The 56,409-nt window shown below is 74.2% G+C and carries 49 protein-coding genes and 1 pseudogene (1 of these 50 only partly in view); 22 read left to right on the forward strand and 28 right to left on the reverse strand.

Annotated features, from left to right (window positions below; genetic code table 11):
* Positions 1 to 258: 258 nt before the first annotated feature.
* Complete coding sequence (locus LZF96_RS19465) at positions 259 to 2,148, forward strand: hypothetical protein (RefSeq protein WP_233874298.1); 1,890 nt, start codon at positions 259 to 261, stop codon at positions 2,146 to 2,148.
* Between the two features lie 84 nt (positions 2,149 to 2,232).
* Here the strand turns inward: LZF96_RS19465 and LZF96_RS19470 are convergent, their stop codons facing one another.
* Together LZF96_RS19470 and zapE are read right to left on the reverse strand one after the other, a co-directional pair.
* A complete protein-coding gene (locus tag LZF96_RS19470; protein ID WP_233874301.1) occupies positions 2,233 to 3,177 on the reverse strand; it encodes a PPK2 family polyphosphate kinase in 945 nt (314 codons plus the stop codon).
* An 89-nt stretch (positions 3,178 to 3,266) separates the two neighbouring features.
* Positions 3,267 to 4,439 (reverse strand): cell division protein ZapE, encoded by a 1,173-nt coding sequence (gene zapE, locus LZF96_RS19475; RefSeq protein WP_233874451.1) that lies wholly within the window; start codon positions 4,437 to 4,439, stop codon positions 3,267 to 3,269.
* A 195-nt stretch (positions 4,440 to 4,634) separates the two neighbouring features.
* Between zapE and LZF96_RS19480 the strand changes: the two genes are divergently transcribed.
* The 4 genes from LZF96_RS19480 (at position 4,635) to msrB (ending at position 8,361) form a co-directional block, all read left to right on the forward strand.
* On the forward strand, positions 4,635 to 5,441 hold the full coding sequence (locus LZF96_RS19480; protein ID WP_233874304.1) for a pyrimidine reductase family protein: 807 nt from the start codon (positions 4,635 to 4,637) through the stop codon (positions 5,439 to 5,441).
* Positions 5,442 to 5,881: 440 nt separating this feature from the next.
* The gene (locus LZF96_RS19485; RefSeq protein ID WP_233874307.1) at positions 5,882 to 6,349 is read left to right on the forward strand and encodes an indole-3-glycerol phosphate synthase; all 468 of its coding nucleotides are present in this window, start codon (positions 5,882 to 5,884) and stop codon (positions 6,347 to 6,349) included.
* 178 nt (positions 6,350 to 6,527) lie between these two features.
* The gene (gene murC, locus LZF96_RS19490) at positions 6,528 to 7,925 is read left to right on the forward strand and encodes a UDP-N-acetylmuramate--L-alanine ligase (protein ID WP_233874311.1); all 1,398 of its coding nucleotides are present in this window, start codon (positions 6,528 to 6,530) and stop codon (positions 7,923 to 7,925) included.
* A gap of 25 nt (positions 7,926 to 7,950) precedes the next feature.
* Complete coding sequence (gene msrB, locus LZF96_RS19495; RefSeq protein ID WP_233874314.1) at positions 7,951 to 8,361, forward strand: peptide-methionine (R)-S-oxide reductase MsrB; 411 nt, start codon at positions 7,951 to 7,953, stop codon at positions 8,359 to 8,361.
* A gap of 511 nt (positions 8,362 to 8,872) precedes the next feature.
* Here msrB and LZF96_RS19500 read toward each other — a convergent pair.
* From LZF96_RS19500 to LZF96_RS19510, 3 genes are all read right to left on the reverse strand, one after another.
* On the reverse strand, positions 8,873 to 9,880 hold the full coding sequence (locus LZF96_RS19500; protein ID WP_233874454.1) for a bile acid:sodium symporter: 1,008 nt from the start codon (positions 9,878 to 9,880) through the stop codon (positions 8,873 to 8,875).
* Positions 9,881 to 10,096: 216 nt separating this feature from the next.
* On the reverse strand, positions 10,097 to 10,798 hold the full coding sequence (locus LZF96_RS19505; protein ID WP_233874317.1) for an MBL fold metallo-hydrolase: 702 nt from the start codon (positions 10,796 to 10,798) through the stop codon (positions 10,097 to 10,099).
* 201 nt (positions 10,799 to 10,999) lie between these two features.
* Positions 11,000 to 11,596 carry a helix-turn-helix domain-containing protein gene (locus LZF96_RS19510; protein WP_233874320.1) on the reverse strand — a complete coding sequence of 199 codons (597 nt, stop codon included), beginning with the start codon at positions 11,594 to 11,596 and terminating at the stop codon, positions 11,000 to 11,002.
* A gap of 94 nt (positions 11,597 to 11,690) precedes the next feature.
* Between LZF96_RS19510 and LZF96_RS19515 the strand changes: the two genes are divergently transcribed.
* Both LZF96_RS19515 and LZF96_RS19520 read left to right on the forward strand, forming a co-directional pair.
* Positions 11,691 to 12,779 carry an NAD(P)/FAD-dependent oxidoreductase gene (locus tag LZF96_RS19515; RefSeq protein WP_233874323.1) on the forward strand — a complete coding sequence of 363 codons (1,089 nt, stop codon included), beginning with the start codon at positions 11,691 to 11,693 and terminating at the stop codon, positions 12,777 to 12,779.
* A gap of 74 nt (positions 12,780 to 12,853) precedes the next feature.
* Entirely contained in the window at positions 12,854 to 13,588 is a 735-nt protein-coding gene (locus LZF96_RS19520) for a cyclopropane-fatty-acyl-phospholipid synthase family protein (protein ID WP_233874326.1), read from the forward strand.
* A 114-nt stretch (positions 13,589 to 13,702) separates the two neighbouring features.
* Here the strand turns inward: LZF96_RS19520 and LZF96_RS19525 are convergent, their stop codons facing one another.
* The 5 genes and pseudogenes from LZF96_RS19525 to treZ all read right to left on the reverse strand — a co-directional run bounded on the left by LZF96_RS19525 (position 13,703) and on the right by treZ (position 17,096).
* Positions 13,703 to 13,900, reverse strand: a complete 198-nt coding sequence (locus LZF96_RS19525) for a DUF397 domain-containing protein (protein WP_233874329.1) — start codon at positions 13,898 to 13,900, stop codon at positions 13,703 to 13,705.
* Positions 13,901 to 14,012: 112 nt separating this feature from the next.
* Positions 14,013 to 14,129 (reverse strand): annotated as a pseudogene (locus LZF96_RS26665) (DUF397 domain-containing protein); the annotation flags it as partial.
* A 55-nt stretch (positions 14,130 to 14,184) separates the two neighbouring features.
* The gene (locus LZF96_RS27120; RefSeq protein ID WP_233874332.1) at positions 14,185 to 14,733 is read right to left on the reverse strand and encodes a Scr1 family TA system antitoxin-like transcriptional regulator; all 549 of its coding nucleotides are present in this window, start codon (positions 14,731 to 14,733) and stop codon (positions 14,185 to 14,187) included.
* The gene (locus tag LZF96_RS19540; protein ID WP_374203278.1) at positions 14,657 to 15,265 is read right to left on the reverse strand and encodes a sugar O-acetyltransferase; all 609 of its coding nucleotides are present in this window, start codon (positions 15,263 to 15,265) and stop codon (positions 14,657 to 14,659) included. Before LZF96_RS19540 ends, LZF96_RS27120 begins: the two co-directional genes overlap by 77 nt.
* Positions 15,266 to 15,311: 46 nt before the next feature.
* Entirely contained in the window at positions 15,312 to 17,096 is a 1,785-nt protein-coding gene (gene treZ, locus LZF96_RS19545; RefSeq protein WP_233874335.1) for a malto-oligosyltrehalose trehalohydrolase, read from the reverse strand.
* 190 nt (positions 17,097 to 17,286) lie between these two features.
* On the opposite strand from treZ, the gene LZF96_RS19550 reads away from it, so the two are divergent.
* Positions 17,287 to 17,904, forward strand: coding sequence for a DUF1707 and FHA domain-containing protein (locus LZF96_RS19550; RefSeq protein WP_233874338.1), 618 nt, complete (start codon positions 17,287 to 17,289; stop codon positions 17,902 to 17,904).
* Between the two features lie 260 nt (positions 17,905 to 18,164).
* Here LZF96_RS19550 and LZF96_RS19555 read toward each other — a convergent pair whose 3' ends face one another.
* Positions 18,165 to 19,460, reverse strand: a complete 1,296-nt coding sequence (locus LZF96_RS19555) for a lytic polysaccharide monooxygenase (protein ID WP_374203279.1) — start codon at positions 19,458 to 19,460, stop codon at positions 18,165 to 18,167.
* A 212-nt stretch (positions 19,461 to 19,672) separates the two neighbouring features.
* Positions 19,673 to 22,291: a malto-oligosyltrehalose synthase gene (gene treY / locus LZF96_RS19560; RefSeq protein WP_233874342.1), complete on the reverse strand. Its 2,619-nt coding sequence runs from the start codon at positions 22,289 to 22,291 to the stop codon at positions 19,673 to 19,675.
* Between the two features lie 190 nt (positions 22,292 to 22,481).
* Here treY and LZF96_RS19565 point away from each other — a divergent pair, with 190 nt between their 5' ends.
* Positions 22,482 to 23,714 (forward strand): SAV2148 family HEPN domain-containing protein, encoded by a 1,233-nt coding sequence (locus tag LZF96_RS19565; RefSeq protein WP_233874345.1) that lies wholly within the window; start codon positions 22,482 to 22,484, stop codon positions 23,712 to 23,714.
* Between the two features lie 207 nt (positions 23,715 to 23,921).
* Positions 23,922 to 25,274, forward strand: a complete 1,353-nt coding sequence (locus LZF96_RS19570) for a CDP-alcohol phosphatidyltransferase family protein (RefSeq protein WP_308294243.1) — start codon at positions 23,922 to 23,924, stop codon at positions 25,272 to 25,274.
* Between the two features lie 37 nt (positions 25,275 to 25,311).
* Here LZF96_RS19570 and LZF96_RS19575 read toward each other — a convergent pair whose 3' ends face one another.
* On the reverse strand, positions 25,312 to 25,944 hold the full coding sequence (locus LZF96_RS19575) for a GNAT family N-acetyltransferase (protein ID WP_233874348.1): 633 nt from the start codon (positions 25,942 to 25,944) through the stop codon (positions 25,312 to 25,314).
* A 165-nt stretch (positions 25,945 to 26,109) separates the two neighbouring features.
* Here LZF96_RS19575 and LZF96_RS19580 point away from each other — a divergent pair, with 165 nt between their 5' ends.
* Positions 26,110 to 27,132: an NAD-dependent epimerase/dehydratase family protein gene (locus LZF96_RS19580; RefSeq protein WP_233874351.1), complete on the forward strand. Its 1,023-nt coding sequence runs from the start codon at positions 26,110 to 26,112 to the stop codon at positions 27,130 to 27,132.
* A gap of 116 nt (positions 27,133 to 27,248) precedes the next feature.
* Here the strand turns inward: LZF96_RS19580 and LZF96_RS19585 are convergent, their stop codons facing one another.
* The 13 genes from LZF96_RS19585 to LZF96_RS19640 form a co-directional block, all read right to left on the reverse strand.
* Positions 27,249 to 27,749 carry a gamma-glutamylcyclotransferase family protein gene (locus LZF96_RS19585; RefSeq protein WP_233874354.1) on the reverse strand — a complete coding sequence of 167 codons (501 nt, stop codon included), beginning with the start codon at positions 27,747 to 27,749 and terminating at the stop codon, positions 27,249 to 27,251.
* A gap of 26 nt (positions 27,750 to 27,775) precedes the next feature.
* On the reverse strand, positions 27,776 to 28,258 hold the full coding sequence (locus LZF96_RS19590; protein ID WP_233874357.1) for a hypothetical protein: 483 nt from the start codon (positions 28,256 to 28,258) through the stop codon (positions 27,776 to 27,778).
* Between the two features lie 317 nt (positions 28,259 to 28,575).
* Positions 28,576 to 29,448 carry a sirohydrochlorin chelatase gene (locus LZF96_RS19595; RefSeq protein ID WP_233874360.1) on the reverse strand — a complete coding sequence of 291 codons (873 nt, stop codon included), beginning with the start codon at positions 29,446 to 29,448 and terminating at the stop codon, positions 28,576 to 28,578.
* A 63-nt stretch (positions 29,449 to 29,511) separates the two neighbouring features.
* Entirely contained in the window at positions 29,512 to 30,423 is a 912-nt protein-coding gene (locus LZF96_RS19600; protein WP_233874362.1) for an ABC transporter permease, read from the reverse strand.
* The gene (locus LZF96_RS19605; RefSeq protein WP_233874365.1) at positions 30,410 to 31,219 is read right to left on the reverse strand and encodes an ABC transporter ATP-binding protein; all 810 of its coding nucleotides are present in this window, start codon (positions 31,217 to 31,219) and stop codon (positions 30,410 to 30,412) included. The genes LZF96_RS19600 and LZF96_RS19605 overlap by 14 nt, the downstream gene beginning before the upstream one ends.
* Position 31,220: 1 nt before the next feature.
* Positions 31,221 to 32,579: a sulfate adenylyltransferase subunit 1 gene (locus LZF96_RS19610; RefSeq protein ID WP_233874368.1), complete on the reverse strand. Its 1,359-nt coding sequence runs from the start codon at positions 32,577 to 32,579 to the stop codon at positions 31,221 to 31,223.
* A complete protein-coding gene (gene cysD, locus LZF96_RS19615) occupies positions 32,579 to 33,529 on the reverse strand; it encodes a sulfate adenylyltransferase subunit CysD (RefSeq protein WP_233874371.1) in 951 nt (316 codons plus the stop codon). The genes LZF96_RS19610 and cysD overlap by 1 nt, the downstream gene beginning before the upstream one ends.
* Positions 33,526 to 34,077 (reverse strand): adenylyl-sulfate kinase, encoded by a 552-nt coding sequence (gene cysC / locus LZF96_RS19620; RefSeq protein WP_233874374.1) that lies wholly within the window; start codon positions 34,075 to 34,077, stop codon positions 33,526 to 33,528. The genes cysD and cysC overlap by 4 nt, the downstream gene beginning before the upstream one ends.
* 70 nt (positions 34,078 to 34,147) lie before the next feature.
* A complete protein-coding gene (locus LZF96_RS19625; RefSeq protein ID WP_233874379.1) occupies positions 34,148 to 34,846 on the reverse strand; it encodes a phosphoadenylyl-sulfate reductase in 699 nt (232 codons plus the stop codon).
* Positions 34,843 to 35,067, reverse strand: a complete 225-nt coding sequence (locus tag LZF96_RS19630) for a hypothetical protein (RefSeq protein WP_233874382.1) — start codon at positions 35,065 to 35,067, stop codon at positions 34,843 to 34,845. The genes LZF96_RS19625 and LZF96_RS19630 overlap by 4 nt, the downstream gene beginning before the upstream one ends.
* Complete coding sequence (locus LZF96_RS19635; RefSeq protein ID WP_233874385.1) at positions 35,064 to 36,758, reverse strand: nitrite/sulfite reductase; 1,695 nt, start codon at positions 36,756 to 36,758, stop codon at positions 35,064 to 35,066. Before LZF96_RS19635 ends, LZF96_RS19630 begins: the two co-directional genes overlap by 4 nt.
* Before the next feature lie 149 nt (positions 36,759 to 36,907).
* A complete protein-coding gene (locus tag LZF96_RS27395) occupies positions 36,908 to 36,991 on the reverse strand; it encodes a putative leader peptide (RefSeq protein ID WP_368733336.1) in 84 nt (27 codons plus the stop codon).
* 310 nt (positions 36,992 to 37,301) lie between these two features.
* Complete coding sequence (locus LZF96_RS19640) at positions 37,302 to 37,862, reverse strand: GNAT family N-acetyltransferase (RefSeq protein ID WP_233874458.1); 561 nt, start codon at positions 37,860 to 37,862, stop codon at positions 37,302 to 37,304.
* A gap of 308 nt (positions 37,863 to 38,170) precedes the next feature.
* Here LZF96_RS19640 and adhE point away from each other — a divergent pair, with 308 nt between their 5' ends.
* The 3 genes from adhE (at position 38,171) to pflA (ending at position 44,208) form a co-directional block, all read left to right on the forward strand.
* Complete coding sequence (gene adhE, locus LZF96_RS19645) at positions 38,171 to 40,939, forward strand: bifunctional acetaldehyde-CoA/alcohol dehydrogenase (RefSeq protein WP_233874388.1); 2,769 nt, start codon at positions 38,171 to 38,173, stop codon at positions 40,937 to 40,939.
* An 81-nt stretch (positions 40,940 to 41,020) separates the two neighbouring features.
* Complete coding sequence (gene pflB / locus LZF96_RS19650; RefSeq protein WP_233874391.1) at positions 41,021 to 43,357, forward strand: formate C-acetyltransferase; 2,337 nt, start codon at positions 41,021 to 41,023, stop codon at positions 43,355 to 43,357.
* The gene (pflA, locus tag LZF96_RS19655) at positions 43,357 to 44,208 is read left to right on the forward strand and encodes a pyruvate formate-lyase-activating protein (protein WP_267941120.1); all 852 of its coding nucleotides are present in this window, start codon (positions 43,357 to 43,359) and stop codon (positions 44,206 to 44,208) included. The genes pflB and pflA overlap by 1 nt, the downstream gene beginning before the upstream one ends.
* Before the next feature lie 300 nt (positions 44,209 to 44,508).
* Here the strand turns inward: pflA and LZF96_RS19660 are convergent, their stop codons facing one another.
* Complete coding sequence (locus LZF96_RS19660; protein WP_233874394.1) at positions 44,509 to 46,173, reverse strand: acyl-CoA dehydrogenase family protein; 1,665 nt, start codon at positions 46,171 to 46,173, stop codon at positions 44,509 to 44,511.
* A gap of 142 nt (positions 46,174 to 46,315) precedes the next feature.
* Between LZF96_RS19660 and LZF96_RS19665 the strand changes: the two genes are divergently transcribed.
* From LZF96_RS19665 to LZF96_RS19675, 3 genes are all read left to right on the forward strand, one after another.
* Positions 46,316 to 47,548: a YihY/virulence factor BrkB family protein gene (locus LZF96_RS19665; protein ID WP_374203280.1), complete on the forward strand. Its 1,233-nt coding sequence runs from the start codon at positions 46,316 to 46,318 to the stop codon at positions 47,546 to 47,548.
* 344 nt (positions 47,549 to 47,892) lie between these two features.
* Positions 47,893 to 48,705, forward strand: coding sequence for an SAM-dependent methyltransferase (locus LZF96_RS19670; RefSeq protein WP_233874397.1), 813 nt, complete (start codon positions 47,893 to 47,895; stop codon positions 48,703 to 48,705).
* A 211-nt stretch (positions 48,706 to 48,916) separates the two neighbouring features.
* A complete protein-coding gene (locus LZF96_RS19675; RefSeq protein ID WP_233874400.1) occupies positions 48,917 to 49,741 on the forward strand; it encodes a helix-turn-helix transcriptional regulator in 825 nt (274 codons plus the stop codon).
* A gap of 120 nt (positions 49,742 to 49,861) precedes the next feature.
* On the opposite strand, the gene LZF96_RS19680 is transcribed toward LZF96_RS19675, so the two are convergent.
* On the reverse strand, positions 49,862 to 50,167 hold the full coding sequence (locus LZF96_RS19680) for a DUF1876 domain-containing protein (RefSeq protein ID WP_233874403.1): 306 nt from the start codon (positions 50,165 to 50,167) through the stop codon (positions 49,862 to 49,864).
* Positions 50,168 to 50,965: 798 nt separating this feature from the next.
* On the opposite strand from LZF96_RS19680, the gene rsgA reads away from it, so the two are divergent.
* From rsgA to LZF96_RS19705, 5 genes are all read left to right on the forward strand, one after another.
* Positions 50,966 to 52,057 carry a ribosome small subunit-dependent GTPase A gene (gene rsgA, locus LZF96_RS19685; RefSeq protein WP_233874464.1) on the forward strand — a complete coding sequence of 364 codons (1,092 nt, stop codon included), beginning with the start codon at positions 50,966 to 50,968 and terminating at the stop codon, positions 52,055 to 52,057.
* Between the two features lie 378 nt (positions 52,058 to 52,435).
* On the forward strand, positions 52,436 to 52,903 hold the full coding sequence (locus LZF96_RS19690) for a PPOX class F420-dependent oxidoreductase (protein ID WP_233874405.1): 468 nt from the start codon (positions 52,436 to 52,438) through the stop codon (positions 52,901 to 52,903).
* 167 nt (positions 52,904 to 53,070) lie between these two features.
* A complete protein-coding gene (locus tag LZF96_RS19695; protein ID WP_267941121.1) occupies positions 53,071 to 54,786 on the forward strand; it encodes a DNA-3-methyladenine glycosylase 2 family protein in 1,716 nt (571 codons plus the stop codon).
* Positions 54,783 to 55,316: a methylated-DNA--[protein]-cysteine S-methyltransferase gene (locus tag LZF96_RS19700; RefSeq protein ID WP_233874411.1), complete on the forward strand. Its 534-nt coding sequence runs from the start codon at positions 54,783 to 54,785 to the stop codon at positions 55,314 to 55,316. Before LZF96_RS19695 ends, LZF96_RS19700 begins: the two co-directional genes overlap by 4 nt.
* 143 nt (positions 55,317 to 55,459) lie before the next feature.
* On the forward strand, positions 55,460 to 56,409 hold the 5' portion of the coding sequence (locus LZF96_RS19705; RefSeq protein ID WP_233874414.1) for a pirin family protein. Its footprint extends 4 nt past the window's final position; only the first 950 of its 954 coding nucleotides appear in the window; it begins with the start codon at positions 55,460 to 55,462; its stop codon lies off the right edge, out of view.

The following is a 56,409-nucleotide window of genomic DNA, read 5'->3' on the forward strand; positions in this document are numbered from 1 at the left end:
TCCGCGACGGCACCCTCTACGAATCCCGGACACCGAAGAACATCGAACTCGCTGCATAACCCCAACAGCCCCGAACCACCCCAAACCCGACAGCAATGCCTTGACGAAAGACATAGAGGCACCCCCCACCCGGCACAGGCGTTCCTGGATCACGCGATCCATACCCGACTCCCCTCGTCCACGCGGCATTCGGAGCCCCGGGAATGGGCATCCCGTAGGGGCGTGACGGCGGAGGGGACATCGTCGGGGGAGGACGGCATGGGGGACGAGGGCGCCAGGGGCACGAACGGGCCCGCCGAGCGGGGACCGTGGCCCGACCACGCCCCACCGGGGCGCGTGCCACCGACACCGCCCCCGGGGCCGCCGCCGCGAGAGGCCGTCACGGTCCCGCTGCCCACCGCCCCGCCACCGGGCGAGCCCGGCGGGAGCCGCCGGCGCGCCCTGTCCGCCGCCGCCCTCAACCTCTCCGGCCTCGGTGTCGGTTACCTGTACCTGCGGCAGTGGCGCCGCTTCGCCGTGGGCTTGGGCGGCGTCCTGGTGCTGGTCGCCTTCGCCGTCGGCACCGAGGCACCCGGTGGCGCGGTGGTGTGGGCGCCGTTGTTCCTGCTGTGTGCGGCCGTCATGGTGGCGGACGCCTGGCGGCTGGGAGGCACGGGCCCGGACCCCCGCCCCGTCCGGGCGCCCCCGGTGGCCGCCGGAGTGCTCCTGGTCATCGTCGCCCTCGGCTATTTCTGGTACTCCGGGCTGCCCGAGCGGGAGATGGGCCGCGCCGACCGGGCCCACGTGGCGGGGGACTGCGAGAGCGCCGTCCCGCACTACGAGCGTGCCGTCTCACCCCGTCACGCCCTGGCCTTCCACTCCCTGCGTGAGGTCTCGGCTCTGGGGGTGAACTCCTGTGAGGTCATGCTGCGCGCGGAGGCCTCGGCGGCGCGCGGGGCCAACGGGGAGGCCGCCGACGGCTACCGGAGCTATGTGGACCTGCACGACGGCCGTCCACCCTGGGCGGGGGCCGGTGACCGGTTGGTGGAGTTGCGTGCCGCGCACGCCGACGACCTGACCGCCGGGGTGCGGGAGGCGGCCGAGTCGGTGGGCGGTGCCGACGACTTCGACGCCCAATCCGTCGTCGAGGCATTCGACGCCCGGGTCGCCCTGCGCGGTGAGCACCCCGGGACCGCTGAGGCGGTGGCGGTACCCGAGGGCCTGGACGAGCTGTACGACGCGACCACGCCGGCGCTCGGCTCGGAGGACCACTGTGCGGCGGTCGCCCAACTGCGCGCCGTCGTCCTCCTACCGGGCCTCACGGAGCTGCCCGACGAGTGGGTGGAGGGGGACGCCGACCGGCTGGCCGATCGGGCCCGGGAACCGCTCCCCGCCACACTGCGGGACTGCGCGATCGACCGGTACGGGGACGGCGACCTGCCGGACGCGTTGGGCCGGCTCTCCGAGTTGGTCTCCGACTTCCCCGACTCGGGGCCCGCCGGGAACGCCCCGGACACCCTGGAGGGCTTCCGTTCCGACCTGGCCGACTCGCTCGACGGCGAGGCGGCGTGCGGGCTCTTCGACGACCTGGAGGCGCTCGTGGCCCTGCCCCGGGCCCTGAGCGGGGACGGGTTCACCCGGGTCTCCGACCGGGCCACCGGGTCGCTGGGCGAGGCGTGGTTCGAATGCGGTCTGGCCGCCCACGGCTCCGACGACCCCGATACCGCTCGCGAGCACCTGGAACGGCTGTTGGACGAACAACCCGACCACTCCCGGGCCGGGCGTGCCGAGGAGATCCTCATAGCCATCGAGATCGACCGGATCGCCGGGGGCGACACCAACGAGCTGCCGCCCCCGGCGGTCTCCGGGAGCGGCCCGGCCGGTTCGGTGATCGTGACCATCATCAACGACTCCGACGAGCGGTTGGAAGTCCTCTACACCGGGCCGCGGACCGGTAGAACCTCTGTCCCCGCCGCTTCCTCCGGAGGGCAGTGCCTGGCGCAGCAGGGCAAGCCGACGGTGACGCTCACCCTGACGCCGGGGAAGTACCAGGTGGTGGCCCGGACCTCGGGCGACGGTGGATTCGTGAGCCCGTACCACGGCGAATGGGACCTGCGGGCCGGCACCGCCTATGGAGACTGCTACTACATCGGCTTCCTCTCGCCCTGACGGGCGGCGGCGCCGGGGGTGCGTCGGGCCATCTCCCCGACGCACCCCGCGGGCCCGTGCGTCCCGCCGGGCCCGCACCGCCTGTCAGGAGTCCGCACCCAGGCGGCTCCGGGCGTCGTCGAGGTCGAAGTCGGCCGCCGGATACCGGGGGTCGATCTCCCGCAGGTGTTCCAGCAGCAGCCGGCCGACGGCCCAGTTCCGGTACCACTTGCGGTCCGCCGGCACCAGGTACCAGGGCGCGGCCTCCGAGGAGCACCGCTCCATGGCCACCTCGTACGCCTGTCGGTAGTCGGGCCACAGGGCCCGGTCGGCGATGTCGTCGGGCGTGAACTTCCAGTGTTTGTCGGGGCGGTTCAGCCGTTTGAGGAGGCGTTCGCGCTGTTCCTCCCGGCCGATGTGGAGGAACACCTTGACCACGGTGAGTCCGTCGGCGACCAGCGACTCCTCCCACCAGCGGATCTCGGTGTACCGGCGTTCCACCACCTCGGCCGGCACCAGGTTCCGCACCCGGGGCACCAGCACGTCCTCGTAGTGCGAGCGGTCGAAGATGCCGATCTCCCCGGCCATCGGCAGGGCCTGGCCGATCCGCCACAGGTAGTGCCGGCTGCGCTCCTCCTCGGTGGGGGCCTTGAAGCCCCGGATGCGGCAACCGGCGGGGTTGAGGCGGCTGATCACGTGCTTGACGGTGCCACCCTTGCCGGAGGTGTCCATGCCCTGGAGCACCAGCAGCAGTCGCCGCCGATCACCGGCGGTGCTCGCCGCGTGCAGCCGCTCCTGGAGTTCGGCGGCCTCCTCGCCCATCTCCTCGACCTCGTCCGCCGCCCGGGCCTTGTCGCCGGTGAACCCGGGGGTCGCGGAGGTGTCGTGGACGGCGAGGTCCACGGGCTCGCCGGGCGGCAGGCGCAGCAGGTCCCGCAACGCGGGCCCGGTGTCGGCGGGACGGATCGACCGCTCGGGGTCGGCGTCCCCGTCCCCGGGGCGTCCGGGCCCGACGGGGGATCCGTCCCGCCGCACACTCTCCTGCTTCATGGGAACCGGTTCCTTCCGCCGTTCGGGGCCGGCGCGGAATTCCGGGAACCGCGCGGCCCTTCGAGGATGGTGGGGCCGGCGGGGTTTCGCTACGCGACGCGCCCGGTGCCGCTCTCCCCGGGGCCGGCGTCGGTCCCGCTTCGTCCGGCGGTGTCCGATTCGACGGTTTCGCCGGGGCCGGTGGACGCGGCGGTTTCGCCGGCGGGGGCGGACGACGCGGACCCGCCGCCCATCCGGCCGGCGTCCCGCGCCAGCGCGGTGAGTCGGGAGATCGCCCGGAAGTACTTCTTGCGGTAGCCACCGGCCAGCATCTCCGGTGAGAAGAGCCGGTCGAAGGGCACGCCGGAGGCCAGCACCGGTATCTCCCGGTCGTAGAGCCGGTCGGCGAGGACCACCAGGCGCAGCGCCGTGGACTGGTCGGGCACCGCCGCCACCCCGGTCAGGCACACGGCCGCGACGCCGTCGCACAGCGCCCCGTACCGGCTGGGGTGCACCCGGCCGAGGTGCGCGAGCAGGTCGGGGAAGGCGTCCAGGACGGCGCCGGGGGTGTCGGCGGCGGCCCGTCGCACGGTGTCGTCGGTCGCGGGTGCCGGGGCCTCGGGCAGCCCACGGTGCCGGTAGTCCTCGCCGTCGATGCGCAGCGGTCGGAAGTGCGCGGACAGACCCTGGATCTCACGAAGGAAGTCCGCGGCGGCGAACCGGCCCTCGCCCAGCCGGTCGGGCAGCGTGTTGGAGGTGGCGGCCAGCGCCACACCGCGCTCGACGAGACGGGAGAGGAGGCTGGAGACCAGCACGGTGTCGCCGGGGTCGTCGAGTTCGAACTCGTCGATGCACAGCAGTCGGTGCTCCGCGAGGGTGTCCACGGTCCGTTGGAATCCCAGCGCGCCGACCAGGTTGGTCAGCTCCACGAAGGTGCCGAACGCCTTGCGGTCGGCGGGCGCGGGGGTGGCGTGCCACAGGGAGGCCAGCAGGTGGGTCTTGCCCACGCCGTACCCGCCGTCGAGGTAGACGCCGCGCGGGCCGTCGCCGCCGGGCTTCCGGGGGCGACGGCGCAACAGACCGCGCAGGCCGCCCGGTGCCGGGGCGGGGGCCCCGAGGCCCCCGGCGAACTCCTCCAGGACCCGCACGGCCTCCCGCTGGCTCGGCTGCCCGGGGTCGGGGATGTAGGTGGCGAAGCGCACCGAGTCGAAGCGCGGTGGCGGCACCATCTCGGCTACCAGCCGCTCGGCGGGCACGTGCGGGGTGCGGTCGCACAGCGACATCGGGGTGCTCGGGGACACCGGACTCCCCGCGTCGGAGGGGGCCTGCGGGGCGCCGGTGGGCCGGGACGGGGTGGAGGACACGGTTCCCCACCCTATCGCCACGCCCGCTTCGCCCCCGGGGCCGGCCGATCGCCCCCGGGGGAGCCGGCGCGGCGCGGGTTCGGCCGCCGACGGGACCGTGCCAGACTGCGCGCCATGAGACGTCTGCTCCCCCCTCCCACCGGCGACGACGGCCCGAACGGCCCCGACGGGAGGGAGTGGTCACCCGCCGAGCTGGCCGCCGCCTACGCCCATCCCGACCCGCTGCCGGACGGCGGGTGGCTGCGCGCCAACATGGTCACCTCCCTGGACGGCGCCGGGCATCACGGGGGTCGCTCGCAGCCGCTCTCCTGTCCCGCCGACATGCGGATCTTCGGAGTACTGCGGGCGCTGGCGGACGTGATCGTGGTGGGCGCGGGCACCGTCCGCTCCGAGGGGTACCGGCCGGCGCGGCGTCGGGAGGAGTTCGCCGGGGCCAGGGTGGCCGCCGGGCAGGAGCCGGTGGCGGCGATCGCGGTGGTCAGCGCGGGGTTGGACCTGGACTTCTCCTCACCGCTGTTCACCGAGCCGGTGGTGCCGACCCTGCTGGTGACCGGGGAGGCGGCGCCGCCGGAGCGGCTGGCGGCGGCCCGGGCGGCCGGTGCCCGGACCGTGTTCGCGGGGGAGGGGGCGACGGTGGAGCCGGCGCGGGTGCGGACCGAACTGGCCGCCCTGGGGTACCGCCGGCAGCTCACCGAGGGCGGACCGGGGCTGCTGGGGCGGTTCGTCGCCGCCGGGGTGCTGGACGAGCTGTGCCTGACGGTCTCGCCCCGGATGACGGCCGGGGAGGCGGGTCGGATCGCCCGGGACGGCACCCCGGTGGAGGTCCCGCGCGAACTGGAGCCGATCTCGATCCTGGAGGAGGACGGTTTCCTCTTCACCCGGTACGTCACCCGGTCCGCCGGCCGGCCCGTCACCCGGTAGGTCGCCCGGTGGGCCCCTCGTGGGTCCCCCGTTCCGGTCGTCCGAGGGGCCGTCCACCGCCTCACCCCGGGGCCTCCACGGGGGACGCGCCGGGCCCGTCCGCGGAGTGATCGGCGCGCCCGGGCGGATTCTCCGGGCCGCGCCGGCCGATTCCCCCTCCCCCCGACGTGTTCACCGCCTGTCGGCGCCGCGTGGCGGCGACGGATGCCGGAAGCCCGCCCCGGCGGAAGCCCGGCCCCCGTCCGGGGCCGCCCGTTCGCCGCGCCCGGGACGCCGTCCGCACGGAATACCCGATTCCCGGCCCCCCGGCGGGGAACACTGTTCCCGTGAGTCACCCGGGCCACCGGACCGCGCCCAGCGGCGCCGGTCGGTGCCCGGGTTCGAATTCCGGTGCCCGGGGCGAGGCGACCCCGGGCCCGCCTGCGGAAGGGTGTCGAGCCGTGATCACGACCGTCCTCATGATCGAGAAGCCGCTGGCGACCGCGGACGTGGACCTCGTCACCACCCTGCACGGCGAGGAACCGCAGTCGGTGGTGGTCCTCATGCGTCCGCGGGGGGACCGCGACCTGCTGCTGCGCGCCGTGGACGATGTCGCGCTCGGAGAGTTCGGCGAGGCGGCCCGTGAGGGCGACGAGCCCGAGGGGGAGGACGCCCGACCACCGGCCGAGCGCGGCCTGTTGCGCTCGCTGGACGCGCTGCGGGCGGCCGGGGCGCAGGCGGTCGGTCGGGTCGTCGAGGATCATCCCCTCGACGCGCTGACCGCCGTGGTGACCGAGACCGGGGCCGACGAGGTCGTGGTGCTCACCGAACCGCACTACGTCGAGGAGTTCTTCCGCCGGGACTGGGCCTCACGGGCCCGCCGCCGGGTCGGCGTGCCGGTCCTCAAGCTCTTCGCGCACGGGGACTGACCGGCGGGACCGGCGGGGTGGCGGCCCGGGGTCCCCGTCGGCCCCGCCCACCGCCCGTCCCCGCGTCCACCCACCGTGTCCGCGCACGTCCGTGCGAGTTCCCGCCGGCCCCGTTGCCGTTCCGCGCCCCCGCGCGGTGCGACAATCGAGGGGCACGCACGACGAGGGAGACGCACGCATGACAGCAGGTCCGGCCGGGATGGCACGTCCGCACTTCATCGGCATCGGCGGCGCGGGCATGTCGGGGATCGCGAGGATCCTGGCCCAGCGCGGGGTGCGCGTCGCCGGCAGCGACGCCCGCGAGTCCGGCACGGCCGAGGCCCTGCGCGAACTGGGCGCGACCGTGCACATCGGTCACGCGGCCGGGCACCTGGCCCCCGACGCCGACTGCGTCGTGGTCTCCAGCGCCATCCGGGAGGAGAACCCCGAGTTGGCCGCCGCCAGGGAGCGCGGCGTGCCGGTGCTGCACCGGGCCGAGGCGCTGGCCCGGGTGATGGAGGGCCGCCGGGCGCTGGCCGTCGCCGGCACCCACGGCAAGACCACCACCACCTCCATGCTGGCCGTCGCCCTGCGCACCATGGGCCTGGAGCCCGGCTACGCGATCGGTGGCGACCTCGCCGGCCCCGGCACCAACGCCGAGAGCGGCGGCGGGGAGTGGTTCGTCGCCGAGGCCGACGAGAGCGACCGCAGCTTCCTGCACTACGCGCCCGACGTCGCGATCATCCTCAACGCGGAGCTGGACCACCACGCCAACTACGCCTCCATCGAGGAGATCTACGAGTCCTTCCTCGCCTTCGCCGACCGGATCCGCCCCGGCGGCACCCTGGTGGTCGACGCCGACGAGCCCGGTGCCCGCGAGTTGACCGCCCGGCTGCGCGCCCGTGGCACCGGCCCCCGGTTGGTGACCTGCGGCGAGGCGCCGGACGCCGACGTGCGGGTGCTCCGGGTGCTGCCCAAGGGTCTGGCGAGCGAGGTCACCGTCCTGCTGGACGGCACGGAACTGTCCTTCGCGGTGAACGTGCCCGGCCGGCACTACGCCCACAACGCCGTCGCGGCCCTCGCCGCCGGTGTCGCCGCCGGCCTGCCGGCCGCCGACCTGGCCGGGGCCCTGGGCTCCTACACCGGGGTGGCCCGCCGGTTGCAGGTCCGGGGCGAGGAGGCGGGGGTGCGGGTCATCGACTCCTATGCCCACCACCCCACCGAGATGACCGCCGACCTGCGGGCGCTGCGCGACGCCGCCGAGGGCGGCCGGGTCCTGGTGGTCTACCAGCCGCACCTGTTCAGCCGCACCCGCGAGCTGGGGACGGAGATGGGCGAGGCCCTGGCCCTGGCCGACCGCTCGCTGGTGCTGGACATCTACCCCGCGCGGGAGGATCCGCTGCCGGGTATCACCTCAGAACTGGTCGTCGCGTCCGCCGCGTCGGCCGGCGCCGACGTCCGTCACGCCGACGCCGCCGACATCCCGGCTACCGTCGCCGACCTGGCCCGCCCCGGTGACCTGGTGGTCACCATGGGCGCGGGTGACGTCACCGACCTCGGGCCGGAGATCCTGGCCCGACTGTCGCGCACGCGCTGAAACGAGACCGAGGAGCACCGCCACCATGGGATACAAGGTCGAGAAGTCCGACGACGAATGGCGCTCGGAACTCACCCCGGAGGAGTACCACATCCTCCGGGAGTCGGGCACCGAGCGGCCGTTCACCGGCGAGTACAACGAGACGAAGTCCGTCGGCGTCTACACCTGTCGGGGCTGTGGCACCGAACTCTTCCGGTCCGGGACCAAGTTCGAGAGCCACTGCGGCTGGCCGTCCTTCTACGACCCGGCCGACTCCGACGCCGTCGAGCTGCTGCCCGACACCTCGATCCCGGGTCGCCCCCGCACCGAGGTCCGCTGCGCGACCTGCGGCGGCCACCTCGGGCACGTCTTCGAGGGCGAGGGGTACGACACCCCGACCGACCAGCGGTACTGCATCAACTCCATCGCCATCCGGTTGGAGCCCACCGAGGGCTGAGCGCGCCGGCCCGGCGGGGCGCCGTCCGTGACCCCACACCTCGTGGGGGCGCGGACGGCGCCCCGCGTCGTGTCGCGCCTTCCGCGCGGAGCGCGGTTCCCACGGGAAGGCGCCCGGCCCCATCCCGTGGGAACCGCGCGCCCCGGCCCGGGCCGGGGCGGTGTGATCCGGGGGATCGCGCCGGTCGGGACGGCGACCGGCGCCCGGGGCGCACCCCGGTGGTTCGGACCCCGCGCCCGGGGCGGGCGCGTGGGGTCGTGACCGGGCCACCACCGGGCGGGGACGCGACGGGCGGATCGGAGACGGTTTCGGTGCCGGACCCCGCTTCCGGGGCGGTGGTGTCGGATCCTCCGGTGCGTGGTGCGTGGTGCGTGGTGCGTGGTGCGTGGTGCGTGGTGCGTGGTGCGTGGTGCGTGGTGCGTGGTGCGTGGTGCGTGGTGCGTGGTGCGTGGTGCGTGGTGCGTGGTGCGTGGTGCGTGGTGCGCGGAGTCGGGAGGAGGCGGGCGCGCGGCTACCGTCCGGTGTCCGCCGGCCCCTCCCGCCCTCCCGCCCCGGTCGGCGGGCCCGGCAGCTTCCGCCCGGCGGGCAGCAGCCGGGGCACCAGGCGCACGAACACCACCATGCCCACCACCTCCACCAGGGTCTGCGTCACCATGACCACCGGCGCGAGCGCCCCCCGCTCGTCGGGCAGGGCCAGTGCCAGGGGCAGCAGCACCAGCCCGTTGCGGGTGGCGCCGGTGAACACCACCGCCCGGCCCTCCGCCGTCGGCAACCGGAAACCCCGGGCCACCGCGCGACCCGCCGGCGCCATGACGGCGAGGAAGACGACGAAGAACGGCACGGCCGGCACCACCTCCCCGAGTCGCCCGTCGAGCTTCGGCACCTGGGAGGCGACCACCGTCAGCAGGGTGGCCGCCATCAGCGGCACCATCGCCGCCCCCGTGCCGTCGGCGACCAGCCGTCCGGCCCGGAACCGCCGAGCCGCCGCCTGCGTGAGCCACGCCAGCAGCAGCGGCAGCAGGATCAGCCCGAGGAAGGCGCGGACGAGGGGTTCGGGCTCGATCACCTCGGCCAGTTCCGGGCCGAGGAAGAGGGCCAGGAGCGGTGGCAGCAGCGCCATCTGCGCGAGCAACAGCAGCGGGGTCGCGGCGAGCAGACGATCCGCGCTCCCACCGGCCAGCCGGCTGAAGACGATCACGTAGTCCACACAGGGCGCCAGCAGCACCAGCAGGATGCCCAGCCGCAGCGCGGGGTTCCCCGGCATCAGCGGGAACATCGCCGCCACCACCAACGGGACCACGACGAAGTTCACGACCAGCACCGCGAGCAGGAACCGCCCCGCCCGCAACGAGCGTCCCAGCTCCGCGATCGGCACCTGGAGGAAGGTGGCGTACAGCAGGGCCCCGAGCACCGGCGCCACCAGCACCTCCAGCGCCCCGCCGACCCCCGGCGCGGCCAGGCCGCACAGGGCGCCGGCGACGATCGCCCCGACGTAGCAGGGGACCTGCCGACGCTCCATCCACTCCACGGGGGACTGCGGCACGGCGGGACTCTCTTTCACGGGGCGGACCGGGGGCCGGGGTCTGGGCGGGACTGTCGGGGCGCCGCGCGGGCGTGGCCGGGTTCCGACGGTAACCGGTGGTGTCCGCGCACCCGGGCCCCGGCCCCCGGTCCGCTCCGTGTCCCGCCGCTCGTCCGAGGCCCCGGCCCCCGTCCGGTCCCGCGCCGTCCCCCGTCAGTCGAGGGCGTCCGCCGCCCGCCGCAGGGCGACACCGGCCCCGCCGAGCAGCGGGTCGCCGTGACCGAAGCAGAGCGTCTCCACCTCCAGGGTGGCCAGCCGCCGGAAGGACCCCAGGGCCCGTTCCCGATCGGAGTGGAACACGCCGAACATCACCCCGCCGTTCGCGCCGGCCGCGATGTCACCGGTGAAGAGCACGCCGGGGTCCGGCAGGTGGAGGGCGACGCTGCCGTCGGTGTGGCCGGGGGTTCCCACCACCAGGGCGCCGCCCGCGATGTCCAGCTCGTCACCGTCCTCCACCTCCCGGTGCACGGGCGCGGGCGGCGCCGGGGGCAGGTGGGGCACCTCGGCGTACAGGTCCCGCTCCCACTGCGGGGCCCCGGCCATGTCAGGCTCCGGTCCGCTCGCCTCCCCTCGGATGACGGGGGCGTCCAACCGGTGGGCCACCACGGTCACGCCCTTCCGGGTGGCGAGTTCGGCGGCACCGCCCGCGTGGTCGGGGTGGAAGTGGGTCAGGAACACGGTGCGCAGTTCGTCGGGGTCCCAGCCGAGGCGTTCGATCGCCTCGACGATCCGCTCCCCGGAGCCGGGAATCCCGGTGTCGATCAGCGTCAGCGAACCCGGGTCCCGCCACAGATAGGCGTGCCCGACCCCCATCCGCAACTGGTAGAGGTTCGGCGCGAGCACGACGGTCTCCATGGGGGCGACGCTACGCCCGCCCGCACCCGCTGTCCCCGGTTTTCGCCCCCTGCGCACGAGCGGGGGACCGGCGTGCGGTCGCCCTTCCCGGCGCGGGGGCGTCTTCCGGCCGCGCACGGCGGGCCGGGACCGCCCGTGCGGGCCCGCCGGGTGGGCGGGAGCCGGCCGGCGGGGGAGTGACCCGGCCGGGGGCGGCGCGGGTCAGGAACGCTTCGGGCGGGCGCGGACGTGCATCCGCTCGCCCTGTGAACCGAACAGGCTCAGCACCTCGACCGGGACCTTCCCGGCGTTGCACCAGGAGTGCGGGGTGCGGGTGTCGAACTCCACCACCTCGCCGCGCCCGAGGGTCAGGTCGTGCTCGCCGAGCAGCAGCCGCAACCGGCCGGAGAGGATGTACATCCATTCGTAGCCCTCGTGCACCCGTTGCTCGGGGGGCATGGCGGTCTCCGGGTCGTCGGCCGGCGGCATGATCATCTTGTATGCCTGCACTCCGCCCGGTTCCCGGCTCAACGGCACGAAGGTGATGCCGTGTCGGACGAAGGGACGGGTCCGCACCCGGGGGTCGTCCGGCGGGGTGGCCCCCACCAGTTCGTCCAACCGCACCCCGTGGGCCCGGGCCAGCGGCAACAACAGTTCGAGGGTCGGTTTGCGCTGCCCGGACTCCAGCCGGGACAGCGTGCTGAGGGAGATGCCGGTGGTCTCCGCGAGGTCGGCCAGGGTGGTGCCCCGCTCCCGGCGCAGCGCCCGCAGCCGGGGGCCCACGGCGGTCAGCATCGGGTCGAGGTCGTCGGTCGCCATGCTCCGATCCTCCTGCGGATTTGCCGAAACAGCAAGAAAACTTGTCGATCGTTCTCCCGGGTAGCAGTCTCGAAACCGAACGGAGGTAACGCCCATGACCGTCCCACCCGCCTCTACAGGCACCCCCGCCCCCACCGGTTCCCCGGCCGCGACCCACCACGAGGTGGTGGTGATCGGCGGCGGCCCCGCCGGTCTGGCGGGCGCCACCGCCCTCGCCCGGGCCCGTCGCTCGGTCCTCCTCGTCGACGCCGGCGCCCCGCGCAACGCCCCCGCCGGCGGCGTGCACAACTACCTCGGCCACGAGGGCACCCCCCCGGGGCAGCTCCTCGCCATCGGTCGGAAGGAGGTCACCGGCTACGGTGGCCGGATCGTCGAGGGCACCGTCACCCGACTGGAACGCCTCACCGGGGGGGCCGTCGAGGGCACGACCACCGACGGGGAGGCCGCCGACGCCGAACCGGTCGGACCCCGGTTCCGGGTCGGCCTCGGGGACGGCACCACCGTGACCGCCGACCGCCTGCTGATCACCACCGGCCTGATCGACGAGCTGCCCGATGTCCCCGGGGTCGCCGAAGGCTGGGGCCACGACGTTCTGCACTGTCCCTACTGCCACGGCTGGGAGGTGCGCGACCGTGCCATCGGCATCCTGTCCACCGGCCCGATGGGCGTCCACCAGGCCCTGATGTGGCGGCAGTGGAGCGAGGACGTCACCCTTTTCGTGCACACCGGGCCCGAGCCCGACGAGGAGGAGTACGAGCAGTTGGCCGCCCGGGGAGTCGCGGTGGTCGACGGCCGGGTGACCGAATTGCGGATCGAGCGAGGCCGCCTGCGCGGCGTCGTCCTGGAGGACGGTCACGTCATCGGCCGGGAGGCCGTGATCGTCGCGCCCCGTTTCACCGCCCGCGGCGGCCTGCTCGCCGACCTCGGCATCACCCCTGTGGACCAGGAGGTGGAAGGCCACGTCATCGGCAGTCACATCACCGCCGACCCCACCGGCGCCACCGAGGTGCCGGGCGTGTGGGTGGCGGGCAACGTCGGAGTCCTCACCGAACAGGTCATCGGATCGGCGGCGGCCGGTATGCGGGCCGGCTCGATGATCAACGCCGACCTCATCAAGGAGGAGACCCGCCGGGCCGTGGCCGCCCGCCGTCGATCCGCTCGGGAGACCGCGCCCGTCTCCTGAGAGCCGGCCGTTTCCCCTCCCCCCTCTCCGTGCCCCGGACGCACCGGGTTCCGGACCCCCGAAGGAGTCATCCCTTGTCCGACACCGCCCGCGCCGATCATGACCACCACGCCGAGACCGACCACCACGCCGACACCGACACCGCCGCATCCCGCACCGCCGCCGAGGAATGGGACGACCTCTACCGCGAGAACGAGCGCAAGTGGAGCGGGAAGCCCAACGCCGCCCTGGTACGGGAGTTCCCCGAGCCCGGCCCGGGCACCGCCCTGGACCTCGGCTGCGGCGAGGGCGCCGACGCCATCTGGCTGGCGCGCGGCGGACGCCGCGTCACCGCCGTGGACGTCTCCCGCGTCGCCCTCGAACGCGGCGCGGCGCACGCCGAGGAGGAAGGAGTCGCGGACCGGATCGAGTGGCGGTGGCACGACCTCGCGGAAACCTTCCCGGAGGGCACCTGGGACCTGGTCAGCTCGCACTTCCTGCACTCGTGGACCGAACTGCCCCGGGAGCGGATCCTGCGCAGGGCCGTGGACGCCGTGGCGCCGGGCGGGACCCTGCTGATCGTCGGCCACGCCGAGGTGCCGGACGGTGCGAAGCGCCGGAGCCACGGCGACGGTGCGGCACACGGCGACTCCGAGGTCCCCGAGGTCGACCTGCCGACCTCCCGGAAGGTGCTGGAATCCCTCGATCTGCCGGAGGGGGAGTGGGAGGTGCAGCGCTGCGAGGAGGAGAAGCGCACCCGCACCATGCCCGACGGAAAGGTCGTGGACCACACCGACACCACCCTGCGGCTGCGCCGCCTCCCGGTCTGACCGGCTCCCGGCCGGCCGGGAGGAGAGCCGGGGAGGGGATGACGACCACGGCGGTCGTCATCCCCTCCCCGGCTGTTCCGAGTCGCCCCGCCCCCACGTGGCGCGGGGCGCCGGTTACCCGGCGGGGCGGCGGTGAACGCCGGGGGAGCGAAGGAAGGCCGTCCACGCCGCGCGGCTGTGGCGGGTGGGGCGGAGCCCGGCGTGATTGGAGTCGCGCACCGACACGGCGGCGGAGCCGGCGAGGGGCGCCACTTCGACACACTGACCGTTGCCGCTGCTGTAACTGCTGCGACGCCAACCGGTCCCGATCACGGGTCACCTCCGGAGCATCCGTTCCGAGTCCCATGAAGGGATGCCCGGTCTCCGGTGAGGTGGAACGAGGCGGGAGCCGTCGGCTCCGGTCATCCTCCCCGAGCCCGCGCAGAAAGGCGGTCCAACTGTCGGAGGGGAACAGGAGCGGGGCACGCCTCCGGTCCTTGGTCTCACGCACCGCTCGCACTTCGGGAGCCGGTGTCCCGCACTCGACACAGTTGTTGTTGGTGCCGCTGTAGCTGCCGGTGGGCCGCGGTGCCGGTGGGCCGCGGTGGTCTCGGTACTCATGCGATCCCCTCCATCACTTCGCCCAACAGTCGGAGTGATGTCCCCGGTGACAGTGCGGCGGCGGTCAGATCGTTCCAGGTGTCGATGTATCGATCGATGTCGTCGCGCCGTTCCAAGAGGGAAGCTCCCGTCATGTGCTCCAACCAGACGACGTCCACGGGTGGTTCGTCCGTCGAAGTGAGCACGGTGAACGGAGGGAGCTGCTCGAAGGGAAGCGACGCGTCAAGTGGGAGGATCTGTAGCCCGACGCCGGGGTGCCGGGCCACCTGCGTCAGGTGAGCGACGGAGTCCCGCTCCGCACCGGTGTCCTCCCGGCCACGGCGGAGGACGAACCCGGAGGGGGTCCTCTGATCATCGACACCTTGGTCGATGCCTCGGGCTGTATCCCCACACCTCGGGGGAGGACGATGTGGTTCCGCTGTGACCTGCGATCCGTCCCGGAACGGGGCGGGGTGAGGTCGGAGCGGCTCACAGCTCCCGGATGACGCGGGCGGGGTTGCCGACGGCCAGGACGTTCGCCGGGAGATCGCGGGTGACCACCGCACCGGCGCCGACCACCGTGTTCTCCCCGATGGTGACGCCGGGGCAGACGATGACCCCACCGCCCAGCCATACGTTGTCCCCGATGGTGATCGGCCGCGCGGCCTCCCACTTCGCCCGCCGGCGTTCGGCGTCCAACGGGTGGGTCGACGTCAGCAGTTGCACGTTGGGACCGATCTGCGCGTCCTCGCCGATGGTGATCGGCGCGACGTCCGGGAAGACGGCGCCGAAATTCACGAAGGTGCCCCGGCCGACGGTGACGTACCGGCCGTGGTCCACCCGCAGCGGCGGCCGGATTTCCGCTCCCTCGCCCAGCCCACCGAGCAGTTCGGTCAGCAGGGCCCGCCGCCCCGCGGGGTCGTCGGCGGGGGAGGAGTTGAACCGGTCGCTCAGCTCGACGGCGCGCGGCAGGTCGGCGGCGATCTCCGGATCGTCGGCGAGGTACCGGTCCCCGGCGAGCATCCGCTGCTTCTGCGTCCGCTGGTCCGCCGTTCCCGACGCGTCCGGGGCACTCGATCCGTCTGCCGGGTCCGTCATGGTGATCCCTCCGTGGTCCCGGCGTTCGGGATGTCGAGGTGGGTGGTCAGTCGGTGCCCAGGACGACGGCGGAGTGCGGCGGGAGGGCGAGCCGCCCATCCGGCTCCGGGATCCCGAGGTCCCCGAAGGTCGCGGCGAGTACGCGCGGTGTCCCGGCTTCCTCACCGACCCCCGGCAGCGGCACCTCCACGGCGGAGTCGGAGAGGTTGACCGCCACCGTCAGCGGCGGGTTGCGCAGCACCAGCCACCGCGCCGCCTCGTCGTACTCCACCGAGACCGCCGCCAACGGCCGGTCCACCGGCAGGTGTTCGTGGCGCAGTGCCAGCAGCCGCCGGTACCAGCCGAGCAGCCGGTTCTCCTCCGGCCGTTCGGGTCGGCGCAGGCACGAGCGGTCCCGGGTGGCCGGGTCCTGCGGGTCGGGGATCTCGGACTCGGTCCAGCCGTGCGAGGCGAACTCCCGCCGCCGGCCGGTGCGCACCGCCTCCGCCAGGTCCGGGTCCGGGTGGTCGGTGAAGTACTGCCAGGGGGTACGGGCGCCCCACTCCTCGCCCATGAACAGCATCGGCGTCATCGGGCCGCACAGCACCAGGGCGGCGCCGCAGGCCAGTTGGGCGTCGGTGAGGGAGGCCGCCAGGCGGTCGCCCCGCGCGCGGTTCCCGATCTGGTCGTGGGTCTGGGAGTATCCCACCAGCCGGTACCCCGGTACCGCGTCGCGGTCCAGCGGGGCGCCGTGCCGGCGTCCCCGGAAGGAGGACCAGCCGCCGGCGTGCAGGAAGCCGTCGGTCAGGGTGGTGGCCAGCGCGGCGATCGGGGCGTGGGCGAAGTCGGCGTAGTAGCCCTGCTCCTCGCCGGTCAGCGCGGTGTGCAGGGCGTGGTGGAAGTCGTCGTTCCACTGTCCGTCCAGTCCCAGCCCGCCGGCCGCGCGGGGGGTGACGGTCCCCGGGTCGTTGCGGTCGGACTCGGCGATCAGGAACAGTGGCCGGCCCAGCTCGGCGGACAACCCGTCGACGCGGCGCGAGAGTTCGGCGAGAAAGTGCTCGGCCCGGTTGTCCGCCAGGGCGTGCACGGCGTCCAGCCGCAGGCCGTCCAACCGGTAATCGCGCAGGAACGCCAGCGCGCTGCCGATGAAGTAATCGCGGACCTCGTCGGAGCCGGGTCCGTCCAGGTTGACCGCCCAGCCCCACGGGGTGTGGTACCGGTCGGTGAAGTACGGGCCGAACCCGGCGAGGAAGTTGCCCCACGGGCCGAGGTGGTTGTGCACCACGTCCAGCACCACGCCCAGCCCGTGACCGTGTGCCGCGTCCACCAGCCGGCGCAGACCGTCGGGGCCGCCGTAGGGCTCGTGCACCGCCCACGGCGCCACCCCGTCGTACCCCCAGCCGTGTCGGCCGGGGAAGGAGCACACCGGCATCAACTGCACGTGTGTGATCCCCAGTTCGGCGAGTTCCGGCAGGTGCTCGATCGCCGCGTCGAAGGTGCCGGAGTCGGTGAAGGTCCCGACGTGCAGTTCGTACAGCACCGCGCCGGGCAGGTCCCGGCCCTCCCACGGACGGTGCCAGGTCCAGGCGGCCGGGTCGTCGATCACGGCCCCCGGCCTCCCCGGTCCCTCCGGCAGCCGACGGGCGCGCGGATCGGGGCGCACCGGGCCCTCGTCCACCGAGAACCCGTAGCGGTCACCGGGCGCGGCCGGGGCCTCGACCCGCCACCACCCGCCGCCCGGGCCGTCGGCCGGTTCGGGATCCTTCCGGGTCATCGGTACCCGCCGGTCGCGCAGGTGGAGATCGACCCGCTTCGCCTCCGGCGCCCACACCTCGAACCACTCGCTCCGCATGGTCACCCATGGTCGCGGCGCGGGGGCCCGCGCGCCATACCGCCGCGCCGGACCGGGCCGGAAACGGGGTCACGGCCGGCGGGAAACGCCGGATCGGTCGAATCCGCGGGAACCGTTCGTCGATCACCCGCATCGCGCTGACCGGCGACGATCTGGACACCGGGAGGGGGCGCCGGGACAATGACGGACCATGAACTCCCTCGAAGCCGGCCCGCCGCCGCCCCGGGTCTCCGACGCGGAACGGGAGCACGCGCTGGCGCTGTTGCGGGAGAGCGCGGCGCAGGGCCGGGTTTCGCACGACACCTTCCTGCGCCGCATGGAGGTGGTGTTGGTCGCCCGGCGTCCCGATGAGCTGCGGGCGGTCCTGGAGGACCTGCCGCGCCGTGCGGCGGCGGCCGGCGCGGCGCCGGTGCCGTACGCCCCCGGCGGGGCGTTCCCGGTCCTCGTGGACGGGGGCGGGGACCCGGGCCGGCTGGTGCGGGTGGTGGGCCGGTTGTCGGCGTATCGCGAGCGGTTGCGGCACGCCTGGCGGCAGGAGCGGCTGCCGGAACTGTTGCTGCCGGTGCCGGGGCCGCACCCGATGTCGATCGGGCGGGCGCCGGGGTCGGTGCTGCGGCTCAACGACGCGAGCGTCTCGCGGTTCCACGCGCAGCTGCACGCCGTGCCCGGGGGAGGGTGGTCGCTCCGTGACCTGGGGTCGGCCAACGGCACGTGGGTCAACGGCCGTCGGGTCACCGGAGCGGTGCCGGTGGCCCCGGGCGATCGGGTGCGGTTCGGCGGGACGGCGTTCCGGCTCGCCGCCCGCTGAGGGCCGTTCCGACCGCCCGGGGCCGTCCGTGGACGGGCGACGGGGCGACCCCGTGGGGGTCGCCCCGCTCCCGCCGGTGTGATCCGACCCGCCGCCGAGCGGGGGCAGGGAAGGGCGGCGGCGGGCCGGAGGTCAGGATCCGGGTCGGGGGGGGGGGGGGGGGGGGGGGCGGGGCGGGCCGCCGCGCCCCGACCGGGTGGTGCGGTGGTGGTGCGGTGTCCCCGGGACGCCCTTGGCACGTCGGCGTCCCGGGTCCGGGGTCAGGCCGAGATCAGACTCCGGACGCCGGCGAACATCCGGTCCAGCAGGGTCTCCCCGGCCGGTCCGGCGTCGGTGGTGTGCCCGGCGTGCGTCGCGTGGGCGGCGTGCTGCTCACCGGCCTGTGTGCCGGCCCGGAAGCCGCCGCACTCCACTGTCGAGTCGGATGGCGGGCTGCCGGACGCGATGTAGCCGAAGCTGGTGGAGGCGCCCGGCGCGAGTGAGCCGTTCCAACTCGCGTTCTGCACCATCACATGGTCGCCGTGGACCATCGAGGTGCCGCTCCAGACCTGGTTCACGCTGCTGCCCGCCGGCTGGTTCCAGGAGGCGGTCCAGCCGGTCAGCGCGACGTTCAGGGCGTTGGTGACGGTCACCTCGGCCTGGTAGCCGCCGGACCAGCTGCTGACGATGGTGCGCTGGGCGGTGCACTCCGCGCCGATGGGGCCCGGGCCGCCGTTGTCACCGCCGTTGTCGCCGGAGCCGCCGTTGTCACCGCCGCCGACACCGCCGACGCTGGCGCCGCCGTCGTCACCGCCGGTCCCGCCGTTGTCACCGCCGTCGTTGCCGCCGGAACCGCCGCCCACGGTGTTGCCACCGGGACCGCCGCTGCCGACACCGGGAATGGTGACCTCACCGCTGCCGCCGTCGAAGACGACGTCGGAGCAGCTGTAGAAGTTCTCCGGGCTGTCGGAGCGGACCCAGATCATGTAGATGATGTGCTTGCCGGTCTTGTTCCTCGGCAGGTTGGCGGTCCAGAAGTACTCGGCCTCCACGGTGCCGACGCTGCCGGTCCACGGCGGGTTGGTCACCGAGTGGAAGGGCTGGTCCTCCAGGTCATTCCAGGCCAGTGGCTTCGTGGGGTCGTAGCCGTCCTTGGTGACGTACAGGTGGAAGGTGCCCGGGTGGTGGGCCCACACGTTGTAGGTGAAGCGGAACGGCGCGCCCGCGGTCACGTGGGTGTAGGGCCAGTCGTTGCGGGCCAGGTCGAAGCCCGAGAAGTCGTAGGCGCCGGAGTTGCCGCTGCACAGTCGACCGTCCGGGATGAAGCCCCGGGTGCGGCCCTGACCGTTGGACTGCAACACCGCGAACCAGTTGTAGTAGGCGGTCGCGCCGCCCTGCTGGAGTGCCGCGCGACATGCGGGGTTGGTCGGGTCGATCTGCCCGCTCTGGGTGACCGCGTGTTCCCAACACAGGAAGGTTCGGCTGCCGGGGCCCATCGGTGCGCCGTGGGCGGAGGCCGAGGGGCCGGTGAAGACGATCAGACCGACGGCCGGCAGGAAGGAGAGCAGCGTCAGCAACGCGGCCCTCCTACGTCCTCCGGGAGTTGCTCGGAATCTCATCGCGTGACGTCCCTTCGCGTGATGAGGTGGGGGGGATGGTCCATGATTCGCTCATGGGAGCGCTCCCATACAGGGGAACGTAGCGTTCTTCGTTGAACCTGTAAAGACATCGCGTCACAGCAACCTTTCGGCCGCCGGCGCCCATTGGGGTCGAAGGAGGTCGGCGGGGATCAGGGGCGACGGACCATCAGCACCACCGGTGACCCGCCGAACACCTCCGTGCGCGCGACCCGCCCCTCACCGGGAGGCACCCCCGGCACACCGCCACCGACACCCCCACCCGCCCCTTCGTCGGCATCCCCCTCCGGGGCCGCGACCACCGTCAGCCGGCGCCCCGTCAACAGGTCCTCCCACTCACCCGCCGGCAGTCCGAGCACCGTCTCCGGGGACCCGTCGGCCGGCAACGACCCGCTCAGCCGGGTCACGGCGATGACCGCGCGCGGCGCCTCCCCGGCCGGGCCCCGGCCGAAGGCCAGCACGTGCGCCGCCGCCGGCCCCTCCGCCCGCAACGGCGTGTACGCGGACCCCGCCCCGAACCACTCCGGATGCCGACGCCGCAACCGCAGCGCCCGCCGGGTCACCCGCAGCTTCTCCGCCCCGACGCTCCCCTCCGGCGGGTCGACCGGCGGCCGGTACGGGTCCCGGTTGTCCGGATCCACCAGCGCCCGGTACTCCACCTCGGTGCCCTGGTAGAGGTCCGGAACCCCCGGCATCGTCAGGTGCAGCAGCGTCGCGGAGAGCGCGTTCACCCGGGCCCGCTCGGCCACCTGCCGCTCCAGCGCCGCGCCCGCCGCGTCCGGCTCCCCGCACAGGACCCGGGCCGTGAACTCCTCCAACGCCGCCTCGTACACCGGATCGCCGTCCGTCCAGTCGGTGCGCAGTTTCGCCTCCCGCGCGCCCTTCATCAGCGCGGCCGTCAACCGCTCCCGATGCCGGTCCGCTCCCTCCCCGCCGGCGGCCGGGTCCGGAGCGCCCAACCCCAGCGCGGTCTGCCGCCCGATCCACTCGGTGTGCGGGTCCAACTCCGCACCACCGGGCCGCCCCGCCTCCCGTGCCCGCTCCTCCAGCAGCGCCACCCACTCCTCGGCGACCTCGGTCAGCGCCCCCAGCCGCGCCCGCACGTCCGCGCTGCGCTTGGCGTCGTGGGTGGAGAGCACCGTCCCGGTCAGCGGCCAATCGCGGGCGATCCGCCCACAGAAGGCGTGGAACTCCTCCGGGTCCACCGTCGGTCGCCCGGGGTCCCCGCCCACCTCGCAGGCGGCGAGCACCGGCGTGTACCGGTAGAACGCGGTGTCCTCGGCCGCCTTCGCCCGCAGCGCGGAGGACAGCTGCGCGAACCGGATCCGCGCCTCGTCCCCGTCCGCCCCCCCACCGAGACGGCCCAGCGCCAGGTCCCGCACCACCGGCACCGCCGCCCGCTCCCGCGCGTCGGTCAGCGTCTCCTCCGCCCGGCGCGCGGCCTCGGTCAGCAGGGCCTCGTCGGTCGCCGACGGCGGGCCGTCCGCCGGTACGTACGGCCGGTACACCGGCAGTCCGGCCACGATCTCCACCAGCGCCGCCCGCAGCGCGTCCGCCGAGTGGTCCCGCAGCGCCAGCTTCGGGGCGGCCCGGCACACCCGTTCCGCCGCCCGGCACCAGCGCGCCACCTCGGCGGCCAGGTCCCGGCTCACCATCCGTCGGGCGGCGTGCCGTTCGGTCGCCGCCCACTCGCCCCCGGCCTCCGCCGGGACGCCGGTGAAGACCCGGTGGGCCTCGGTGAGCGCCGCCGCGCCCTCCGGATCGCGCAGCACCCCGTCCACGTGCCGCAGTGCGTCGTAACCGGTGGTGCCGGCCACCGGCCAGTCGCCGGGCAGCTCCTCGCCGGCACCCAGGATCTTCTCCACCACCGTCCAGGCCCCGCCGGTGTGCCGGGCCAGCCGGCGCAGGTAGCCGGGCGGGTCGGCCAGCCCGTCCGGGTGGTCGATCCGCAGTCCCGAGACCACGCCCTCCGCCAGCAGCCGCAGCACGGTGCCGTGGGTGACGGCGAACACCTCCGGGTCCTCCACCCGCACCGCGATCAGCTCGTTCACGGTGAAGAAGCGACGGTAGTTCAGCTCCCCGGCGGCCAGCCGCCACCAGGCGAGCCGGTAGTGCTGGGCCTCCAGCAGCTCCGCCATCGGCAGGTCCTCGGTGCCGGGCCGCAGCGGGAAGCACAGCGGGCCGTGCCGCAGCACCGCCTCCCCGTCACCCCTCCCCTCGCCGTCACCCTCGCCCTCATCGGGGCGCTCGACGGTGAAGGAGGCCAGCTCTCCGCCGATCGGACCGGGCAGCACCGGCAGCAGCATCCGCCCGTCGCCCGCCTCCCAGTCGATGTCGAAACAGCGGGCGGCGGGGGAGTCGGGGCCGTGCCGCAGGGTCTCCCACAGCGGGCGGTTCAGCCGAGCCGGTACCGGTACCGCCATGTGGTTGGGCACGATGTCCAGCACCAGGCCCAGGCCGTGTTCCGCCGCCGTCGAGGCCAGCTCCCGCAGCCCCTCCTCGCCGCCGAGTTCGGCCCGCACCCGGGTGGGGTCCACCACGTCGTAGCCGTGACCGGACCCGGGCACCGCCTCCAGCACGGGGGACAGGTGCAGGTGGGACACTCCCAGGTCGGCGAGGTGCGGCACCACCCGGGCCGCCGCGGAGAAGGGGAAGTCGGGCTGCAACTGCAGCCGGTAGGTCGCGGTGGGCGCGTCCACCGGCACGCGACCGGGCGGGCCGGGGCGGGAGGAGTCGGGACCGACGGGGGCATCGGGGGCATCGGGGCTCATGTCCAGTGCTGTGCCCGGACCCGCGCCCCCTCACGCCCCGGTGTGCTCCGGTCGGGTACCCGACCGGTCGGCGTTTCGGCCGGCCGAAACCACCGACGGAACCCCGTCGGGTTCCGTTCCGGGCTGCGGGGGCGGGTCCCACCGCAGTAGGCTTCCTTGATCCATCGGTCGGGGAAGGCGGTGCGCTCGGGTGAGCTCTTCGGGTCGTGAGCTTCCCCCGGGGAACGGGGGGGATCGCGAGGGGGCGGTGACGGAGACGGTGGCCCTGCCGCGTCCCGTGGAGATCGGCACGGACCTCGCCTGGGACGCGGAGGACTGGGCCGAGGTACGGGTGCGCGTGGAGCGGGCCGGCCGGGCCTACGTCTGGCTCAATCTGGTGGAACAGCGGCTGCGCGCCGTGGTCGCGGCGGTCCTGCGCCCGGTCTACGAGCCGGTGCACGGCCCGGAGTGGGAGGTCGCCGCCGCCGGTCCGACGGGGCAGGAATGGGTGCAACGGGCGGCGGCCCTGCGGGAGGTGAGCCGCCGCAAGGGGCACGTCCTGGATCCGGCCGACGACACGGTGCTGTCCTTCCTGACCATCCCGCAGCTGCGGGAGTTGATGACCCAGCACTGGCCCTGTTTCTCGCCCTACTTCGACAACCGGCGCGAACTCGAGCTGACCCTGGACGAGTTGGAGGTGGCCCGCAGCGCGGTGGCACGCAACCGGGGGTTGAACCGGGCGGTGCTGGACCAGGCCGAGCGCGGCTGCGCGCGTCTGCTGCGGATCCTCGACGGTCACGACCCGGAACGGGACGCCGGCCGATTGCCCACCGACGTGCTCGAGCGGCTGGTCGGCGAGCGCTTCACCGATGTCGCCGGGGTGCACCCCGACCGCATCCGGTTGCAACGCCAGCTGCCGACCGAGGAGTTGTTCGGCGGTGCCCGGCGCCTGGACGCGGTGGGCACGGCTCTGGGGCTGCTGGTGCAGAACTATCCCGGCCGCCGCCTGATCCACCTCGCCGACGCCGGGGCCCGGGTTCGGCTGCTCTTCCTCAACCCCGCCGCCGGCGCCATGCGCCGCCGGGAGCGCGAACTCGGGCTCAAGCGCGGGGAACTGAGTCGTTCGGTGGAGACCGCCATCCTGCACACCCGGCGGGTCCGCGGTCGGGTGCGGGACCCCGAGGCCTTCGAGATCCACGTCTCGGACGAGGTGCCCCGCTTCGGCGGGTACTTCGTGGACGCCGACGAACCCGACGGCCTGGCCGTGGTCCAGCCCTACCTGCGGCGTGCCCGGGGGGTCGAGAGCCCCGCGCTGGTGCTGCGCCGGCCGGCCCGCGCGGTGGTGCGCCCCGAGCGGCGCCGCGAGGGCGGGGAGCTGAGCATCTTCGAGACCTATCGCGAGGAGTTCGAATCCCTCTGGGAGACCTCCCGACCGGTGTCCTGAACCGGGCGTCCGCCCGGTTCGGGCCGGTGGCGGGGTGCCGGCGGGGCGCCGGTCCGGGAGGAGCCGGTGCCGGGGTTGTCCCGGATCGGCGGAGAGATGCGGTGCGATGATGTGAGCTGCGTCAATTCGATGCACCGGGCGGGTTGCGCACCCGACGCCTCCCCTCATAGCGTCGGCCGATCCACACCGCCCGCCTGGAAGCAGACAATGCGCCGAGACATCCCCCCGCTGCCCCACGTCCGCGAGATCACCCAGAAGAAACGGGACGCGTGGTGGACCGTTCTGCTCGTCGACCCGGTCGCCACACCTCTGGTCCGCTGGACCGCGATCCACACCCGCCTGACACCCGACGCGATCACCTGGCTGGCTCTGCTCCTGGGGCTCGGCGCCGCCGCCTGCTTCGCCCTCGCCGACTGGCGGTGGTTGCTGCTGGGCGCACTCCTGTACCACCTGAGCTTCGTCCTGGACTGCATGGACGGCAAGCTCGCCCGGCTCACCGGCACCGGATCGATCTTCGGGGCGTGGCTGGACTACGTCTTCGACCGCGTCCGGGTCCTGGCGTGCGCCATCGCGCTGATGGGCGGCCAGTACGCCGCCACCGGTGAGGTCGTGTACCTCTGGCTCGCGCTGGCCGTCGTCTTCCTCGACATGCTGCGCTACCTCGACGCGCTCCAGATCTTCAAGGTGCGCCACGAGATGCGCAAGCAGCTCAAGGCCCGCGCACAGCGCGCCCGGGAGGCGGAGAACGCCATAGAGCTGGCGTTCATGGAGGACCTGCTGCGGGAGAACCCCGCCGCCGACGCCGAGAGCGACCGGGACGCCCGGGAGATCGAGGAGGCGCGCGAGCGGGCCCTGCGGGAGATGAGGGACGGCTCCGCGCCGGCCGTGGTGTCGGCCACCGGGGTCGAGTCGGGCGGGATCCCCGCGCAGTCGCGGGGCGTTCCCCCGGTCCCGACCACGACGGTCCCGAACGCCCCGGCGCCCCCGGCCGCCGGGGCACCCCGCCCCACCGTGACCGTGGTCGATCTGCACCGCGAGTTCCGCAGTCGCTTCCCCTGGTACCTGCGCTGCCGCTCCTTCCTGCTGCGGCACCGCATCCGCACCCACCTGGTCAGCGGCATCGAGTTCCAGATGGCGGTGTTCATCGTCGCCCCCGCGCTGAACGCGGTGGTGCCGGTGACGATCGCCGCCGGGGTGTTGCTGTTGGTCTTCGAGCTGGCCATCATCTACAAGCTCCAGCTCTCCACCCGCGACTTCGGCCGCACCCTCGCCGACTTCGATCTGCGCGAGGAGCGGCGACGGGAGCGCGAACAGGAGCTGAGGGCGGCGGGTACCCCCGCCCTGATCCCCGGGCAAGCCCTCCCGGAGACCGGGACGGGCGAGAAGTCCGTCACCCCCGTTCCCGTCGTCCCCGCTCCGGTCGCCCCGGCCCCGGTCGCGACCGGTCCGGTGGTCCCCGCCCCGGTGGTCACCGCGGCCTCGGCCCCGGGAGTCACCCCTCCCGCTCCGGCCGCCCCCGCCGCCGGCACGGCCGCGACGCCCGCCGGGGAAATCGTCTGAGGCCGCCCGCCCACCGGCGTTCCCGCACCGGGGTCGGTCACCCGATGGGGTGACCGACCCCGATCGTGTCATCGCCCTCCGTGCCCGGAGACGGGTCGTCGGCCAACCGGGCGTGCAACTCCACGTCGTACCGTCGCCCACCCCACAGCAGCTTGCCGCGTTCCACCCCCTCCACGGCGAAGCCCGCGCCGCGCGCCACCCCGCAGGAGGCCGGGTTGTCGGTGCGGTGACCCAGCTCGAGGCGGTACAACCCCAGCGGCCCGAAGGCCGCTCCGCAGACCGCCCGCAGGGCGGCCGTGGTGATCCCGCGCCCCCGCGCCGCCGGGACCGCCCAGTAGGACACCCATGCCGTGCCGTGCCGGCGTTCCACCGCGCCCAGCCGCACACACCCCACCGGGGGGTCCGTCGGTGATCCGGTGGGCAGTACCGCCCACGAGAAGGCCCGGCCGGCGGCCCACTCCTCCTCGCGTTCCCCCAGCCACCGGTGCGCGGCCGACAGATCCTCCACGGGTTCGGGTGCCTGCCGTTCCATCAGCGGGGCCCGGAAGGCGTCCCGCACGGCCCCCGCGTCGGTCGCCCGCCACCGGCGCAGTCGGGGTCCGGCGGGCAGGGTGGTCAACTCGTCGGGCGCGCCGGGGAAGCCGGGCGCCGGGAAATCGGTAGTACGCACCCGGTGGACGGTAGCGCGCGCCCGGGAGCCGCCGGCGCGTTCCCCGGAAGGGGCCCACGGGAGCCCCGGGACCGGGGGAGTTCCCGGAGCCGTTACGCCAGGGGCGATTCCGCGACGGGCGTGAACCACGGGCGGAGGGCCCCGTTCCGGGAGAGGGTCGGGGACATGAGACTACTGGTGCTGGGCGGGACGGAATTCGTGGGACGGGCACTCGCCGAGGACGGGGTGGCCCGCGGCTGGGACGTGACGGTGTTCAACCGGGGGACCCGGCCCGCCCCCGAGGGGGCGGAGGTGGCGCTGGGCGACCGACTCGCCCCGGAGGGCGGGTTGGCGGCCCTGGCCGAGGGGGAGTGGGACATCGTCGCGGACACCTGGATCGGCGCGCCCCGGGCGGTGCGCGACACCGCGCGACTGCTGGAGCCGCGCGTCGGACGGTACGTGTACGTCTCCTCCCGCTCGGTCTACGCCCCGCCGCCGGTCGCCGGGATGAACGAGGACTCCCCGACGGTGGATGCCTCCCCGGACGCCGACTCCGTCGACTACCCCGCCGACAAACGCGGAGGTGAACTGGCGGCCCTGCGGGAGTTCGGCGACCGTGCCCTGTTCGCCCGCGCCGGCATCATCCTCGGCCCGCACGAGAACATCGGTCGGCTGCCCTGGTGGTTGCGGCGGATGGAGCGCGGCGGGCCGGTCCTCGCGCCGGGGCCGCGGGACCTGCCGATGCAGTGGATCGACGCCCGGGACCTCGCCGCCTGGTGCCTGGACGCGGCCGAACACGGGCTGGGCGGGGCCCACGACACGGTGAGCGTGTCGGGGCACACCACGATGGAGGGGTTTCTGGAGGCCTGCCGGGCGGCCGTCGACTCCGACGCCGAGTTGGTCTGGGCCGACCCGCGGACGGTGCTCGCCGCCGGCGTCGACCCCTTCACCGAGCTGCCGATGTGGTTCCCGCCGGGTGAGGTGCACGACATGCTGTACCGCTCGGACACCGGTCGCGCCCGGGCGGCGGGGCTGCGCTGCCGCCCGGTGACGGAGACCGTCGCGGACACCCTCGCCTGGCTGCGCGGCCTGCCGGCGGAGGCCGATCCGCTGGGCATCCCCCACCCGGCGGGCTCGGGAGTCCGGCGGCCGGGGGTGCCGGCGGAGAAGGAGGAGGCGGTGCTGCGGGTCGTGCGCGGCGGGGAGTGACCGGTTCGGGAGCGGTGGATCCCACTCGAACCGTGTCGTGCCGGTGCCCGGGTCCGACCGGCGGCACGAACGGTGGCATGACGAGCGGCACGACGGCGGCATGACGAACGCCCGGATCAGCCCGCCGGCCCGTCGGAGGCGTCGGCCGGCCCGATCCGGGCGACCCCGTCCGCCATCCAGTCCCCGCCCGGTATCCGTTCCCCCTCGACCCGCAGCCGCCGGGCGAGGGCCGGCGCCGCGACGTACAGCCGTGCCCGCACGGCCGTGCCGTCGGGACGCAGCACCCGGGCCACCACCGGTTCGTAGAGGTTGTCCGGGGCGCCGGGCCGGTACCCCTCCAGGCGGTCGAGGACCTCCCGCACCTCCGCGTCCCGGCCGGGCAGCGGGCGGAACAGTTCCCCGCGCACGAAGGCGTCGGGGCGGTCGGGTTCGGGCACCGCGTACGGGTAGCCGGGGCCCCGGAACAGGGACGCGCCGGGCAGGATCGCCGGCTCGGGCCCGGAGCCGGTGACAACGCGCCCGCCGAGACACGCCTCGTGGTACCGGCCGCCGCGCCGCAGGGTGCCGTAGACGAAGAACGGCGGGTGTTCCCCGGCGACGGTCGCCTTCCCGCCCACGGCTTCCCGATCCGCGTCCGGCCCCATCAGCGTCCGGTCGGGCCGGGGGAGTCGCCGGAACCGACCACGCAGGCGGTTCGGCCGCCGTACCGCCAGGTGGCGGGGGCGCTCTGGAGGAATTCGGCGATCTCCTCCGCGTCCATGCCCTCCTGCGGGGCGCCGGGCAGGGGCTCACCGGCGAGGGCCCGCAGCCACTCGGCGGCCTCCCAGCCGTTCTCGAACTCCCAGCGATCGCCCGGCTGCACGGCGAGGTCCTCACCGACCCGGTCGGGTTCGGCACCCTGGTACCGGAGGATCGCCCAGGTGCCGTCCCAGCCGCACCGCGAGCCCTCCGAACGATCGGCCGGCAGCACGACCCACCCGCCCGCGGACTCCTCGAGGGGCCCGCCGCGGTTCCCACCCATGGGGGAACCGAAGAACAGCCACGCGCCCATGCTGATGAGGAGCGACAGCGCGACACCGCGCGGTGGCCTCGCTCCGTTCCGTGGTTCCGAGGGATCATCCGGCACTCTGGAAGGCTAACGCGCCGAACCCCCCGCGCGGACCCCCGGGGTGTCGGGCGGAATCACGAAACGGCCCCGGCACGCGGGACGCGGAACGGGACGTGAGCCGGGGTGCGGAAGGTGACGGGGAGGTGGGGGAGGGGGCCCCGGGACACCCGTGGTCGTCGGGGCGCGGCGCCTCCACCGGAGTTTCGGGCCACGCTCCCGGATGGGACGCCAAGACGACCGCGCGGGCTCCGGTTCCCCGTGCCCGCCGCCGGAATGTCACCCGCCCGGAACGGGGCCGCCCCGTGCCTCCCGACCCGCCCCGCCGGCTCAGGCCCTCAGCGCCGCCGGGAGCCGACCGCGAGCCGGCCGGGGAGCCGGCCGCGTCCCGGCGGAACGCCCATCCGACGAGCCCGCGGGACGCGGCCGGTCCCGGCCGCGTCGTAGCGGCGCAGCATCAGGCGTGCCAGCTCGGGCGCGTCGCCCAGAACCTGCGCCACCACGTCCGCGCCGGCCTCCTCGGCACCGCGCAGGATGCGGTCCGGCAGTCGGCCCGGCGCGATCACGTAGGGGGCCACCGCCACCCGGCGGACGCCCTCGGCGCGCAGCGCGCGCACGGCGTCCGCCGTGGTGGGCGGGGAGGCGGAGGCGAACGCGGGTCGCACGGCGTGCCATCCCTCGGCACGCCGCCACTCCCGCGCGGTTTCCGCGATCACCGCGATCGCCTCCGGGTCGGAGGATCCCGCCGCGGCCAGGACCACGCCGGTCTCGGCGTGGTGGGCGGGGGAGATGCCGGCATCGTGCAGCCGCCGGGTCATGGCGGCCCGCAGCAGCAGGTCCGGGCCGAGCACGTCGGCCTGCTCCACGCGCATCCCCGGCAGCCCGCGGACCTCCCGGGACAGCACGCCGGGGATGTCGGTCTTGGCGTGGAAGGCCCGGGTCAGCAGCAGCGGCACCGCGATCACCCGCCGCTCGCCGGCGGCGTACAGGCCGGCCAGCGCCTGTGCCGGGTTGGGCAGGTTGAACTCCAGGTGGCAGACCCGCACCGGCAGGTCGGGGCGCATGGCCCGGACCCGCTCGGCGAGCAGCGCCACGGTCGCCGGGTGACGCGGATCACGACTGCCGTGGGCCACGATCAGCAGCGGTGGGCCGGTCGTCCGTGAGGGCCCTCCCACCACCGTTGCGGTGTCGTTGTCCGTGATCCCGTGCATAGTGGTCGACTTTCGTTCGCGGCGTGCCGTGTTCCGGCACGGGTCCCCGGGTCCGGTGCGGCGTCAGCCGGTGGCCAGGCCGCGCCCGGTGAGCACCCGGCGCTCCAGGGGGCGGAAGATCGCGGACTCCACGACCACTCCCACCACCAGGATCAGGGAGACCGAGGCGAGCACCAGACTCATCGAGCCCTCCCGGTTCCCATTCGCCAGCATCTCACCCAAACCGGGCAAAGGGGTCGCCGTAATCAATTCCGCCGTCATCAGGGCCCGCCAACCGAAGGTCCATCCCTGTCGGAGAGCCGCGATGAAGCCCGGCATCGCGGCGGGGACGGTGATCAGGGCGGCGCCCCGCACACCCGTGGCGCCCATCGAACGACCGGCCCGCAGCAGCAGCGGTGGCAGCTGATCCACGGCGGAGGCGACGGTCACCGCGATCGACGGTACCGCGCCGAGCAGGACCACGGCGTAGACCGCGCCCTCGGAGTTGCCCAGTGCCAGCACCGCCACCGGCACCAGGGCCGCCGCCGGCAGGGACTGCACCGCGGTCAGGATGGGCCGCAGGACCGTCCGCATCACCGTCACCCGGGTCAGCAGCAGGCCCAGCGGGAGCCCGATGGCCGCCGCCGCGCCGAATCCGATCACGCAGCGCAGCAGGCTGTGACCGATCGCCGGCAGCAGGTCCCCCTGCCGGTTGGCCTCCACCAACTCGCCCCACACCGCGCCGGGGGCCGGCAGCGTCGCCGGACGGCCGAGCGTGGCGAGGATCTGCCAGACCACCAGGACCAGCGCGATGGCCAGCAGCGGCGGTCCGGCGCGGTGCAGGAGACGACGGTGGAGCGGACGGGGGGCGTCGACACCGGACTCCAGGGCGTCGAGCCCGGAGGCCATCTCCCGGGAGTCGTCGCCCGGCCCGGACCCGCCGTCGTGCGGGGAGGTCCCCGGGCGGGTTCCGGTGTCGGTCTCAGGCCCGGGCATGGCGAACGATCTCCTCGTGCAGGTGCCCGGTGATCTCGGTGGCCAGCGCGGACACACCGCTGTCCTCGATGCGGCGCGGGAAGGGCAGGTCCACGTTCCATTCCCGGGCGACGCGTCCGGGGCGGGAGGAGAGCAGGACGACGCGCTGTCCCAGCCGTACGGCCTCGCGGACGTTGTGCGTGACGAACAGGACCGTGAGGCGGCGTTCGCGCCACACCCGGCTCAGTTCCTCGTGGAGCAGGTCGCGGGTGATGGCGTCCAGGGCGGCGAAGGGTTCGTCCATCAGCAGGATGCCGCTGCCCTGGGCCAGGGAGCGGGCCAGGGCGACGCGCTGCCGCATGCCGCCGGAGAGCTGGTGGACGCGCTTGCGGTGGGCGCCGGGCAGTCGGACCAGCTCGAGGAGTTCCTCGGCGCGGTCCCGGCGTTCCTCGCGGGGGACGCCGGCCAGGCGCAGGGCCAGTTCGATGTTGCGGCCGGCGCTGAGCCAGGGGAACAGGGCGTGGTCCTGGAACATCAGGGCCGGTCGGCCGCCGGCCACGGTGACGTCGCCGGCGCTGGGCCGGTCCAGCCCCGCCACCAGGTTGAGCAGAGTGGACTTGCCACAGCCCGAGGCCCCCAGCAGGCACACGAATTCGCCGGGGGCGACGCGCATGTCGATCGAGTCCAGGACGAGCTGGGCCCGGTCCCCGGTGCCGTACACCTTGGAGACGCCCTCCAGGCGCACGGCACGGTCGGGGGTGGTGCCCCGCGCGGCGGCGGGGGCGGAAACGGTGGGTGCGACCAGTCCGGTGCTCATGTCAGAAGTCCCAGCCTTCCTCGTCGGGGGCGGTGGGGGAGGTCTCACCGGCGCCACGGGCGTCGGCGAAGGCGTCCCCGGCCATGGCGGCGGTGAGGGTGGAGCCGTCGGCGGGGTCGATCAGCAGGAAGGAGCCGGTGCGGCGGGAGTCGGCGTAGGCGTCCACGGCCAGCGGTTCGGCGGTGCGCACGACGATCCGGCCGATGTCGTTGGCGGCCAGCTGCCCGGGATTCGGCTCCCGGGTCAGGTCGGCCAACGAGAGCCGGGAGGGAATCTCGGTGACGATGGCCTTGACGGTGCGGGTGGTGTGCTTGAGCAGCACCCGCGCGCCGGGCGTCAGGGGCCGGTCGTGCAGGTGGCAGGCGGTGGCGGTGATCTCCCGGACCGGCTCGGCCAGGGGGCCGGCGGCGATCAGGTCGCCGCGCGAGATGTCCAGGTCGTCGGCCAGGCGCACGGTCACCGACTGCGGGGACCATGCCACGTCCACCGGCTCGCCGAGCAGGTCGATGGCGTTGACGGTGGTGGTGCGACCGGAGGGCAGTACGGTGACCGGCTGCCCGACGCGCAGCACGCCGGCGGCGATCTGCCCGGCGTAGCCGCGGTAGTCCGGCAGCTCGGCGCTCTGTGGGCGGATGACGTACTGCACGGGGAAGCGGGCCGGCTCGGCGCCCGGGTCGTGGCCCACCTCCACGCCCTCCAGGTGTTCCAGCACGGTGGGGCCGGTGTACCAGTCCATGGCGGCCGAGCGGACCACGACGTTGTCGCCGTTCAGGGCGGAGATCGGGATGGCGGTGACCTCCGGCACCCCCAGCGAGGCGGCGTAGGCGGTGAACTCCTCGGCGATGGCGCCGAAGGCGGCCTCGTCGTGGTCGATGAGGTCCATCTTGTTGACCGCCAGCACCACGTGCGGGACCCGCAGCAGGGCGGCGACCGCGGCGTGCCGGCGGGTCTGCTCGACCACCCCGTGCCGGGCGTCGATCAGGATCACGGTCAGGTGCGCGGTGGAGGCGCCGGTGACCATGTTGCGGGTGTACTGCACGTGCCCGGGGGTGTCGGCCAGGATGAAGCGGCGCGCGGGGGTGGCGAAGTAGCGGTAGGCCACGTCGATGGTGATGCCCTGCTCGCGCTCGGCGCGCAGACCGTCGGTGAGCAACGCCAGATCCGGGGCCGCGTGGCCGCGGCTGCGGGAGGCGTGCTCGACGGCCTCGAGCTGGTCGGTGAGCACCGACTTGGAGTCGTGCAGCAGCCGGCCGACCAGGGTGGATTTGCCGTCGTCCACCGATCCGGCGGTCGCGAAGCGCAACAATGTCGTTGACGCGGCCGAGGCGGTCGAGGCGGTGGGTGCGGGTGTGGTCGTCATCAGAAGTACCCCTCGCGCTTGCGGTCCTCCATGGCGGCCTCCGAGAGCTTGTCGTCGGCCCGGGTGGCGCCGCGTTCGGTCAGTCGGGAGGCGGCGATCTCGACGATCACCTTCTCGATGGTGTCGGCGTCGGAGTCCACCGCGCCGGTGCAGGACATGTCGCCCACGGTGCGGTAGCGCACCAGGCGCTCCTGCACCCTCTCGCCCTCGCGGGGCCCGCCCCACTCACCGGGGGCCAGCCACATGCCGTCGCGGGCGAAGACCTCGCGGCGGTGGGCGTAGTAGATCGCCGGCAGCTCGATGACCTCGCGCTCGATGTACTGCCACACGTCCAGCTCGGTCCAGTTCGACAGCGGGAAGACCCGCACGTGCTCGCCCGGCGCGTGCCGGCCGTTGTACAGCTGCCACAGTTCGGGGCGCTGGCGGCGCGGGTCCCAGCCGCCGAACTCGTCGCGCAGGGAGAACACCCGCTCCTTGGCGCGGGCCTTCTCCTCGTCGCGCCGTCCACCGCCGAAGACCGCGTCGAAACGGTTACTCGTGATGGCGTCCAGCAGCGGCACCGTCTGCAGCGGGTTGCGGGTGCCGTCGGGGCGCTCGCGCAGCTCGCCGCGGTCGATGAACTCCTGCACCGAGGCCACGTGCAGCCGCAGCCCGTGCCGGGCCACCGTGCTATCCCGGTAGTCGATGACCTCGGGGAAGTTGTGGCCGGTGTCCACGTGCAGCAGCGCGAACGGCACCGGCGCCGGCGCGAACGCCTTCAACGCCAGGTGCAGCATCACGATGGAGTCCTTGCCGCCGGAGAACAGGATCACCGGCCGCTCGAACTCACCCGCCACCTCCCGGAAGACGTGCACCGCCTCCGACTCCAACGCGTCCAGGTGGGAGAGCGCGAACGGGTTGTCGGCGGTGTCGATGGCGGTGTCGGCCGCCGGGGTCACCGTGGTGGTCATGCCAGTCCCCTCTCGGTCAGCAGCGCGTGCACGGCGTCGGCGGACTCGGCGACGCTCCGCCCGTCGGTCTCGATCCGCAGGTCCGGGGCGGTCGGTGCCTCGTACGGGTCGTCCACCCCGGTCAGGCCGGACAGCTCGCCGGCCGCCTGCCGGGCGTACAGGCCCTTGACGTCCCGCTCGGAGCAGACATCCACCGGCGTCGCGACGTGCACCTCCAGGTAGGCGGTGCCCTCGGCGTCGTGTCGGGCGCGCACGGCCTTGCGGCTGTCGGCGTAGGGCGCGATGACCGGCACCAGCGCGATCACGCCGTTGGAGGCCAGCAGTTCGGCGACGAAGCCGATCCGCCGCACGTTGGTGTCCCGGTCCTCGCGGGAGAAGCCCAGGCCGGCGGAGAGGAACTCGCGGATCTCGTCGCCGTCCAGCACCTCCGCGCGGTGTCCGGCGGCGGTCAGTCGGTCGGCGACGGCGCGGGCGATGGTGGTCTTGCCCGCGCTCGGCAGCCCGGTGAGCCAGACGGTGGCGCCCGGCAGATCGGTGCCGCTGCTCATCTCGCGTTCCCTTCGAGGTGCGTCGTGGGTTCCCGGTGGGCCGGGGCGGTCCGCGGTGCGGGAGCGGCCATCAGCCGTGCAGTCCGCACTCGGTCTTGCCCCGGCCGGCCCAGCGGCCCGCCCGGGCGTCCTCGCCGGCGGCGACCCGCCGGGTGCAGGGGGCGCAGCCGACGGAGGCGTAACCGTCCTGGAGGAGGGGGTTGGTCAGCACGCCGTGCTCGGCGACGTAGGCGTCCACGTCATCCTGTGTCCAGCGGGCGATGGGGGAGACCTTCACCTTGCGGCGGCGCTCGTCCCACCCCACGACCGGGGTGTTCGCCCGGGTGGGGGACTCGTCGCGGCGCAGACCGGTGGCCCACGCGTCGTAGCCGGTCAGGCCGCGCTCCAGCGGCTCGACCTTGCGCAGCGCGCAGCACAGGTCGGGGTCGCGGTCGTGCAGGCGCGGGCCGTGCTCGGCGTCCTGCTCGGCCACCGTCCGCCGGGGGGTGAGGGTGATGACGTTGACGTCCATGACGGCGGCCACCGCGTCCCGGGTACCGATGGTCTCGGGGAAGTGGTAGCCGGTGTCCAGGAAGACCACGTCCACGCCCGGCGCCACCCGGGAGGCCAGGTGGGCCACGACCGCGTCCTCCATCGAGGAGGTGACGCAGAAGCGGGGGCCGAAGGTCCGCACGGCCCAGCGCAGGATGTCGGACGCGGAGGCGTCCTCCAGGTCGCGGCCCGCCCGCTCGGCGAGTTCGCGCGGGTCCTCCGTGGTGATGGTGCTCATGCGGCGCTCCCCTCGGGGTCGTCGGGGCGGTCGGTGCCCCCGGCTGCGTCGGCGCGGACGCCGCCGGTGCGGCGCAGCCCGGAGGCCAGCAGGCCGAGGAACTTCAGACGGAAGGCGCGGTTGCAGGCCGAGCACTCCCAGGCGCCGTGGCCCTCCTCGTTGGGCCGCAGGTCCTCGTCACCGCAGTACGGGCAGTGGTACGGGGCGGCGCGCTCGCTCACGACAGCGCCTTCTCGTCGGCCCGGGCGGCCCACTGGGCGAACCGCTCGCCCTCCTCGCGCTGTTCGGAGAAGGTCCGCAGCACCCGCTCGACGTAGTCGGGCAGTTCCTCGGCGGTGACCTTCAACCCGCGCACCTTGCGGCCGAAGCCGGGGTCCAGTCCCAGCGAGCCGCCGAGGTGGACCTGGTAGCCCTCGACCTGGCGGCCCTCGGAGTCGGTGACCAGCTGCCCCTTGAGACCGATGTCCGCGGTCTGGATGCGCGCGCAGGAGTTGGGGCAGCCGTTGAGGTTGATGGTGACGGGCTCCTCGAAGTCCGGCATCCGCTTCTCCAACTCGTCGATGAGGGAGGAGGCCCGCCCCTTGGTCTCGACGATGGCGAGCTTGCAGAACTCGATGCCGGTGCAGGCCATGGTGCCGCGCCGGAACGGGGTGGGGGTGACCCGCAGGTCCAGCGCCTCCAGCCCGGTGACCAGCGACTCCACGCGCTCCTCGGGAACGTCGAGGATGATCATCTTCTGTTCGACGGTGGTGCGCACCCGCTGCGACCCGTGCTCCTCGGCCAGGTCGGCGATCCGGCCCAGGGTGGTGCCGTCGACCCGGCCCACCCGGGGGGCGAAGCCGATGTAGAAGCGGCCGTCGCGCTGGCGGTGCACGCCCACGTGGTCGCGCCACCGCTCCACGGGCACCTCGGGGGCGGGGCCGTCGAGCAGCTCGCGGTTCAGGTAGTCGTTCTCCAGCACCTGCCGGAACTTCTCCGGGCCCCAGTCGGCGACCAGGAACTTCAACCGGGCGCGGGTGCGCAGTCGGCGGTAGCCGTGGTCGCGGAAGATGGCCACGACGCCCTCGTAGACCTCCGGCACCTCCTCCAGCGGCACCCAGGCGCCCAGCCGCACGCCGATCTTCGGGTTGGTGGACAGGCCGCCGCCGACCCAGACGTCGAAGCCCGGTCCGTGCTCGGGGTGGCGCACACCGACGAAGGAGACGTCGTTGATCTCGTGGGCCACGTCCAGCAGAGGGGAACCGGAGACCGCGGACTTGAACTTGCGCGGCAGGTTGGAGAAGGCCTTGTTGCCCACCACCCGGCGCTGGATCTCCTCGATGGCGGGGGTGCCGTCGATGATCTCGTCGGCGGCGATGCCGGCGACCGGCGAACCGAGGACGACGCGGGGGGTGTCACCGCAGGCCTCGGTGGTGGACAGTCCCACCGCTTCCAGCCGACGCCAGATCTCGGGCACGTCCTCGACCCGGATCCAGTGGTACTGGAGGTTCTGCCGGTCGGTGATGTCGGCGGTACCCCGGGCGAACTCCTCGGAGATCCCCGCCAGCACCCGCAGCTGCTCGGTGCTCAGTCGGCCGCCGTCGATGCGGACCCGGAGCATGAAGTACTCGTCGTCCAGCTCCTCCGGCTCCAGGATCGCGGTCCGGCCGCCGTCGATGCCGGGGCGGCGCTGGGTGTACAGACCCCACCAGCGCATCCGGCCGCGCAGGTCCGCGCCGTCGATGGAGTCGAAACCGCGATGGGCGTAGATCGTCTCAATGCGCGTCCGCACATTGAGACCGTCGTCGTCCTTCTTGGTCTGCTCGTTGGCGTTGAGCGGGGTGAAGTGCCCGGCGGCCCACTGGCCCTCGCCGCGGTGGCGGCCGGCCTTGCGACGGGTCGGGGCGACGGGCTTGCGCGGCGTGTCGGCCATGGCGGTGTCTGGTCCTTCGGCAGGCAGCTGGGCGGCCCCCACCTGCGGGAACGCGTGCGGGCGCGCTCGGCCGCGGTGGGACCGGATGGTGCGGGAGGGGTGCGCCCGGAAAGAGGGGGCGGCGGGGGGAAACGGCGGTGCTGGGACTCTCAGCGCGCCGAACACATGGCGCTGGACATTCGGCCGAGATCGACGTGGCGCCGACTCACCAGGGCAATTCCAGCTCGAGACATGACGGAAGCGTGGCACGGAGGACCGGGGGCAGTCCACCGTTATCCACTATGCGGGCATAGTCGTCCCGTCATTCGGGACGAGTGATCCCGGTCACCCCCCCGGTGGGGTGAGCGGACGGGACGCCCGTTCGGATGTCGCGGGGGAGGGGGCATCGGTCGAAACCGTTCTCCACCGACCCGTCCGGGTGTTCCGTCCGGAACCTCCCCATCCCCGTCCGCACCATGGCCCGGGCCGCACCCGGGCCTGCGCGGCCGCTCGCCACGGCTCCCGCGCCGGGCACCGCCGACACCCCGGCGGAACGACCCCGCCTCACGCGCCCGGCCACGGACCGGGCGCCGACCGTACCGTCTCCACCTCCCGGTGGACGTCGTACACCCGGAAACCGCGCCGCTCGTAGTTGGCCAGCGCGTGCGGCCCGTCCAGGCTGCAGGTGTGCACCCACACCCGACGGGTCTCCTCCCGTCCGGGCCACCGCTCCGCCAGGTCCCAGGCCCGTGCCACTCCCTCCGACAGCAGGTGGCCGCCGATGCGGCGTCCCCGGAAATCCGGCAGCAGGCCGAAGTAGGAGATCTCCACCACGCCGTCCGACTGCCCCTCCAGTTCGATGAAGCCCGCCGGGGTGTCCCGCGCATACGCCACCCGGGTCTCCACGCCCGGCCGCTCCAGGAAGGCCCGCCACCGCTCGCGGTCCCAGGACAGGCGGTCGGTCCAGCTCACGTCCCCGCCCACCGCGGTATAGAGGAAGCGACTGAACTCGGGACACGGGACCCGCGCCCATGCGACGCGCACCCCCTGCGCGGGATCGGGGGCATCCGCCGGGCGCGGGTCCGTCGGCGAGGTCTGTTCGAGATACCAGGTGACCACCTCCACCCCGTCCGTTCCGTTCCGCCCACCGGGCTCCCCGGCCCCGCCGGGTTCCCGCCGTCCACCGTGTGGAGTGATCGAACCGTTCACACGGTCATCCCAGCACACTCCCGTCACGGCGATCCCCGCCGGCTGCCGAACAGCCCCGCCGGCCCGCCGTCCGGCCCTTCCGGACCGGTACCACCCGGCCCACCCATGGGGCCGTTCGCGGGCGGCGCGAACCGGTGCCGCCGGGATCCAATGAGTACGGGCGCCACCACACGACCCCGCCCGGACACCGGCCCGGACACGCCGGCACACACGAGGTGATCCAGATGGCACGCACCGCCCCCACCCGCCCCGCCGGCGGGGCCGCCCCCCGCCCCACCGCCGGGACCGACGGCGCCACCGCGCCCCGACCGGCCGAGGCCGCCGTGCGGGCCGGCGACCGGGTCGCCGCCCTCGTCGGCCGCGCCGAGCGGGCCCTGCGCGAGTGGGAGAGCCGCGACCAGGAGACCGTGGACCACATCGTGCGCCGCGCCTCCCTCGCGGGGCTCGCCCGCCACGACGACCTCGCCGCCATCGCCGTCGAGGAGACCGGCCGCGGCGTCATGGAGGACAAGGCGGTCAAGAACGTCTTCGCCTGCGAGCACGTCACCCACTCGATGCGCGACATGCGCACCGTCGGTGTCATCTCCCGCGACGAGCTGAGCGGCGTGACCGAGATCGCCGAGCCGATCGGCGTCGTCGCCGCGCTCACCCCGGTCACCAACCCCACCTCCACCACCCTCTTCAAGGCCCTCATCGCCCTGAAGACCCGCAACCCCATCGTCTTCGCCTTCCACCCCTCCGCCCAGCGGTGCAGCGCCGAGGCCGCCCGCACCATCCGCGACGCGGCGGTCGCCGCCGGCGCCCCCGCCGACTGCGTGCAGTGGATCGAGGAGCCCTCCCGCGAGGCCACCGACGCCCTGATGCGTCACCCGGCCGTCGCCACCATCCTGGCCACCGGTGGCAACGAGATGGTCCGCGCCGCCTACTCCTGCGGCAAGCCCGCCCTGGGGGTGGGCGCCGGCAACGTCCCCGCCTGGATCCACCGCACCGCCCGGGTGCCGCGCGCCGTGCACGACATCGTGCTCTCCAAGACCTTCGACAACGGCATGATCTGCGCCGCCGAACAGGCCGTCGTCCTGGACCGGGAGATCCGCGACCAGGCGCTGGAGGAGTTCCGCCGGCTGCGCGCCCACCTGGTCGGTGCCGAGGAGAAGCGCCTCCTGGAGCGCCTGATGTTCGGCGCGGACGCCGACGGGAAGGGTCGCGCCGGCGGGCGCCTCAACTCCGAGGTCGTGGGCCGCGACGCCCGGTGGATCGCCGAGCGCGCCGGCTTCACCGTCCCCGAGGGCACCTCGGTGCTGCTCGCCGAGTGCGAGGACGTCGGCCCCGGCGAGCCGCTCACCCGCGAGAAGCTCTCCCCGGTCCTGGCGGTCCTCACCGCCGACGACACCGCCACCGGCATCCGCCTGGCGGAGCGCATGGTCGACTTCGACGGCGCCGGCCACAGCGCCGTGGTGCACGCCGAGGACCCGGAGGTCGCCGAGGAGTTCGGCCGCCGGATGCGCGCGGTGCGGATCATCGTCAACGCCCCCGCGGCCCTGGGCGGCGTCGGTGACATCTACAACTCCTTCCGCCCCTCGCTCACCCTGGGCTGCGGCTCCTGGGGCCGCACCTCGGTCTCCGACAACGTCGGCGCCGAGCACCTGCTCAACATCAAGCGGATCGGCAACCGCACCACCAACATGCAGTGGTTCCGCGTGCCGCCGGAGATCTACTTCGAGCGCAACTCGCTGCGGTTCCTCGCGGAGATGCCCGGCCTGGCCCGGGTCACCGTCGTCACCGACCGCACCATGGACCGCATCGGCCTGCTGGACCGTCTCAAGAGGGTCCTGCGCTCGCGCACCGAGCCGGTCCACCTGCAGATCATCGACGACATCGAGCCCAACCCCGAACTGGCCACCGTGGAGCGCGGCGCCGCCCGCATCCGCGAGTTCGACCCGGACACCATCATCGCCTTCGGCGGCGGCTCCCCGATCGACGCGGCGAAGGTCATGTGGCTGCTCCACGAGCACCCCGAGGTCTCCTTCGCCGACGCGCGCGAGAAGTTCTTCGACATCCGCAAGCGGGCCTTCCCCTTCCCCACCCCCGGCGCCCGCACCCGCCTGGTGGCCGTGCCCACCACCTCCGGCACCGGCGCCGAGGTCACCCCCTTCGCGGTGATCTCCGACCCGGCCGCCGCCCGCAAGTACCCGCTCGCCGACTACGCGCTGACCCCGAACGTGGCGATCGTCGACCCCGAGCTGACCACGACCCTCCCCCCGGAGGTCACCGCCGACTCCGGCTTCGACGCCCTGACCCACTCCATCGAGGCGTACGTGTCGGTCTACGCCAACGACTACACCGACGGGCTGTGCCTGCAGGCCATCCGGTTGATCTTCGGCAACCTGGAGACCTGCGTGCGCGACGGGGCCCGGCAGCCGGTCGCCCGCGAGCGGATGCACAACGCCGCCACCGTCGCCGGCATGGCCTTCGGCAGCGCCTTCCTCGGCATGGTGCACGCCATGGCGCACACCCTGGGCCACACCTTCCGCATCGCCCACGGTCGCACCAACGCGATCCTGCTGCCGCACGTCATCCGGCACAACGGCGGCGTCCCCACCAAGCTCTCCGCCTGGCCCAAGTACGAGACCTACCGGGCCCCGGAGCGCTACCGGGAGATCGCCCTGGCCCTGGGCCTGCCCGCCGCCACACCGGAGGAGGGCGTGGAGTCCCTCGCCCGCGCGGTGGAGGACCTGCGGGACCGCTGCGGCATCCCCGACTCCTTCCGCGCCGCGGGCGTCCCGGAGGAGGAGTACCTGGCCTCCCTGCCGCAGCAGGCCCGCAACGCCTACGCCGACCAGTGCGCCCCCGCCAACCCGCGGATGCCGATGCTCGGCGAGATGCGGGAACTCATGCGCCTGGCCTACGAGCCGCCGGTCCGCGCCGACGGCACCCCCGAAGCGGCTCCCTCGGACCGCACCGGGTCGGCCCCCACCGGAACCACCGCCGCCTGACCGGGCGAGGAGCCCGGACCACCCCCGGCGGGGCGTCCCACCGGCCGCCCCGCCGGCATCACCACCACAGAGGTGACCGTCATGAGCGCACGACCCGGAGCCACCACCCCCCGTCCCGCCGGTCCCGGCCCCGACCGACCCGCCGCACCCCTCGGGACCGGCACCGCGCCGGCCCCGCCCACCGTCCCCGGCGCGGCCCCCGAGGGCTTCCGGGGCGGCCTGTGGCGGGACGCGATCGACGTCGCCGACTTCGTCCGTCACAACCACACCCCCTACGAGGGCGACGCCGACTTCCTCGCCGAACCCACCGGGCGGACCACCGCCCTGCTGGGGCGGGTGCGGGAACTGCTGCGCGAGGAGCGCGCCCGTGGCGGCGTCCTGGACGTGGACACCGCCACCCCCGCCTCCCTCACCGCCTTCGCCCCCGGCTGGATCGACCGCGACCTGGAGATCATCGTCGGCCTGCAGACCGACGCCCCCCTCAAGCGCGCCATCATGCCCGCCGGCGGCTGGCGGGTCGTGGAGAACGCGCTGCGCGCGCACGGCTACGAGCCCGACGAGCGGGTCAAGGAGATCTTCACCCGCTACCGCACCACCCACAACGACGCGGTCTTCGACGCCTACACCCCAGAGATCCGCGCCTGCCGTTCCGCCGGCTTGATCACCGGCCTGCCCGACTCCTACGGTCGGGGCCGGATCATCGGCGACTACCGCCGGGTCGCGCTCTACGGCACCGACCGGCTGATCGCCGACAAGCGCGCCGACCAGCACCTGCTGCACGGCCGCCGGCCCACCGAGGAGGTCATCCGCGACCGCGCCGAGATCGCCGAGCAGATCCGCGCGCTGGAGGACCTGCGGACGATGGCCGCCACCTACGGCCACGACGTCTCCCGCCCGGCCCGGAACGCCCGCGAGGCCGTCCAGTGGCTGTACTTCGGCTACCTGGGCGCCATCAAGGAGCAGGACGGCGCCGCCATGTCGATCGGCCGCCTCGACGCCTTCCTCGACATCTGGATCCGGCGCGACATCGACCGGGGCCTGCTCACCGAGGCCGGCGCCCAGGAACTCGTCGACGACCTGGTCATCAAGCTGCGGCTGGTCCGCTTCCTGCGCACCCCCGAGTACGACCAGCTCTTCTCCGGCGACCCCACCTGGGTCACCTGGACCATGGGCGGCCTGGGCACCGACGGCCGGCCGCTGGTCTCGCGGACCACCTTCCGGGTCCTGCACACCCTGCACAACCTCGGCCCGGCCCCCGAGCCCAACCTCACCGTGCTGTGGACACCGGAACTGCCCCTCGGCTTCCGCGAATACGCCGCCCGGGTCGCGGCGGAGAGCAGCGCCCTGCAGTTCATCTCCGACGAGTGGCTGCGCCCCCGCTTCGGCGACGACACCGCCATCGCCTGCTGCGTCTCGCCGATGGTGACCGGCCGCCAGATGCAGTTCTTCGGCGCCCGGGTCAACCTCGCCAAGGCCATGCTGTACGCGATCAACGGCGGCCGGGACGAGATCACCGGCGAGACCGTGCTCGACGGGTTCGAGCCCATCACCGGCGACGTGTTGGACGCCGAGGAGCTCACCGAACGCTACGACGCGGTGCTCGACCGCCTGGCCCGCACCTACATGCACGCCCTCAACGTCATCCACGCCATGCACGACCGGTACAACTACGAGCGGCTGGAGATGGCGCTCCACGACCGCGACGTGCAACGCGCCATGGCCTGCGGCATCGCGGGCCTCGCCGTCGCCGCGGACTCCCTCTCCGCTGTCCGGCACGCCCGGGTGGAGGTGATCCGCGACGAACGCGGCCTGGCCGTGGACTACCGCGTGCACGGCGAGTACCCGGCCTACGGGAACCTCGACGAGCGCGCCGACGCCATCGCCCGCGACCTGGTCTCCGGGTTCATGCGCCGGCTGCGCCGCCTGCCCGCGTACCGCCGGGCCCGGCCCACCCAGTCGGTGCTGACCATCACCTCCAACGTGGTCTACGGCCGGATGACCGGCGCCACCCCCGACGGTCGTCCGGCCGGGGTGCCCTTCTCACCCGGCGCCAACCCGATGAACGGCCGGGACACCCGCGGCGCGCTGGCCTCCGCCCTGTCGGTGGCGGGCCTGCCCTTCCCCGACGCGGAGGACGGCATCTCGTTGACCACGACCTTCGCCCCGATCTCCCTGGGCCGGGTCCCGGAGGAGCGGGCGACCCACCTGATGGGTGTCCTCGACGGACACGTGGCGGCCGGCGGCTACCACATGAACGTCAACGTCCTGGAGGAGGCGACCCTGCGGGACGCCATGGAGCACCCCGAGGAGTACCCCGACCTCACCATCCGGGTCAGCGGCTACGCCGTGCACTTCACCCGCCTCACCCGCGAGCAGCAACTCGACGTGTTGGCCCGTACCTTCCACGGGAGCGTGTGATGACCCCCCGTCCGCCGGTCCCCGCCCTCTCCCCGGCGGCGGCGGGGGCCGGCCCGGCCGGCACCGTCACCGAGCTGCCGTGCCCCGTCGCCGTCACCCCCGCGGCGGCGGCCCGGCGTCCGGTCACCGGCTCCGTGCACTCCACCGACATGTCGATCGGCGTCGACGGTCCCGGCTCGCGCTTCGTCGCCTTCCTCGCGGGCTGCCCGCTGGCCTGCCTGTACTGCCACAACCCCGACACCCGGTACCCGCGCAACGGCACCCGGATGACCGCCGACGACCTGGTGGCCGACATCGCCCGCTGCGCGACCTTCCTGCGGGCGGCCGGTGGCGGCGTCACCCTCAGCGGCGGCGAACCGCTGCTGCAGCCGGTCTTCACCGGCGAGGTGCTGCACCGCTGCCGGCGCGAACTCGACCTGCACACCGCCCTGGACACCTCCGGCTTCCTCGGCTCGCGGGCCTCCGACGCGCTGCTGGCCGACACCGACCTGGTGCTCCTCGACATCAAGTCCCGGGATCCGGCGACGTACACCCGGGTCACCGGCCGGGACCTGCGGCCCACTCTGGAGTTCGCCCGGCGCCTGGACCGGCTGGGCCGGGAGGCGTGGGTGCGGTTCGTGCTGGTGCCCGGGCTCACCGACGATCCGGCCAACGTGGAGGGCGTCGCCCGCTTCACCGCCTCCCTGGGCAACGTCACCCGGGTGGACGTGCTGCCCTTCCACCGACTGGGCGCCGCCAAGTGGGAGGCGATGGGGATCCCCTTCCCGCTGGAGGACACCCCGCCGCCGACCGTCGAACAGGTAGAGGCGGCGCGGGAGATCTTCGTCGCGCACGGGTTGAACACCGTGTGAGTCCCGGTCCGGCCCCGTGACCGGCCGCCTCCTGCCGCCGGCCCCGTGACCCCCCGTCCCGGGACCGGGCGCCCGGGGGAGGGACACCGAGCAGCCCCGTGCCGGCCGACTGACCCGGCGGGGGGCGTTCCGCCCGGGCGCGGACCGGGTACGCGCCCGGCCGGCCGGTCCGGTGTCGCCGCACCGGACCGGTCCCGGCACCGGTACCACCGGTACCACCGGTACCACCGGTACCACCGGTACCACCGGTACCACCGGTACCACCGGTACCACCGGGGTGCCGAACCCGCCGCCCGGCCGTCAGCCCGGGTCGGGCAGGGCCCGCTCCACGATCGACCGGGTATCCGCCCCGCCCGGCAGCGTCCCGAACGCCCAGCCGCCCTCCCCGCCCAGCCGGGAGGCGCAGAACGCGTCGGCCACCGCCGGCGGCGCGTACCGCACCAACAGCGACGCCTGCGTCAGCAGCGCGATCCGCTCCGCCAACCGCCGGGCCCGACCCTCGATCCCCTCCGGGTCCGACAGCTCCGTCAACAGCTCCTTGAGCGCGGCGTCGAAGCGGTGGTCGGCGCCCGCGGCCCGGCCCAGCTCCGAGAGCAGCGCGTTCAGCGCCCCCGGTTCCCGCTGCAGCGCGCGCAGCACGTCCAGCGCCTGCACGTTCCCCGAGCCCTCCCAGATGGAGTTCACCGGCGCCTCGCGCAGCAACCGGGGCATCCCCGACTCCTCGACGTAACCGTTGCCGCCCAGACACTCCAGCGCCTCGGCCACCACCGGCGTGCACACCTTGGTCACCCGGTACTTCGCCGCCGGCAGCGCGATCCGCAGCAGGTGCCGCTCCGCCGCGTCGCCGTCCTCCGCCCGGTCGTACGCCGCCGCCAGCCGCATCGCCAGCACCGTCGCGGCCTCCGACTCCAGCGCCAGGTCCGCCAGCACGTTCCGCATCAGCGGCTTGTCCACCAGTCGCCCGCCGAACGCCTCCCGGTGCGCGGTGTGGTGCACCGCCCGGGTCAGCGCCTCGCGCATCAGGGACGCCGAACCGGTCACGCAGTCCAGGCGGGTCGCGGCGACCATTCCGAGGATGGTCGCCACCCCGCGCCCCTCCTCGCCCACCAACCGGGCCACCGTCGTGCCGTCGAACTCCACCTCCGAGGAGGCGTTGGCGCGGTTGCCGAGCTTGTTCTTCAGCCGCTGGATCCGGAAGGAGTTGCGGGTCCCGTCCGGCAGCACCCTGGGCAGCAGGAAGCAGCTCAACCCGCCCGGGGCGTGTGCCAGTACCAGGAATACGTCCGACATCGGCGCCGAGCAGAACCACTTGTGCCCGGTCAGCGCGTACAGCCCCTCCCCGCCGGGGATCGGCTCGGCCCGGGTGGTGCCCGAGCGCACGTCCGAGCCGCCCTGCTTCTCCGTCATCCCCATTCCGGCGAGCACACCCGCCTTCTCCCCGGCCGGCCGCAACCCCGGCTCGTACCGGTGGGAGGTGAGCAGCGGTTCCCAGAACGCGGCGAGCTCCCGGTCCGCGCGCAGCGCCGGCACCGCCGCGTGCGTCATCGACAGCGGACAGCCGTGTCCGGCCTCCACCCGGGTCCACACGTGGAAGCCGGCCGCCCGCCGCAGGTGCCCGTCGGGGCGGCCCCAGGCGTCGGTCAGCCCGCCCTCCACGGCCCGCCCCAGCAGCCGGTGCCAGTCCGGGTGGAACTCCACCTCGTCGATCCGGTGTCCGAACCGGTCATGGGTGCGCAGCTCCGGCGGGTGGGCGTCGGCCCGTTCCCCCGCACGGCGGTGGTCCGCCGAGCCGGCGTCCCACCCCAGGGCGGAGAGTTCCGCCGCGATCTCCTCCCGCAGCTCCGGTCGGGCGTGTCGGGTGACGGCCTCGCGCAGCGGCAGGTCATCGGCGAAGGCGTCCCGCCCGGTGGTCTCCGGCGGCTGATTGGTCACGGTGTGGGTGGCGACGGTGGCACGGCTCTCCATGCCGGCTACGTTAGGTGTCGTGGCCACCGAGAAACCATCCCCGGGACCCGACGAGCGGGACGGCGACGACCGTCCCCCCACCGGCGGTGCCGGCCCCGACGACCCGTCCGGCGTCGGAGCGCCGGAGAACGCGGCCGGGGCGATCTCCGGCGCCTCAGCCGGCTCCGGGGAGGAGGGCCTCCGGCGGGCCCGCTACCGCGACATCCCCAAGACGAAGGTGCTGTGGCTGCTGCTGAAGGACACCGCCACCTCCTGCTCCCAACACCGGGTGATCGGCCTGGCCGCCGAGTCCGCCTTCTTCACCCTGCTGTCGCTGCCCCCGCTGCTGCTGGGACTGGTCGGCCTGCTCAGCAGCCTCGACGCCGTCGCCGGCACCGACACCCTCCAGTGGGTGCGGCTGCAGATCCTGGACACCTCGAGCCTGCTGCTCTCCGAGCGCGGCGTGGAGGATGTCGTCCGACCGCTCATCGACGATCTGGTGCAGGGTGCCCGTCCCGACATCATGTCGATCGGCTTCATCGTCGCCCTGTGGTCCGGTTCCCGGGCGGTGAACGTCTTCGTCGGCACGATCACCGTGATGTACGGGCTGGACGGCCATCGCAACCCGGCCGCCACGCGTCTGCTCGCCTTCACCCTGTACGTGATCAGCCTGGTCGTCGGCGCGATCGTGGTCCCGGCCATGGCCATCGGGCCGGACCTGATGTTCACCTGGGTGCCGCAGCTGGAGTCGGTGATGCGCCCGCTGTACTGGCCGGTGGTGGTGACCCTGTGCGTCGGCTTCCTGACCACGCTGTACCACGTGGCCGTCCCCGTGCGCTCGCCCTGGCGCGAGGACCTGCCGGGCGCCCTGGTGGCACTGGGGATCTGGGCGGCCTGCGCCTGGGGCATGCGGGTCTACCTGCGCACCACCGTGGAGGGGCAGAGCATCTACGGCTCCCTGGCGGTGCCCGTCGCCATTCTGCTGTGGCTGGGGTTCTCCGCCTTCGCCGTGCTGGTCGGGGCGGCCCTGAACGCCGCGCTGGACCGGGTGTGGCCGGCCGCGACCACCGCGGCCGGCCGGGCGGAGACCGACCGCGCCCGCGAGGCGGCGCTGCTGGCCGTGCGGGAGGCGATCCGGACGCGTCGCACCCGCGCGGACAAGGAGGGTGTCGAGGAGTCGGACAGTAACCGTTTCGCCCGCCTGCTGGCGGAGTCGCTCAACCCGGCGGAGCTGCGCCGGCAGCTGAAGCGGCTGCGCTCGGGCGGGAGCGGGACGGGCCGGTCGGGGAAGCGGCGCGGGAGCGCGGGGGACCGGGAGGCCGAGGACCCGGACGGCGCGGACCCGGACGGCGCGGGCCCGGACGGGGAGGATCCGGGACGCCCCGCTTCCCGGTGAGCGCCGACCCACCCGTCCGCCCCGTCCGCTGTTCGCCTCCGGACGGCCCGGCGTTCCCCGGCCGGGGAACGCCGGGCCGGGTCGCGTGTGACCGCCGGAAAACGGCCGGAAGGCGACCGGAGAAGATGCGGGAAAAATTCGGGAGGAACTCGGGAAGGACGGGACCCGGGGGACCTGGCTGGTCGGGACGGGGACGGGTAGGCTGGCGGTTCGCCAACCGTGCCGGTGTCAACTGCCATGTGCATTTCGGAAGTTGCCGCGCGCGGGCGGCTCCCCGGGCGCTCGACGCGGGGGACCGGTGTTCGAAGCGCCCTGTTACCGACGGATACCCGGGAGACCCCTCCGTGACAGACGACGCACCCTCCACCCGGCAGCGGCCGACCTCCGGCATCGACACCTCGGTGCCGCACTCCGCCCGGATGTGGAACCACTGGCTCGGCGGCAAGGACAACTACGAGGTGGACCGGGCCGCCGCCGACCAGTTCGCCGCCGCGTTCCCGGCCATCGCCGACAACGCCCGGGCCTTCCGCCACTTCCTGAGCCGTGGTATCCGGTACCTCGCCGAGGACGCCGGCATCCGGCAGTTCCTCGACGTCGGCACCGGTCTGCCCACCGTGGACAACACCCACGAGGTCGCCCAGCGGGTGGCTCCCGACAGCCGCGTCGTCTACGTGGACAACGACCCGCTGGTGCTCGCCCACGCCCGGGCGCTGCTGACCAGCACCCCCGAGGGCGCGACCGCCTACCTCGACGCCGACCTGCGGGACGCCGACACCATCCTGCGCACCGCCGCCGACACCCTCGACTTCGACCGGCCGATCGCCCTGGTCCTCAGCGGCATCCTCGGTCACTACGACGACGAGGTGGCCGACGCCGCGGTCTCCCGCCTGGTCGCCGCCCTGCCTTCCGGCAGCCACCTGCTGATCTGCGACGGCACCGACACCAGCCCCGAGCTGAACGAGGCGCAGCGGATGCACAACGAGCGCGGCGCCGTCGTGTACCACCTGCGCGGCCACGAGCGGATCGGACGGTTCTTCACCGGCCTGGAACTCGTCGAGCCCGGCGTGGTCCCCTGCTACGAGTGGCGGCCCGAGCCCAGCCCGTTCGAGCCGCCGGCGGATGTCCACGCGGCCGGCGGGGTGGGGCGCAAGCCGTGACATGCTGACCACGGAACAGCGGGTACGGGCGGCCGGTGGACACCGACCGCCCGCACCGCGGGACCGGGGCGCGGGGCGCGTCCCGGAGGCGATACGGAGTGACGGCGACGGCATGGGAACGGACATGAGCCTCATGACACCGGAGGGCGCCCGGACCGGTGATCCGGGGGCCGGATCGCCCGGTACCGCGACGGGTCCCACCGTCCCGCGGATGACGCTCGGCGCGGAACTCCGCCGACTGCGCGAGCAGTGCGGGGTCACCGGCAGCGAGGCCGGCGACGTCATCCGGGCCTCCCACTCCAAGATCAGCCGCCTGGAGATGGGACGCACCGGCTTCAAGATCCGGGATGTCTCGGACCTGCTGACCCTGTACGGCGTCACCGACGAGGCCGACCGCGCCACCCTGCTCGCCCTCGCCGAACAGGCCAACAATCCCGGCTGGTGGCACACCTACCACGACGTGGTGCCCCGCCACCTGGAGCTGTTCCTCGGCCTGGAGCAGGCGGCCGACACCATCCGGGCATACGAACTCCAGTTCATCCCCGGTCTGTTGCAGACCGCGGACTACGCCCGCGAACTGTTCCGCCTCACCCGCGACGGCGAGGCCGACAGGACGGTCGAGCGCCGGGTCGAACTGCGGATCGAGCGCCGCCGGGCCCTGCACCGCGTCCCACCGGTCAGGCTGTGGGTCGTCATCGACGAGGCCGCGCTGCGCCGCCCGCTCGGCGGGACCCGGGTGCACCGGGCCCAGTTGCGACATCTGCTGGAGATGTCCGAACTGCCGAACGTCACCATCCAGGTCATGCCCTTCTCCGCCGGCGGGCATCCGGCGATGGGCGGCCCGATCACGCTGCTGCGACCCCCCGTGGACGACCTGCCGGACATCGTCTACATCGAGCAGCCGCTCAGCGGTCACTACGTCGACCGGACGGCCGACGTGGAGCGATACCGGCACATCATGAACCAATTGGTCATCGAGGCGGCCTCGACGGACGTCTCCCGCGCCATGATCGCCGGGATGGTCGCCGACCTCTGACCCCCGGGGACGAACCGGGGCCCGACGGGGTGACGCGGCCCCGCCCACCGCTCCTCACGGCGGTGGACGGGGCCGCGTCGCGTGAGCCGGACCGCACCCGGCCCGGTGCCGGGGCGCATCTCAGGGGTGCACCCGCGCGGGAATCCGCGTGGCCTCCTCGATCTCGTGTTCCGCCTTGTGCCGCAACTGGGCGGACAGGTCGCCCAGTAGACGCGCCGCCGCGACCTCCTCGCCGACCCGTGGCTGCTCCGGGTCGTCGGGGTGCCGGTCGGCGTGACCCCGGGCGCGCAGTTCCGTGCCGTCGGGCAGCCGCAGCAGGGCAACGGCCCGGGTCTCGGAGCCGATCTCCCGGAACTCCAATTCGATGTGCCAGCCCGTCACGGTTCGCACCGCGTCGGTCCGGTGGGCATGCTCCACGATCGTCACCTCCGGAGGGTCCCGGGCACCGGGCGGGGACGCCCGCGCCCCGGGGCCGATCGTTCCTCGGTGGTCCCGGGTCGTACCGGGTCGGGCCCGGCGGCACGGTGTACCGACACGGGCGGCCCGGCGCGCGGCCCGACACCCATCCCGTTCGGGATGTCTCCACCATTCCAGGGTGCACCCGATCACCCCCGCCCCGCGAGCGCGCGCCACGGTCGCGTCCGCCTCTCGCCCGGGAGCGGCCCCGCCCGCCGTCCCGCCCAACCGAAAACCCGTTGCCCCGCCCCCGACCCCTCCCTACGCTGGATCCGCGCCCCCGGTCGGTGGGCGCCCGGGAGCCGCCCGGGGTCTCGGGACCCCGGTTTCCGCGCACGTCGTTTCCGTACACGACGCGCCCCTCGCCGGGTGCGGGAGGGAGGTGGCACGCATGGTCGCCGTCTTCGTGATCATCGGCGCCGACGTCACCGTCGCGCACAGCCCCCTCGACGGCACGGGCACCGCCCGCCCCGTCGCCCCTTCCCCTCACCGGCCCGCGACCCGCGGCTGAGCCGGCCCGCCCCGCCACCACCGTTCCACCCCGCCGGTGCCTTCCGCGCCGAGTGGTGGGTTCGGCGTGCGACATCGGGCCGTGCGCCCGCCGGGTCGCCCTCCCATCCGAGGACCCCACCCGTGCAGATCCCGCACACCCCCGACCGTCTTCCCGACCCCCTCCACGCCGACCCCCTCCACCCTGTCGCCGTCGAGGCCGCCACCGGTCTCCCGGACAGCGCCCGCACCGCCGGGTATCCCGATCCGGGGGAACTTCTGCGCTACGGCTGGAACGACGATGTCTTCGACGCCTTCTCCCCCCACGCCGGCCGGGGCCTGGTTCCGGGCCGGGTCGTGCGGGTCGATCGCGGCGGCTGCCGCCTGATCACCGACCGCGGCCCGGTGCGTGTCGAACATGCCGACACCCCCGGCGCCGCCGACCCCGGTGCCGTCACGGACCCGGCCGAGCGGCCCTGCCCCGGTGACTGGGCCGTTCTCGCCCCGCTCCCCGACAGTCGGTGGCGGCTGCACACGGTGCTGCCCCGCCGCACCGCACTGCTCCGCTCCGGCGCGGGTCGCCGCAGCGGGGCACAGGTGCTCGCCGCCAACGTCGATCGCGTGGTGATCACCGTCTCCCTGCACGCCGAACCCGTGCCCGCCCGGACCGAGCGCCTGGTCTCCCTGGCGTGGGCGGCGGGTGCCCAACCGATCGTCGTCCTCACCAAGGCCGACCTCGCCCCGGCCGCCGACCAGTCGATGGTCGACACCGCCACAGTGGTGCCCGGCACCCCCGTCCTGGCCCTCTCCTCCCGTACGGGGGAGGGCGTGGAGGCCCTCGCCGACCGGCTGACCGGCCTCACCTCCGTGATCCTCGGTCCCTCGGGAACGGGGAAGTCCACCCTGGTCAACGCCCTGTTGGGCCGGGAGGAACAGCGGGTGAGCCGAATCCGGGAGACCGACGGGCGTGGCCGGCACACCACCACCGCCCGCGACCTGCTCCCGCTGCCCGGTGGCGGCGTGCTCATCGACACCCCCGGTGTCCGCGGGGTGGGCATGTGGGGAGCCCGCGAGGGCATCCGGCGCACCTTCACGGACGTGGAGGAACGCGCGGCGGAATGCCGGTTCGCCGACTGCTCCCACACCGCCGAGCCCGGTTGCGCGGTGCTCGCCGCCGTGGAGAGCGGGGAGTTGCCCGAACGCAGGCTTTCCGGTTATCGCAAGCTCTTGCGGGAGGAGGCGTGGGAGGCATCCCGGAGCGACGCCCGCCTGCGCGCCGACCAACGCCGTGAGTTCAAGCAGCGGCACCGGGAGATGGAGGACCGGATGGCCCGCAAGTACGGGCCGGGAGGTCGTGCCGACCGTCGGTGAACCGGTCGGCCGGCCCGGTCCCGTGCCGCCGGCGCCGGGGCATCGGACGGCCGGTCCTCGACCGGTCTTCCCACCGGCAGTCGTCCCCGGGCCGGCCGTCCGGGCCCGGCGCGTTCCCCGACGACCCCCGGGCCGGCGGTGACCCCCGCCCCGCCGACATCCACCGTCCGGGCCCGGTCATCGCCGGGCCCGGTGGTGTCGCGGACCCCGCCCCGCCCCTCCCGTCGGCGGTGGGGGGAGCGGGAACCGGTGCGATCCGATCCTCATGATCGCCCGCCCCGGGGCCTGTTCGCTCAAGGCGAACAGGCCCCGGTCGGCGGGTCGGGACCACCGTGCCGGAGCACGGTTCCGTTCCTCACGCCCCGTAAGGTCGTCGCCATGACTCCCTCGATCGCCACCAACACCCGTGTCGCCCGCGAGGAACTACTGGATTTCGTCCGGCCCCGCCACCGGGCCCTGATCATCACCCACCGCGCCGACGGGGAGATCCAGGCATCCCCGGTCACCTGCGGAGTGGACACCGTCGGCCGGATCGTCGTCGCGACCTACCCCGAGCGCGCCAAGACCCGCAACCTGCGCCGGGACCCGCGCGTGAGCGTGGTCATCCTGTCCGACGAGTGGAACGGTCCCTGGGTCCAGATCGACGGCACCGCCGTGATCCTCGACGTCCCCGACGCCGTCGAGCCGCTCGTGGAGTACTACCGGTCCATCTCCGGCGAGCACCCCGACTGGGCCGAGTACCGGCGGGCCATGGTCCGCCAGGGCAAGTCGCTGCTGCGGGTCGTCCCCGAGCGTTGGGGACCGGTCTCCACCGGCGGCTTCCCCGCCCACCTCGCGGAGGACTGACGCCGACCCCGTGCCGCTGCCGGTGTCGTCTCCACCGCCGGGAGCGGCACGGGTGGCGCCGCACGACCGATCGGCGACCGATCGGCGGGCGCGCCGGTGCCCGAACATGATCGGTGTCCGATTTCCGCCGGACGCGGGTCCCCGGGCACGGCAGACTCGAAGGCGTGATGGACGACGAGACCAGGTACGCGGCCGTGCGCGGGCGGGACGCCCGCTTCGACGGCGTGTTCTTCACCTGCGTGACCTCCACCGGCATCTACTGCCGCCCCAGCTGCCCGGCCCGCACCCCCAAGCGGGAGAACGTCCGCTTCCTGCCCTCGGCCGCCGCCGCCGGTTCCGCCGGGTTCCGCGCCTGCCGCCGCTGCCGACCCGACGCCGTGCCCGGCTCCCCGGAATGGAACCCGCGCGGCGACGTGGTCGCCCGTGCCGTGCGCCTGATCGCCGACGGCGTCGTGGACCGCGAGGGCGTCCCCGGCCTCGCCCACCGCGTCGGCTACAGCCCCCGCCAGTTGCAACGCCGACTGATCGCCGAACTCGGCGCCGGTGCCGGCGCCCTCGCCCGGGCGCAGCGCGCCCACACCGCCCGCCTGCTGCTGCAGAGCACCGAACTACCCATTACGGAGGTCGCGTTCGCCGCCGGCTTCGCCAGCGTCCGGCAGTTCAACGAGACCATCCGGGAATTGCACGACCGCACCCCGGGCGAGCTGCGCGCCGCCGTGGGCCGCGCCCGCCGCTCGGCCGGCGGCGGGCGGCTCGCCGGGTCCCCGGCCGGCCCGGGGGCGCGGGGTGGCCCGACACCGGGGGAAGCGCTGCGGCTGCGCCTGCCCCACCGCGGCCCCTACGCCGTGCGGGAGATCCTCGACTTCCTCACCCGGCGGGCGGTCCCCGGCATCGAGGAGGTGTCCGGGGCGCCCGGTGCGCGTCGCTACCGCCGCACCCTGCCCCTGCCGCACGGTCACGGGGTGCTGGAGATCCGGGAGGACGAGGCCCTGAGGGATCTCGCCGAGGACTCCGGGAACCACCCGGAGAACGGGTCCGGCGGCGGACGACTGCCGGTTCTGCTCCGGCTGACCGACCACCGGGACCTGACCGCCGCCGTCCAACGGGTGCGATGCCTGTTCGACCTGGATGCCGATCCCTTCACCGTCGCCGAACGCCTCGGCGGGGAACCGCTGCTCGCCGACGCGGTGCGGCGCCGTCCCGGCCTCCGCTCGCCCGGTGCCATCGACCCCGTCGAGGCCGCCGTGCGAGCGGTGCTCGGCCAGCAGGTCACCGTCGCCGCCGCCCGCACCCTCACCGGCCGGCTCGTCGCCGCCCTGGGCACCCCGCTGCCCGTACCCGACGGCGGGTTGACCCACCTCTTCCCGACCGCCGACGCCCTCGCCGCCGCCCCCCTCGGCCCCGAGGACCTGTCGGGTCTACCCGCCGCCCGCCGCCGCACCCTGCACACCGTGGCCGAGGCGCTCGCCGACGGACGGGTGCGACTGGACCCCGGCGCCGACCGGGAGGAGACCGAACGCGCGCTGCTCGCACTTCCCGGCATCGGCCCGTGGACCGCCGGTTACCTGCGGATGCGCGCCCTCGGTGACCCCGACGTGCTGCTCACCGGGGACGCCGGGGTCCGTGCCGGTCTCGCCCGGTTGGGCGTCGATCCGGCGGGGTCCGCGCCACTCACCGAGGCGTGGCGGCCCTGGCGCAGCTACGCCGTGCACCACCTGTGGCGCCTCGCCGCCGGGCCGGCGCCCGCCGAGCCGGCAGGGGACGGCCCGCCCGACCCCGACCGGCCCGGCCCCGAGTCGCCGATACCGCGTCCGGTGGCATCCCGCCTCCGCGCCCCCTCCACCCGCCCCACCGCCCCTCGTACCGTTCGGGAGCCCGCATGACCACCGCCGCTCGTTCCGCTTCCCGCCCCGTCGCCGCCCCGGTCGGTGACGTCCTCTACACCGTGCACCCCAGCCCCTTGGGCGACCTCGTCCTCGCCGGCCCGGAATCGGATGTCCTCGGCTCGATCACCGTCCCCGGTCAGCGGCACGCCACCGGCGTCCAACCCCACTGGCGACGCGAGGACACCGCCTTCACCGAGGCCGCCCGCCAACTCGACGCCTACTTCGCCGGGGAGCTGCGCGAGTTCTCTCTGGTCCTGAGCACCCCGACCTCCGAGTTCCGCCGCCGGGTGTGGGAGGCGCTGGACGCCCTCCCCTACGGCACCACCGTCACCTACGGTGAACTGGCCCGCCGTGCCGGCGCCCCGGCCGCGTCCGTCCGGGCCGTCGGCGGCGCGGTGGGACGCAACCCGCTGACCGTCGTCCGACCCTGCCACCGCGTCATGGGCGCCAACGGCTCCCTCACCGGCTACGCCGGCGGTCTGGACCGCAAGCGGTTCCTCCTCCAGTTGGAGGGTGTCCTGCTCTGAGGCCGACCGGCATCCGCTTTCCCGGGCCGATCGGCGCGTCCCGGGGGCCGTGCGGCCGGACCGCGTCCATCCTTGGGTCCGGGGGCGAAGGACCGATGACGGGTCCGGGCTCGCCCCGGACACCCACCGAAAGGGATTGTGTGATGAGCGGACCGGTCAGCACGGTCGACGCGCCCGACGACCGGGCCGACACCGGCCATCCCGCCCCGCCCTGCCTGGAGGTCACCGAGGGCCGCGAGGCGACCGTCGGCGGGATGCGGGTACGCCGGTCCCTGCCGCGCCGGGGGCGTCGCACCGTGGGCGCCTGGTGCTTCGCCGACCACATGGGCCCCGCCGACGTCACCGAGAACGGCGGCCCGGACATCGGCCCCCACCCGCACATCGGCCTGCAGACCGTCACCTGGCTGCTCGACGGTCAGATGCTCCACCGTGACAGCCTCGGCTCCGAACAGGTGATCAAGCCCGGTCAGCTCAACCTGATGACCTCGGGCAACGCCGTCTCCCACGCGGAGGAGGACCCCGGCCATCACCGGGGCATCCTGGAGGGCATCCAGCTGTGGACCGCCCTCCCCGAGTCCACCCGCCACGGCACAGCCGACTTCGAGCACCACACCGAACTGCCGAGGACCGACCTCGACGGCGGCACGGGCGTCGCCACCGTCCTGATCGGTGACTTCGCCGACCTGGCGAGCCCCGCCCGCCACGACACCCCGCTCGTCGGCGTGGAACTCGACCTCCGGGGCCCGGCCACGGTGCCGCTGCGCCCGGACTGGGAGTACGCGCTCGTCGTCCTGCGCGGCGCCGTCGCCGTCCACGGGCAGTCCCTGGGACCCGGCCGGCTCGGCTATTTGGGGGAGGGGCGGGACCACCTCCCGCTGGAGGTCCGCGAGCCCACCCGGGTCATGCTCCTGGGCGGCGAGCCCTTCCCCGAGCCCATCGTCATGTGGTGGAACTTCGTCGGCCGCGACCGCGCGGAGATCGACGCCGCCTACGACTCCTGGGCCCGCATGGACGACCGTTTCGGCCGCGTGGAGTCCTCCCTGCCCCTGATCCCCGCCAAGCCACCCCGCTGGCGCCGCTCCGGCCCCGGCCG

The sequence above is a fragment of the Streptomyces sp. ST2-7A genome (assembly GCF_021390475.1).
GTDB lineage: Bacteria > Actinomycetota > Actinomycetes > Streptomycetales > Streptomycetaceae > Streptomyces.

Bases quoted from the DNA above. Each gene is read 5' to 3' on its own strand.
- cysC (WP_233874374.1), bottom strand. From the start codon at position 34,077: ATGAGCAGCGGCACCGATCTGCCGGGCGCCACCGTCTGGCTCACCGGG.
- LZF96_RS19465 (WP_233874298.1), top strand. From the start codon at position 259: ATGGGGGACGAGGGCGCCAGGGGCACGAACGGGCCCGCCGAGCGGGGA.
- LZF96_RS19635 (WP_233874385.1), bottom strand. From the start codon at position 36,758: ATGGCCGACACGCCGCGCAAGCCCGTCGCCCCGACCCGTCGCAAGGCC.
- cysD (WP_233874371.1), bottom strand. From the start codon at position 33,529: ATGACCACCACGGTGACCCCGGCGGCCGACACCGCCATCGACACCGCC.
- LZF96_RS27395 (WP_368733336.1), bottom strand. From the start codon at position 36,991: ATGTCTCGAGCTGGAATTGCCCTGGTGAGTCGGCGCCACGTCGATCTC.
- LZF96_RS19605 (WP_233874365.1), bottom strand. From the start codon at position 31,219: ATGAGCACCGGACTGGTCGCACCCACCGTTTCCGCCCCCGCCGCCGCG.
- adhE (WP_233874388.1), top strand. From the start codon at position 38,171: ATGGCACGCACCGCCCCCACCCGCCCCGCCGGCGGGGCCGCCCCCCGC.
- msrB (WP_233874314.1), top strand. From the start codon at position 7,951: ATGGGATACAAGGTCGAGAAGTCCGACGACGAATGGCGCTCGGAACTC.
- LZF96_RS19500 (WP_233874454.1), bottom strand. From the start codon at position 9,880: ATGGAGCGTCGGCAGGTCCCCTGCTACGTCGGGGCGATCGTCGCCGGC.
- treZ (WP_233874335.1), bottom strand. From the start codon at position 17,096: ATGCGGAGCGAGTGGTTCGAGGTGTGGGCGCCGGAGGCGAAGCGGGTC.
- pflA (WP_267941120.1), top strand. From the start codon at position 43,357: ATGACCCCCCGTCCGCCGGTCCCCGCCCTCTCCCCGGCGGCGGCGGGG.
- LZF96_RS19550 (WP_233874338.1), top strand. From the start codon at position 17,287: ATGAACTCCCTCGAAGCCGGCCCGCCGCCGCCCCGGGTCTCCGACGCG.
- LZF96_RS19675 (WP_233874400.1), top strand. From the start codon at position 48,917: ATGACGCTCGGCGCGGAACTCCGCCGACTGCGCGAGCAGTGCGGGGTC.
- LZF96_RS19470 (WP_233874301.1), bottom strand. From the start codon at position 3,177: ATGAAGCAGGAGAGTGTGCGGCGGGACGGATCCCCCGTCGGGCCCGGA.
- pflB (WP_233874391.1), top strand. From the start codon at position 41,021: ATGAGCGCACGACCCGGAGCCACCACCCCCCGTCCCGCCGGTCCCGGC.
- LZF96_RS19540 (WP_374203278.1), bottom strand. From the start codon at position 15,265: ATGACGGACCCGGCAGACGGATCGAGTGCCCCGGACGCGTCGGGAACG.
- LZF96_RS19510 (WP_233874320.1), bottom strand. From the start codon at position 11,596: ATGGCGACCGACGACCTCGACCCGATGCTGACCGCCGTGGGCCCCCGG.
- zapE (WP_233874451.1), bottom strand. From the start codon at position 4,439: ATGTCGCTGTGCGACCGCACCCCGCACGTGCCCGCCGAGCGGCTGGTA.
- LZF96_RS19700 (WP_233874411.1), top strand. From the start codon at position 54,783: ATGACCACCGCCGCTCGTTCCGCTTCCCGCCCCGTCGCCGCCCCGGTC.
- LZF96_RS19505 (WP_233874317.1), bottom strand. From the start codon at position 10,798: ATGGAGACCGTCGTGCTCGCGCCGAACCTCTACCAGTTGCGGATGGGG.
- LZF96_RS19600 (WP_233874362.1), bottom strand. From the start codon at position 30,423: ATGCCCGGGCCTGAGACCGACACCGGAACCCGCCCGGGGACCTCCCCG.
- LZF96_RS19625 (WP_233874379.1), bottom strand. From the start codon at position 34,846: ATGAGCACCATCACCACGGAGGACCCGCGCGAACTCGCCGAGCGGGCG.
- LZF96_RS19515 (WP_233874323.1), top strand. From the start codon at position 11,691: ATGACCGTCCCACCCGCCTCTACAGGCACCCCCGCCCCCACCGGTTCC.
- LZF96_RS19580 (WP_233874351.1), top strand. From the start codon at position 26,110: ATGAGACTACTGGTGCTGGGCGGGACGGAATTCGTGGGACGGGCACTC.
- treY (WP_233874342.1), bottom strand. From the start codon at position 22,291: ATGAGCCCCGATGCCCCCGATGCCCCCGTCGGTCCCGACTCCTCCCGC.
- LZF96_RS19610 (WP_233874368.1), bottom strand. From the start codon at position 32,579: ATGACGACCACACCCGCACCCACCGCCTCGACCGCCTCGGCCGCGTCA.
- LZF96_RS19660 (WP_233874394.1), bottom strand. From the start codon at position 46,173: ATGGAGAGCCGTGCCACCGTCGCCACCCACACCGTGACCAATCAGCCG.
- LZF96_RS19480 (WP_233874304.1), top strand. From the start codon at position 4,635: ATGAGACGTCTGCTCCCCCCTCCCACCGGCGACGACGGCCCGAACGGC.
- LZF96_RS19595 (WP_233874360.1), bottom strand. From the start codon at position 29,448: ATGCACGGGATCACGGACAACGACACCGCAACGGTGGTGGGAGGGCCC.
- LZF96_RS19690 (WP_233874405.1), top strand. From the start codon at position 52,436: ATGACTCCCTCGATCGCCACCAACACCCGTGTCGCCCGCGAGGAACTA.
- murC (WP_233874311.1), top strand. From the start codon at position 6,528: ATGACAGCAGGTCCGGCCGGGATGGCACGTCCGCACTTCATCGGCATC.
- LZF96_RS19570 (WP_308294243.1), top strand. From the start codon at position 23,922: ATGCGCCGAGACATCCCCCCGCTGCCCCACGTCCGCGAGATCACCCAG.
- LZF96_RS19695 (WP_267941121.1), top strand. From the start codon at position 53,071: ATGGACGACGAGACCAGGTACGCGGCCGTGCGCGGGCGGGACGCCCGC.